Raw genomic sequence first — 57,671 nt, 5'->3', positions numbered from 1 at the left:
ATTACGACCGCAATGTGCGAAATCGATCCTGGAACCGAAAGCTACCCAGCGATGCGGCCGAACGCAATACCCTATCGTGCGACTATGATTTAATCACCAGCTCAGGCCTGCACGGGCGTAGACGTAGCGGCCGTTGAACCCGAACGGCGAGTAATAGGGGTAGCCGATCACCCCGGTCGGGTTGTTCGCGATGCTCGTCGCATCGGGGTAGACGTCGAACAGGTTGCTGACGCCAAGCCCGATCTGTGCGCCCTTCTTCGCCTGATAGCGGAGTTCGAGATCGGTGATCAGTTGCTTGCCGCTATGCACGTCGCCGGCCGCCGTCGTGCCGGGTTGAGTCACGTCGCCATAATAGGTGACGCGGGCCAGTGCGCCGAGCTGGTCGAGCGACCAGTCGATCGACCCGGTCACCTTCTCGCCCGGCGTACCGTTCTCCAGCGATTCGATGCGGTTGCGGGCGAACAGCGTCGGTGCGGGGTTGAGCGTCGAGGTCGATGTCGGCACGCGGGTGACGTTCACGTCGTTGACGTTACCGGCGATCGTCAGGTCGAACGTCCCGGCAGCATCGGTCGGCAGGCGGTAATGCGCGACCGCGTCGATGCCCTTTGTCGTCGAAGCGATCCCGTTGATGAAGAAGCGTGCCGCACTCACGTTGAACGGCGCGAGCAGCGCCGCGACCTGCGGATTACCCGCGGCGGCAAGGTTTTCCGACAAGCCGATCTGGTTTCGGATGCGGATGCGGTAGGCATCGACCGTCAGCTCCAACCTGCCGGCGCGGATTACCGTGCCCACCGAAAGATTTGTTGACTTCTCGGGCTCCAGCGGAAGGCCTCCGAGTCTGGCCGCAATGGGGCTGACCGATGGATAGGTGCCGGTCTGGATTGGATTACCGTTTTGAATGACGGTCGCAACCGAGGTGAAATACTGTTGCTGTAGTGCCGGCGCGCGGAAGCCGGTCGACGCCGTTCCACGCAATGCAAACCAGCGCGCGAAGTCATAGCGTGCGGAGACCTTGCCGGTGCCGGTCGAGCCGAAATCGGAATAGTCTTCACCCCGACCAGCAAGGCCAAGTAGCAGCTTGTCGGTCACCTGCGCTTCGACATCGAGATAGACGCTGCCGTTGCGACGGCTCCGCTCGATCGCGTTGTCCGGGGAGAATCCACCAAAGCCCTGCGCGCCTGGGGGTGCGGTCGGCAGTGCGCCGGTCACTGTCCCAGCGGCGGGATAGCCATAGGATGCAAGTTCGCCCGACTGGATCTTGAACCCCTCGCGGCGCCCTTCGAGCCCGAACGCGACGTTGACGCCCTGCAACACATCGAACTTACGATCGACGTCGAGCCCGACGATGTACTGGTCGTAGATCAGCGCACCGTCGGAGAAGTCGCGCTGCGTGGTGCGGCCATAGGCATAGTTCGCGGAATCCAGCGTCCGGAACCCGATCTTGTTGCGGCCATAGCTCGCGTTCAGGTCGACGTTCCAGTCGGCGACCACGCCCTTGATGCCGATTGCCGAGTTAATGTCGCGCGACTTGGTATTGATCAGCGGCAGGAAACCATCGGACAACCCTGCCAGCTCCAGTCGCGCGACTGCTACCGGGTCCAACTGCAACGGCAATCGCGGAAAGGCCGCGCTGCGCGTGTCGCGGTCCTGATAGCCGAGCCAGCCGTACAGCTTCCACGTGCCGGTCAGCGTCGTGCCGGCGTTGGCGAAGATGCTGTATTGCTCGACCTTGGGATCGCCGAAGAGCCCGGTCACACGACCCGGCGTCCCGGGGATTTTGACCAGCGCGCGCGTGTCGAAGTCGGCGCGGTTGGTCGCCTGGCGATCCAGATACTCGCCCGAAACGGTCAGGAAGCCGTCCTCGCCAAAGCCGATGCCCTGCCAGCCGGACACGGTCAGCGCATGCTCGCCATTCGTGCTGCGGCTGCCGCGCGCGGTGTCGATATCGGTGTTGTAGAAGCCGTAATTGACGGTCATGCCACCGCCCGATCGTGCCTCGCGTAGCCGCAGGTTGACGACACCGGCGATCGCATCCGAGCCATATTGTGCGGACGCCCCGTCGCGCAGCACCTCGATACGGTCGAGCGCAACCGTCGGGATCGTGTTCAGATCGACCGCAGCCGAGCCGCGCCCGACCGACCCGCCGACGTTCAGCAGTGCCGCAGTGTGGCCACGCACGCCGTTGACCAGCACGAGCGTCTGGTCGGGCGAAAGGCCGCGCAACGTCGCCGGGCGGATCGCGTCGGTGCCGTCGACGGCGGACGGCCGCGGGAAGTCGATCGACGGCGCGATCGCCGACAGCGCTGCGCCGAGCTCGGTCGTCCCCTGCCGCTGGAGCGCTGCCGAGCTCAGCACGTCGACCGGCGACGCGCTGTCGAGCCGCGACCGACCAACCGCGCGGGTGCCCGTGACGATGATATCGTCCTGCGTATCGGGCGCCGCGGCGAGGTCCGCAACAGGATCGGTGGCAGGCGCGGTCGTTGGTTGCGCTGGCACATCCTGTGCACGGGCCGCCTGCGCGCTGGCGAAGGCGAGGGTCGAGGCGGCGAGCGTCAACGCGGTACGATAAGCAGTCATGATAGTGTCCCTGTTAGTGGATCGCTCTGCGACGATCTCCGTGCGAACCAAACGAGCGGTCGCAGTCATCGGTCCCGATAGGTCCCAAGCGACTGGCCGATAAGTGAAAAGAATGCGCGGCTGGATGCGCTGGCTGCAACGTCCCATTCGGGATGCCATTGCACCGCCAGCACGTCGCCGCCGCACGGACGCGCCGAGAACGCCTCGACCAGCCCGTCCGAAACCGCATGTGCCTCGACGCTGAGCCCCTCCCCCAGCCGATCGATACCCTGGCGGTGAACCGACGTGACCGAGATGCTGGGCTCGGCGATCGCGGCCGCGAGCATCCCGCCCGATCGAAGTCTCACGTCGTGGACATGGTCGAACAGCGTCTCGTACGCGGTCGCGTCGTCGGTCGATCGGTGATGGCCATCGTCCAGCGCATCGGTCAGCGTACCGCCGAACAGCACGTTCAGCTCCTGCAACCCGCGGCAGATACCGAACACCGGCCGCCCCGCCTCGATCATCCGCCCCGCGAGTTCGAGCGCCACAGCATCGCGGTCCAGATCGAGCGAATCGTCGGCCGCATCGGACTTGCCGTAGCGTGCCCCCGCGACGTTCGATCGCGACCCGGTCAACAACAGCCCGTCGAGCCGCGATGCCAGTGCGCGCGTGTCCATCGCATCCGCCACCGCTGGTACCAGCAGGACGGTGGCGCCGGCATAGCGCACCAGCGGCTCGACGAAGCGGGTGGCGACCGCCTGGATCGGACGATCGACCACTTCGTTGCAGCACAACACGCCGATCACGGGCTTGGGCGGCCCATCCTCCCGACGACAGCAGGCAAAGCGCATCATGCGGCTCGACCCCGCAGCGTCTCGTGCAACTGGTCGGCGGCATCGCCCGCCAGGATCACCGCAGTTGGCTGCGCGACCACGCTGCCGGCGGGAACGTCCTCGAGCAGCCAGACATTGCCGCCGATCGTCGCGCCCTGCCCGATCGTCACGCGGCCGAGGATCGTCGCGCCGGCGTAGATCACGACATCGTCCTCGACGATCGGATGCCGGGCGAGCCGTTCGCGCGCCGACACGTCGGTCACGCCGAGCGGACTGCGCGCGCCGAGCGTGACGTGCTGGTAGATCTGCACCCGATCGCCGACGATCGCGGTCTCGCCGATCACGACGCCGGTACCGTGATCAATGAAGAAGCTTCGGCCGATCGTCGCGCCGGGGTGGATGTCGATACCGGTGCGGTTGTTGGCGAGTTCGGAGATGATCCGCGCGACGATCGGCGCGCCGAGGCCGTAGAGCGCGTGCGCGATCCGGTGATACAGGATCGCGACGATGCCGGGGTAGCAGATCAGGATCTCGTCCGCGCTGCGGGCCGCCGGATCGCCGAGGAATGCCGCGCGGACATCGTCGTCGACCAGTTCGCGGATCGGCCCCAGTTCCGCGCAGAACAGGCCGATGATCATGCTCGCATGGCTGACGTCGAACGATAGCACCGCCTCTTCCTGCCAATAGGCGAATTCGCGTTCGACCTGCCGCTGCAGCCGTTCCAGCGCCTGTCGCAGCCGCGTCTCGACGAACGCGTCCTCGCGCTCGACCGGACCTGCGAACATGCCGAGCCGCCCAGGGAACAGCGCCGCGACGAGATCGTCGAGCGCGCGACCGGTCTCGTCCAGCGACGGGAAGCGCGCGACGCTATGTCGGCCGTCCTGCTCCTGCCGCCAGGCGCGACGCGCGCTGCGGAGCTCGTCGATCGTCGTAGCGAGGTCGATCGGGTCGAATACTGATGACACGGCGTTATCCTTCATGTCAGCGGAGCGTGGGATAGCCGGCCCGGACGGCCTCGGCTTTCAGCGTCAATATCGGCGCCAGCGCGTCCGGCTCGGCGGGAACGATCCCGGCGAGGAACAGCGTCTCGCGTACCGCCGCCAGATCGGGATCGGCGGCAACATGATCGAGCGCGCTTTGCAACGCCGCCACCGTCTCGGCGTCGGTCCCGGCCGCGGTCACGAACGGCAGGCTCGGCGATGCAGGGCTCGGCGCGACGATCTTCAGGTCCGCCACCAACGCCGGCTCGAACCGTGCGATGATCGCATAGGTCACGCGGTCGATCGCCGCGAGGTCCGCCTTGCCCGTCCCGACCGCGACGATGCTGGCTCGATGCGCGCCGGTTTCGACCACCTCGGCGAAGAATGCCCCCTGCCCCGCAAACGGCGCGATCGTCGCGCGGAACAGGTTCATGCCGGTGTTCGACTGGCAATCGTTGATGGCCGCACGGCTACCGCGAAACGCCGCGACTGAACCGCGGGGATCGTCCGCCCTCGCCACGATCACGCTGCCACTTTCTCGCCCGGCGTAGATCGGGAACGCGATCACGCGCAGATCCAGCGTCGGATCGGCGATTAACGGATAGCCACAGGCCTGACCGAACAGCAGCGCCGGATCACGCCAGATCGCATGGACGTCGCGCGTTCGATCGAGCCGATCGGGCACCTCCGCGACACCGCGTTCGCGCAGGACGGCGGCGATGGCGGACCACAGCCGATCGTTTGCACCATGCTGCGCGGGGTGATCGTACATCCCGAGCGAAGCGATCCGGCCCGTCAAGACACGGGCTCGCGGTGGAGGGGATGGACCATGTCGTCATGCGCGCTGACCGCGAACCGCCGGACGATCTCGCCATACCCCTGATAGATCGGTGCCCCCGCCTCCGCGAACCGGGCTCGATTATGGCGGTGGTACGCTGGCAGGTCGTACCAGGCGAGCGACGGCCGCTCGTGATGTGCGGCATGCAAATTGTTGTTGAGATACAGCAGCCCGAGCAGCCCGCCATGCTCGACGCTGGCGGCGCGGCCGGGGCTCGCAAGATCGGCGCGGTGCTCGGCGTAGGAGCGCACCATGGTCAGTGCCATGCCCGGATAGACGAAGCAGAGCACGTAACAGCCGACGCCAAGACCGACATGGTCGAGCCACGAGAGCACCAGCACGACCGCGACGAGGTGCGGCGCCCAGTCGCGCGCTACGCACGCCGGTTCGCGCGCCAGTCGGCGGGACTCTTGCAGGAAGAGCCGGCCGACCGAGATCGCAGGTCCGAAGGCCATCTGACCGAGAAGCGTGGATTGAAGCCGGCCGAGGACCGCGGCGAAACCACGCGCCTGCACGCGGTAGCGGGACTCGGGGTCATGTCGCGGGTCGGTGATGCCCTCCGCGTGGTGATGCGCGACATGGCTGCGGCGGTACAGGCGATAGGGCAGCCACAGCGACAGCGGTGCAAACCCGATCGCGTCGTTGATCCAGCGGATCCTCGTGGGATGCCCGTGAATGACCTCGTGCTGCAGTGATCCCTGCCAGGCGAGCAGCCACCCGCCGATCAGCACCAGCAACGGCGTCGGAATGGCCGCATGCCACGCCGTCGCGACCATCCATCCGCCGTACACGATCCCTGCCAGAAGGACGGTCGGCCATCCTACCGTCGAACTCGAAGCCTCTCGCTGCATTCCCATCTCCGTCCGATGGGATGAATATCCCCCCAGCGAATGGGAATTGACAGTCGATTGAACTTTGCGGCGGAAAAACTTTGATTGTCAGGCGCTAGCCCTGGCGATCGGCGACCGGTTTCCGATCCCGTTCGAACGGAGGATCGTTTTAGGCGATCTCCTCCAGCGGCAGTTCGGGCCGCGCAGCCTGTGCACGAAACCGCTTCACGGTCGCTTGGGTGAACGGCTTGGCAAACACCGTCGACACGGTCACGAAATCGGCGGTCGCCTGCTCAGGCGTGAGCGTCAGCAGCGTGAAGCCCTTGGCGTCCTGATCGCAGAACCGGACCTCACCCTTGTTGGCGTCGGCGATCAACGTGCCAATACCCGGCAACAGCGAACCGTAGGACGGACTGGTGATCGCGGTGCAGCCGAATTCGACCGCGACCAGCTTGCCCGTGTCGTCGTGCAGATCGTTCGCCCAGGCGGCATGACTGTCGCCCGACAGCACGATCGGCCGCGACTTCGCCCGCCGGAACGCCGCGTACAGGCGCTCGCGCGCGGGCGGATAGCCGTCCCAACTGTCGAGGCCGAACGGCATGCCAGCCCGGTACGAAGCGGTGCCCGCCGCCAGTCGCTCGCGCCACATCGCCGGCAGCTTCGCCATCGTCTCGCCGAATTTCACCGGTCCGAGTTGCCGCTCCATGTCGGGGCCCGCGACCTTCGCCATCACGATCTGGTTGCCCAGCACCTGCCAGGGCTTCCCCGCGGTCACCGATGCCGCCATCGTCTTCTCGACCCAGGCAAGCTGTGCCGGCCCGAGCAGTTCGCGATCGGGCCGCGCGCGCTCCGCCAGCATCGGTGCGTATTCGGCGGGTGTGATCGCCTCGCCCTTCGACACGACCTGATGACTGCGCGCGAGCAACCGCGTCTCGACCATCACCAGCGTCGCGAGATCACCGAAATCGAAGCTGCGGTTGATCGCCGCCCAGGGCTGGCCAGGCTTGGGGTCGCGGATCGGCATCCATTCGAAATACGCCTGCATCGCCGCTGCCTTGCGCGCGTCCCAGTCGCCCTCGGTCTTGGGATCGTGGTTCTCGGCACCGTGCATCCAGTCGTCGTTGGCGACCTCGTGATCGTCCCACACGCAGATGAATGTGGCACGGGCGTGAGCCGCCTGCATGTCGACGTCGCGCTTCACCTGCGCGTGGCGCATGCGGTAGTCGGCGAGGCTGACGATCTCGTGGCGCGGCTCGACCAGCCGGCCGATCTTCTTGGCGATGTCCGCGCCGTACCCGTCGGCGCCGTATTCGTAGATATAGTCGCCGAGGTGCAGGACGGCGTCGAGCCGGTCGAGCTTGGCGATCGCGTCATACGCGTTGAACAGCCCGCCCGCGTAGAGCTGGCACGAAACGACCGCCATGACGGCGTCGGCAACCTTGCCGTTCGGCAGCGTCCGGAGCCGGCCGACCGGTGAGCGCGTGCCGTCCGCGGCGTCGAACCAGTAGCGATATTCGTGCCCCGGCTGGAGCCCGGTCGCCTCGACCTTCGCGGTGAAGTCGCGCGCCGCACGGGCCTTGATCGTGCCCGAGCGGATCGGCTTGCCGCCGTCGGTCTCCGCAACGTGCCAGGTCAGCGCGATATCGCCGGCCTGCGTCGCATCCACCGGTGTCGCCCGCGTCCAGAGGATGGCGCCGTCGACCGAAGGATCACCACTCGCCACCCCGTGATCGAAGCGCGCTTTCGCCGTGCCTGCTCCCTGTGCTGCTACGGCGGGGAGCGCGAGCGTCGCACCCGAGCCCGCAAGTTTCAGGGCATTCTTAAGCGCATCGCGGCGGTTGATCGTCATCGGCTCGGGCTTTCGTAACGGCTGTTGCCCGCCTGCTAGCCGGAATCGAAGACACCCCGGCGGCAACGATGTGACAGCGCCGTTACGGAATAGTCATTTTGCTTTCATGAAGACGCCATCGAAACGTCACCTCGTCCCCGTAGTGCGGCGGCAACGACACGGGGGACTTAATGACACGTATCTTCACGCGGCTCGCAGTTGCGACGCTCGCCACGACCTGCTCGACCATGGCGCTCGCGCAAGCCGGCTCCCCAGCGACCGCCCAAGCCGAAACCGAAGCCGCAACGTCGGACGACGAGATCGTCGTCACCGCGCAGAAGCGCGAGCAGCGGATCGAAGACGTCCCCATTACCGTCACCGCGCTGACCGGCGCCCGTATGGCGTCGATCGGCGTCAACTCGTTGAGCGAAGTCGCCGCCTATATCCCCGGCCTACAGATCCAGGAGCAGAGCGCGAACAACCCGGGCTTCGTGATCCGCGGCATCACCTCGGACAACGGCTCGTCGCAGCAGGGCGCGCGCGTCACGCTCTACTACAACGGCATCGACATCAGCCGTTCGCGCGGCGCGTATCAAGACCTGTTCGACCTCTCGCGGATCGAAGTCGTGAAGGGTCCGCAGGCGACCCTGTTCGGCACCGCGGCTGCGGTCGGCGCGATCAGCCTTGTGTCGGCCAAGCCGGAGCCCGGCATATCGGGCGCGATCAACGGCACGTACGGCAATTTCGACCGCACCCAGGTGTCGGGCTTCCTGAACGCCGGTAACGACGTGCTCGCCGGTCGCATCGCCTTCGCGTATAAATATCGCAAGGGGTACGTCCGCAACATCGCGGGCGACGCGAACGTGCCGAACCAGAACCAGGGCGGTGTCGATCAGGACGACCTGAACGGCCAGGACCAGCGCGGCATCCGCGGTTCGCTCCGCTATCGCCCGAGCGACAGCATCACCGCCGATCTCGTCCTGACCTATGACGGACAGCGAAACCCCGGCACCGCGTTCAAGAGCCGCGCGCACGCCCCGACCGGCGGCCAGACCGGCGACTATGGCTACGCGGAACTCTCCGGCTCTCCGTACAGCGCCGCGGTTCTCGGCGCGCGCAAGCTCGGTCTCGACCGCAACGTCTATGACGCGAACCTGACGATCACCGCGGACCTGTCGCCGGGGATCACCTTCACCACCGTCAACGGGTATCGCAAGTTCGACGCGCTCGAAGTGTTCGACGCCGATGGTGGCCCCGCCGCGTATCTCGAGTTCGCCGAGGACGCGAAGGGCGACCAGTGGAGCCATGAAAGCCGCTTCGCCTTCGAAGGGCCGAAGTACCGCGCCTCGGTCGGCTGGAACGCGTTCTTCGAGAACGGCTTCCAGCGCGTTCCGTTCGCGACCGAAGAGGGCACGTACCTCGCCTGTTCGGTCACGCCCGCCTACGCCCCGATCCGCGCGGCGCTGAACGGCGCCGGCATCCCGACCGGCACCGGATGCGTCGCACCGAACGGCACGGTTCCCGCGACGCGCGCAACCGCAGCGCTTACGGGTGGTCGTGCAACGGCAATACCTTATGCCGCGGAGTTCACGAACTACGGCAACAACGATACCTACTCGTTGTTCGCCGACGCAACGTACATTCCGGTGCCTGCGCTCGAACTGACCGCGGGCGCGCGGATCCTGATCGAGGACCGCCAGTCGGGCTATTCGTCGGTTCAGCCGAACTCGGTGATCCTGGCGGCACTCGGCATCCAGTCGAGCCTGCTCGGCACGGCCAACACCAACGGCAACAAGTTCGTCGCGGAGAAGAGCTTCACCGCGATCCTGCCGCGTTTCAACGCGCTGCTGAAGCTCAACGACGCGGTCAATCTCTACGCGACGATCAGCAAGGGGCGCCGTTCGCCGGTGGTCCAGCTCGCCGCGCAGCGCACCGCGTTCGGCGTCGGTCCCAACCTGCAGGTCGTCCCGCAGGAGAACGTCTGGAACTATGAAGGCGGCATCAAGGGGCGCGTGGGCCCGTTCAGCGGCGCGGCATCGGTCTTCTACCAGACCTATGACGGCTTCCAGGTGTCGGTGACGAACAACGGCGTGACCACGACGCAGAGCGCCGGGTCGGCCAAGAACCTGGGCGTCGAACTCGAAGGCAATCTGAAGCTCGCATCGTATCTCTCGGTATTCGGGACGTTTGCCTACATCGACGGTGGCATCGGCGACGAAGCGGCGAACGGCGTATTCGCCGGCAACCGCTTCCGCCTCCAGCCGGACACGACCGCGTCGGGCGGCGTGATCCTTCGTCTGCCGGTCGGCGGCGCGACGGTCTACGCCACGCCGAGCGTCACCTACCGCACCAAGGCGTTTTTCGAACTACCGAACAACCCGGCGATCAGCACGCCCGGCTACACGCTGGTCAACGCCCGCGCCGGGATCGAGTTCGCGCAAGGTCGCTACAGCGTCGGCGGCTTTGTCCGGAACGCGACCAACAAGCGCTATTTGATCGACGCGGGCAACACTGGCGGCGGCTTCGGCATCCCGACCTACATCGCCGGCGAGCCGCGCTTCTACGGCGTCGAGTTGGGCGCGAAATTCTGATTTCCACGCATCGTTACACACCACGCAACCATCCCCGGGGGGACCAAGCATGACGTTCGAGACCATCTATACCGACGGCGATATCGACACCAATCCGACCGCCAACCCGCATATCAACGACCTGATCGAAACGCGCTATTCACGTCGCCAGACCTTGATGGGCGGCATGTCCGCGACCGCCGCGGCGGTGTTCGGCGGCATGTTGCTGACCGGGTGCGACGATGACAATGACGGCAATGGCTCAAGCCCCGTCACGGTAACGGCGACCGCCGGCGGCAGCTCGACTGCGGGCCGCGTCGCGACGTTGACCGGCGCAGCGATCGGCCAGGTCGACAGCGTGACCTGGACGCAGACCGCCGGCCCCGCCGTCACGCTAGCCGGTGCCTCGACCGCCACCGCAACCTTCGTCGTACCGGGTGCTGCTGCCGGGACCGTCCTCAGCTTCCAGTTCACCGCAGTATCCGCCAGCGGCTCGGTCAGCGCGACCACCAGCGTGACCGTCGGCGCGGCCTCGTTGGGCTTCACCGCGGTTGCGAAGAGCCTGGCGGATGTCGTTGCAGTGCCTGCGGGTTACGCGGTGACGGTCTTGTACCGGCTCGGTGATCCGATCGGCAGCGGCGTCGGCGCCTATGCCAATGACGGGACCGACGCGACGTTCTCGAAGCGCGCGGGCGATCATCATGACGGCATGAGCTATTTCGGCATGTCCGCCACCGGAACGCCGGATGCGAACGGCAATACGCGCGGCCTACTCGTGCTCAACCACGAGAACATCACGCAGGCCTACCTCCATCCGAACGGCCCGACTACGACGGCCGGCGTCCGCCCCGAAGCCGAAGCGCTGAAAGAAATGGAGTGCCACGGCGTGTCGGTCATCGAAGTGAACCGCGCCGCCGCGTGGAGCTACACCACCGCCTCGTCGTTCAACCGTCGTATTACGCCGCTGACGCCGATGAGCTTCTCGGGTCCGGTGCGCGGTGCCGACAGCCTCAAGACGCGCTACTCGCCGGATGCCACCACCGGTCGCGGCACGATCAACAATTGTGCCAATGGTACAATGCCTTGGAACACGTACCTGACCAACGAAGAGAACTGGGTCGGCTATTTCAAGCGTGAAGTCGGCGACGCAGCGCGGCGCGCGGCAACTGGCCCGGTGGGCGTCAAGGCGAACACCTCGCTGACGCGTTACGGCAAGGGCGAGAGCAATACCGGCGGCAACTATGGCTGGTCGACGGTGACGCCAGCGGACACGACCAGCACGCTCTACTCGCGCTGGAACATCACCGCGCAGGCCAGCGCACCCGCCGATGGCACGGGCGATTTCCGCAACGAGATTTTCCAGTACGGCTGGGTGGTCGAGATCGATCCGTTCGATGCCGCCTCGACGCCGCGCAAGCGGACTGCGCTGGGCCGTATGAACCATGAGGGCTGCCAGATCGGGCGGACGATCGCTGGCGTGAAGCCGGCCTTCTACATGGGCGACGATGCGCAGAACGAGTATATCTACAAGTTCGTATCGGCGACGCCCTGGTCGGCTGCGGATGCGACGGCCGCCAACCATCTCGCAATCGGTGACAAGTATCTCGATGCCGGAACGCTTTACGTGGCGAAGCTCGCAGCGGATGGTAGTGGCCAGTGGCTTCCGCTGACCTATAATGTCGGCCCGCTGACCTCCGCGAACGCGGCCTATCCGTTCTCGAGCCAGGTCGATGTGCTGATCAACACGCGTCTCGCCGCCGATGCACTGGGTGCGACGCGGATGGATCGCCCCGAGTGGACCGCGGTAAACCCGGCGACCGGCGAGATGTATTGCACGCTCACCAATAACTCGTCGCGTACGGTCGCTACCGCCGATGCGCCCAACCCGCGCGCCTATGTCGATCCGAAGACCACCGGCGGGCAGACCACCGGCAATGCCAACGGGCACATCATCCGCCTGCGCGAGACCGGCGACACGTCCGATGCGCTGACCTTCGCCTGGGACATCTACGCCTTCGGTGCGGGTAGCGATCTCGACGCGACCAACATCAACCTGTCGGGCCTCGATGCGACCAACGACTTTTCGTCGCCGGACGGTTTGTGGTTCGGCCTGCCGAGCAATGCGTCGGGGACGATTGCGCCGGTGATGTGGATCGAGACCGACGACGGCGCGTACACCGACGTCACCAACTGCATGTTGCTCGCCTCGGTGCCGGGAGTCGTCAATGATGGCGGCACGCGGACTGTGACGAACACGATCGGTGCGGCAACCGGTTCGGTGACGACGCGGATCGGCAAGGCACCGGGGGCGGCGCTGCGTCGCTTCCTGGTCGGGCCGAAGGAGTGCGAGATCACCGGCATCCACTCGACGCCGGATGGGCGGTCGTTGTTCGTCAACATCCAGCATCCGGGTGAGAATGGCGGGCCGACGAACATCACCAGCAGCTGGCCGGCGAATCAGGCCGGCGCGGTGACGACGCCGTCACGGCCGCGGTCTGCGACGATCGTGATCACGAAGACCGATGGGGGTGTCGTGGGGCTTTAAGCTCGAGAATCCTTACGATCCTCCCCCGCAAGGGGGAGGTGGCACCGGAGGTGACGGAGGGGGAGGACACGGAACATCGGTTTCCGTGTCCTCCCCCTCCGTCTGGCAAGTGCCAGCCACCTCCCCCTGGCGGGTGAGAATTTTAGTGTCCCTCGATCACACCGAAAAACCCCGCCCCGGCGGAGGCCGGGGTCCAGTTGGGGGACGTTGCTGACCCGGAACGCGCTTCGTTATTGCCACCTCTCCAACTGGGCCCCGGCCTTCGCCGGGGTGGAGCAGTCTCGAGTGCGTGGTGCAATTTCAGGGGGCGACTTCCCTTATTCTCTAGACCGTCCCCGCCGGGATCCGCGCCAGCGCCTCCTGCTCGATCTTCTCCAGCTCGTCCCGCGTCTGGACGATCGCCTCGCGTTGCGCATCGAGCAGGTCGATCCGTTGGCGGCAGCGTTCGGCCAGCGCGCGCATCTGTTCCACATGCTGCGGGTCGGCGTCGTAAAGATCGAGGAACTCCTCGATATCGCGCAGCGTGAAGCCGAGACGTTTGCCACGCAAAATCAGCTGCATCCGGGCGACTTCGCGCCGTGTGTAGACCCGCGTCGTGCCGATCCGGCAGGGCTCGATCAGCCCCTTGTCCTCGTAGAACCGGAGCGTCCGCGCGCTCACGCCAAGCATGCGCGAGACTTCCTGTATGCCGGTAAGATCGTCCTGTCGGTCGTTCACGCGTCCACTCCCCTCGCCTCCGACGCCGCCGCCTTTGCGGTCTCTTCAGCGACAAGTTCCTTTTTGGATAGCTTGCCGATCAGCGTCTTGGGGAGACTGTCGCGGATTTCGACCTCGCGGGGAAGCTCGATCTTGCTGATCTTGTCGCGCAGAAAATCGCGCAGTTCGAGCGGGGTAGCGACCGTACCTTCGGCCAGCACGACGAACGCTTTCGGCGCCTGCCCGCGGTATTTGTCGGGTACGCCGATGACGACGGCTTCGAGCACGGAGGGGTGTTCGTACAAGGCCTCCTCGATCACGCGCGGATAGACGTTGTACCCGCCGGCGAGGATCAGGTCCTTGATCCGGTCGACGATGAACAGATAGCCGTCCGCGTCGAGATGCCCGACGTCGCCGGTGCGCAGCGCGCCGTCCGCGAACAGCTCGGCGGTGGCGGCGGGCTTGTGCCAGTAGCCTTGCGTGATCTGAGGACCGCGCGCACAGATCTCGCCATTCTCGCCGATGGGCAACAGGCGCGTCGGATCCTCGCGATCGCGGATCTCGATCGTCGTGCCGGGAAACGGCAAGCCCGCCGAGCCCGGCTTGTTGAGGCCATCGATCGGGTTGCAGGTGATGATCGGCGAGGCTTCCGACAGACCATACCCCTCGCACAGCTTGGCGCCGGTCGCCGCCTCGAACGCGATCCGCACCTCCGCTGGCAGCGGCGCGCCGCCCGAGATGCAGGCGTGGATCGAGGACAGGTCGATCTTTTGCGTTTCGGCGGCCGTCGTAATGGCCGCATAGATCGTCGGCACCGCGGGGAAATAGCTCGGCTTGGTGCGCTCGATCGTCTTGAGCAGTTGCTGCAATTCGAAGCGCGGCAGCAGGATCATTTCTGCGCCGGTGCGGATCGAATAGGTCAGCACGGTGGTCAGCGCGAAGACGTGGAACAGCGGGAGTGCGCCAAGCACGCGGTCCTGGTGCGGTTGCTCGCCACCGACGAAGACGACCATCGCATCGGCGTTCGCGACGAGATTGGCGTGGCTGAGCATCGCCGCCTTGGGCTCGCCGGTCGTGCCGCCGGTATATTGCAGCACTGCGACCTCGTCAGGGGAGACAGCTACCGGGGACGGCGCCCCCTTCGCCTTAAGCAGCGAGCCGAACGTCGAATGGCGCGCGTCAGTCGGTGCCCGACCGATCTCGGCGCGCTTGAAGATGCGGTAGGCGATCGACTTCAGCGTCGGCAACGCGCCGGCGATCGGACAGGTGATGACGTGCTTCACGCCCATCTGCCCCGCGACCTTGAGCACACGCGCGTGGATCTCGGCTATGTCGCAGGTGGCGATGATCGTCGCGCCCGAATCCTCGAGCAAATGCGCCAGCTCGCGCTCGACATAGAGCGGGTTGACGTTGACGACGACGCCGCCCGCCTTGAGAATCGCGAAAAACAGGATCGGATAATAGGGCGTGTTCGGCAGGCAGAGCGCAACACGCGTACCCTTCACGACGCCCATGTCCTGGAGCCCCCGCGCCGCCCGATCGACCGACTCGCCGAGCGCGGCATAGGTCAGTGTCCGGCCCATGAAGTCGAGCACGTTGCGCGACCCGAACCGCTGCACCGACAGGTCGAGCATGTCGCCCAGCAGCCGCGGCTCGCCCAGCAACGGTACGCCGATCGCCTTGCCCCCGGAAGTGTCCTGCATCTCGCTCTCCATTGCTCAGTGTGCGTAAGCCATATTGTCGGCCGCTTCACCTTGACGTAAAGGTGAGGTATCGCACCTTAAGGGTAACCCGCAAGCGTTAACCGGGTCGACCGCAATATGAGAGGATCATCGTGACCAACGTCGTCATCGCCGGGTACGCCCGTTCGCCGTTCCACCTCGCCGGCAAGGGCGAGCTCGCCCGCGTCCGTCCGGACGATCTCGCCGCGCAGACGATTCGCGGGTTGCTCGACAAGACCGGCGTCGATCCCGCCGAGATCGAGGACATCATCCTCGGTTGCGCTTTCCCCGAGGGCGAGCAGGGCCTCAACGTCGCCAAGCTGATCGCGCAGATCGCCGACCTGCCGATTTCGGTCGGCGGGATGACGGTCAACCGGTTCTGCGGCTCGTCGATGAGCGCGATCCACATCGCCTACGGCCAGATCGCGGTCGGCGCGGGCGAGGCGTTCATCTGCGCGGGGCTCGAATCGATGAGCCGCGTGCCGATGGGTGGCTACAACCCCCTGCCCAACCCCGAGCTCGCGAAGAAGAGCGCCGGCGCGTACATGGGCATGGGCGAGACCGCCGAGAACGTCGCGCGGCAATACCAGATCACGCGCGCCGAGCAGGACGCGTTCGCGGTCAAGAGCCAGGACAAGGCCGCCGCGGCGCGCGCCGATGGCCGCTTGTCCGACGAGATCGTGACGATCCAGACCAAGGCTGGCCCGGTCAGCCAGGACGGCACGATCCGCGCCGGCACGACCACCGAAGCGCTCGCCGGACTGAAGCCTGCGTTCAGCGCGGATGGCTCGGTGACCGCCGGCACGTCCTCGCCGCTGACGGATGGCGCGTCCGCGGTGCTGGTGACTTCCGAGGAATTCGCGAAGAAGCACGGCCTGACGATCCTCGCGCGGATCAAGTCGATCGGCGTGTCGGGTTGCAGGCCCGAAACGATGGGGCTTGGCCCGATCGGTGCGTCGAAGAAGGCGTTGGAGCGGGCCGGGATCACCGTCGCCGACCTCGACGTGGTCGAGATCAACGAGGCGTTCGCGAGTCAGGCGATCGCCTGCATCCGCGACCTGGGCCTCAAGGACGAGGCGATCAACCTCGATGGCGGTGCGATCGCGATCGGTCATCCGCTCGGCGCGACCGGCGCGCGGATCGTCGGCAAGGCGGCGTCGCTGCTGTCGCGCGAGGGTGGGCGCTATGCGCTGGCGACCCAGTGTATCGGCGGCGGTCAGGGCATCGCGACGGTGCTGGAGCGCGCATGATGGTCGATCAGGTCAAGAAGGTCTGCGTCATCGGCGCGGGCGTGATGGGTGCGGGCATTGCGGCGCAGGTCGCGAACGCCGGGATCCCGGTGCTGTTGCTCGACATCGTGCCGCGCGAGGGTGATGACCGCGACGCAGTGGCCAAGGGCGCGGTCGCGAAAATGCTCAAGACCGACCCTGCGCCCTTCATGTCGAAGCGCGCGGCCAAGCTGGTCGAGACGGGCAACATCGACGATCATCTGGGTCGCGTCGCCGAGTGCGACTGGATCGTCGAGGCGATCGTCGAGCGGCTCGACATCAAGCAGGCGCTGTACGCCAAGCTCGAGGCTTTAAAGCGCCCCGGCACTGCGGTCTCATCGAACACCTCGACGATCCCGCTCGGCAACCTCGTCGAGGGCCGGTCGAACCAGTTCAAGGCCGACTTCCTCATCACGCACCTCTTCAACCCGCCGCGCTACATGCGGCTGGTCGAGATCGTCCGCGGTGAGCACACCGACGTCGCGGTCGCCGAGAAGGTCGAAGATTTCGTCGATCGTTTCATGGGCAAGCGGATCGTCCGCGCGAAGGACACGCCGGGGTTCATCGCCAACCGCATCGGCACCTATTGGCTGGCGATTGCGATCAACGCGGCGATGGACCAGGGGCTGACCGTCGAGGAGGCCGACCAGATCGGTGGCCGTCCGATGGGCGTGCCGAAGACCGGGATCTTCGGGCTGGTCGACCTCGTCGGCGTCGATCTGATGCCGCTGCTGTCGAAGAGCCTGTCGTCCACGCTGCCCGCTGGCGATCCGTATTTCGATACGGTGCGTCCGCTGCCGCTGGTCGACAAGATGATCGCGGAAGGGTTCACCGGCCGCAAGGGCAAGGGTGGTTTCTACCGCTTCGACAAGGCGACGCGGACCAAGTTGTCGTTCGATCTCGCGACTGGCGAGTATCGTGCGGAAGCCAAGCCGGCGGAGTTGCCGGGCAAGACCGGCAAGGACCTCGCGGCGCTAATCGCGGAGCCGGGCAAGATCGGCACTTTTGCATGGTCGATCCTTGGCAACACGCTGTCCTATGCGGCGATGCTTGTCGGCGAGGCGGCGGACGATGTCGTCGCGATCGATGATGCGATGAAGCTGGGGTACAATTGGAAATACGGGCCGTTCGAGCTGATCGACCGGATGGGGCCGGGTGTGCTCGCCGCGCGCCTTGCCGAGGAAGGTCGCGACGTTCCTGCGATCCTGACGACCGCGGGCGATCGTCCGTTCTACCGCGTCGAGAACGGCCAGCGTCAGTATCTCACGGCTGGTGGTGACTATGCCGACGTGCCGCGCGCGGACGGCGTCGAACTGCTGGAGGACATCAAGCTCCGCTCGCGGCCGATCCTCACGAACCTGTCGGCGTCGCTCTGGGATGTCGGTGACGGCGTCGCGGCGCTCGAGTTCCACACTAAGATGAACGCGCTCGACGATCAGGTCGTCGCGCTCATCAACGAGGCGATCCCGGTGGTCCGCGAGCGCTTCAAGGCGCTGGTGGTGTATAACGAGGCATCGAACTTCTCGGCGGGTGCGAACCTGGGCGCGGCGATGTTCGCAGTCGGCGCGGGCCTTTGGGACATGGTCGAGGCCAGCGTCTCGGGCGGTCAGCAGGCGTACAAGGCGCTCAAATACGCGCCCTTCCCGGTCGTCAGCGCGCCGGCCGGGCTCGCGCTCGGCGGTGGGTGCGAGATCCTGCTCCACTCGGACGCGGTGCAGGCGCATGCCGAGACCTACGCAGGCCTCGTCGAATGCGGCGTCGGGCTCGTCCCCGGCTGGGGCGGCAATGGCGAGATGCTCGACCGCTGGACCAAGTCGCGCACGCTGCCGAACGGGCCGATGCCGGTGCTGACCAAGGTGTTCCAGGCGGTCTCTACAGCTCAGGTCGCCAAGTCGGCGGCGGAGGCGAAGGAGATGATGATCCTGCGCAAGGCCGACGGCATCACGATGAACCGCGACCGGTTGCTCGCGGATGCGAAAGCCAAGGCGCTGTCGCTGGTCGAGGGCTATGTCGCGCCGGAGAAGCCGACCTTCCGCCTGGCGGGCGCGAGTGGCCGGACGGGGCTGAACATGGCGGTGGCGGACTTCCACAAGAAGGGTCTGGCGACCGACTATGACCTCGTCGTCGCGGATCGTCTCGCCGAGGTGCTGACCGGTGGCGAGGCGGATCTGGTCGACACGGTGACCGAGGACCAGATGCTCGACCTGGAGCGCGCGGCGTTCATGGCGAGCGTCAAGGATCCTCGGACTCAGGCGCGAGTCGTGCATATGCTCCAGACGGGCAAGCCACTCCGCAACTAAGACTGTTCCCCCGCGAAAGCGGGGGCCCAGGGTCAAGCAGCGCTGCGTTCGTGATCCTGGGCCCCGCCTGCGCGGGGGCACACCGTGCGCATGAACACTTTTTCACCGCCCGGAATCAGTAAGAAGACTTGACTTGTCTTCGTACAATTCTAGTCGGGATCGATAACTGCCGTATACGGCAACAAGGTCGCGATAACGTCGACGGCCTGACGAAACATTCGACGACCGCACGCATGCGGCGTCACCAACGACACTAGGAGAGGATAGAAGATGTCCCTGTTGATCGCCACCGCCCTGCTCGCCGGCGCGTCCGCCACGCCCGAGACCGTCATCGGCCGCTGGAAGACCGAGACGCACAACGCCATCGTCGAGATCGCCCGCTGTGGCCCGTCGATCTGCGGCAAGATCCTCACCTCCGACGCGTTGCGCGCCAATCCTTCGATGAAGGATGCGAACAATTCGAACACCGCGCTGCGCAATCGCCCGATCCAGGGGATGCAGATGCTGAGCGGCTTCAAGTCGGACTCGGACGGCGTCTGGAGCAGCGGTCAGGTCTACAATGCCGAGGACGGCAAGACGTATAGCGGCAAGATCACGCCGCTCGGTGCGAACCAGCTGAAGCTGCGCGGCTGCGTCTTCTTCCCGCTCTGCAAGACCCAGACCTGGACGCGCGTGCGCTGAAGCGCCGCTTCCTCCTCCCTATTATCAGTATAGCTTTCAGGACCTTACCCATGACGCTTCGCACCAAAGCTCCGCTTCTCGCGGTATCCGCACTCGTCTCCGCGTTCGGATTCGCCAGCACCGCCTACGCCGACGCCTTCTATCTCCAGGCACAGTCCGCTCGCGGTGCCGGCCGCGCATTCTCGGGTGAAGGCGCCGATACCGGCCCTGACTCGCTGTGGTGGAACCCAGCCGCGATCGCCGGCATCCGCGACGGCAGCGCGACGCTGAGCGCAAGCGCGATCCTGCCCAAGGGTGACGTCGTCGACACCGGCACGCTCATCGGCCGCCCCACCTTCTCGCCGACGACCGGCCGGCCAACCGGGTTCAACTACACCCCCGTTGGCGGCAACGGCACCTCGAGCGATCCGATCAACAAGGGTGTCGTCCCGTCGGGCGCGATCGCCTATCCGCTAACCGACCGGATCGCGATCGGCGTGGCGGTGACGTCGCCGTTCAGCTTCACCACCAATTACGAAGCGAACAGCTGGGCACGCTACAGCGCGGACAAGACCCGGCTGCGGACGATCGACATCCAGCCCTCGATCGGCGTTGCAGTGACCGACTGGCTGCGCGTCGGTGGTGCGCTGAACGTCGAATATACCGACGCGACGCTCAACAACGCGCTCCCCAACCTGTCTGCGGCGCTGCCCGACGGCTTCCAGGAGCTGAAGGGTGACGGCTGGGACTTCGGCTGGACCGCAGGCGTTCAGCTGCACAACGACTTCGCCACCGTCGGCGTTAGCTACAAGTCGAGCATCCGCCACAATCTGAAGGGCAGCCTGAACATCACCGGGCTGGTCGGCCCGCTGGCAAGCTCGAACGTGTCGCTCGACGGCGCGAAGGCGAGCTTCAACACGCCGGGCCAGGTGATCGTTGCCGGTCGTATCCGCGCGACCAACGCGCTGACGCTCAACGCGCAGGTCGTCGCCTATTACTGGAGCAAGTTCGACACGATCGATCTCGGTGCACCGCTGAACACCGCGATCCCCGAGAACTATCAGGACAGCTGGAGCCTCGCAGGCGGCTTCGACTACGCAGTCACCCCCAAGGCGACGATCCGCGCGGGCGTCCAGCGCACCAAGACACCGACCCAGGACGGCCTTCGCGATGCCCGCGTACCCGACGCCGACCGCTGGACCTATGCGGCGGGTGGGTCGTACCAGCTGACCTCGCGCATCGCGCTCGACGCCGCCGCGCAGTATGTTGATTTCGAAAACAGCACGATCGACCGCAGGACGGCTGCCTATGTCGGCACCGCTGCACAGACGAACATCATCACCTCGGGCGCGCTGCGTAACGCGTCGGCCGTCGTGCTGTCGCTCGGTGGCCGGCTGAGCTTCTAACTAAATCCTCCCCCGCCAGGGGGAGGTGGCTGGCACTTGCCAGACGGAGGGGAGGCAGGAGATGACTTCTGCTCCGTGTCCTCCCCCTCCGTCGCTACGCGCCACCTCCCCCTGACGGGGGAGGATTCTATACTTCGACCAATCTCAAACCCTCGGCGTAGACGTGCTGCTTGGCCGCGTACGACGCGGCGGACATCTTCAGTCCGGCAATTGCTTCCGGAGACAGTTCGCGCACTGCCTTTGCCGGCGCCCCGACGATCAGGCTCCCGGCAGGAAACACCTTCCCCTCGGTCACCAGCGCGTTAGCACCGATCAGGCAATCGTCGCCGATCACCGCGTTGTTGAGGATCGTCGCCCCCATCCCGACCAGCACATTGTCGCCGATCGTGCAGCCGTGGAGGATCGCATGATGGCCCACCGTGCAACCCTCCCCGATTGTCAACGGTGCACCCGGATCGGAGTGCAGCATCGCGCCCTCCTGAATATTGGTCCGTGCACCGACGATGATCGGCGTGTTGTCCGCGCGGATCACCGCCCCGAACCAGACACTGGCCCCCTCCCCCAGCCGCGCGTCGCCGATCACGTCGGCGGACGGAGCGACCCAGACGTCGTCGGCCAGCGTCGGCCGTTTACCCTCGATCTCGTACAGCGGCATCAGGCAGCGTCCCTTTCCTTTGCCCGAGCGCGGAACGCGTGGAGCAGCGGTTCGGTATAGCCACTCGGCTGCGCTAGACCATCGAACACGAGCGCGCGGGCGGCCTGGAACGCGAGGCTCTCGTCCTCGTGTCCCGCCATCGGCCGGTACAACGGATCGCCCGCATTCTGCGCATCGACCTTCGCAGCCATCTGCCGCAGCGCCGCATCCGCCTCGTCAGGCGTGGCAATGCCGTGGAGCAGCCAGTTGGCCATGTGCTGCGAACTGATCCGCAGCGTCGCGCGGTCCTCCATCAGGCCGATGTCGTGGATGTCGGGCACCTTCGAGCAGCCGACACCCTGGTCGACCCAGCGCACGACATAGCCGAGGATTCCCTGAGCGTTGTTCTCCAGCTCCTCGAGCACCTCGTCGGGCTGCCAATTGTGCCCGGTCGCGACGGGGATCGTCAGCAGCGCGTCGAGCGAGGCGATCGGTTCGGCCTTCCGCTCCGTCTGCCGCGCGAACACGTCGACGCGGTGGTAATGCGTCGCGTGCAACGTCGCGGCGGTCGGTGACGGCACCCACGCGGTGTTCGCGCCGGTCATAGGATGCGCTATCTTCTGCTCGAGCATGTCCGCCATCCGGTCGGGCGCGGCCCACATCCCCTTGCCGATCTGCGCCTTTCCGCTGAGCCCGCAGGCGAGACCGATCTGGACGTTGCGATCCTCATACGCCTTGATCCACGACGAAGCCTTCATGTCACCCTTGCGGATCATCGGGCCGGCGCGCATCGAGGTGTGCATCTCATCGCCGGTGCGATCGAGGAAGCCGGTGTTGATGAATACGACCCGGTCCTTCACCGCGGCGATGCAGGCGGCGAGATTGGCCGAGGTGCGGCGTTCCTCGTCCATCACGCCGACCTTGATCGTGTGGCGCGCGAGGCCGAGCAGGTCCTCGATTCCGTCGAACAGGCGGTTGGTGAAGGCGGCTTCGTCGGGGCCGTGCATCTTCGGCTTGACGATGTAGATCGAGCCCGCGCGGCTGTTGCGGATCGGGCCGGTGCCCTTCAGGTCGTGTAAGCCGATCAGCGACGTGACGATGCCGTCGAGGATGCCTTCGGGCGCCTCGCTGCCGTTAGCGAGCAGGATCGCGGGCGTCGTCATTAAGTGGCCGACGTTGCGCACGAACATCAGGCTGCGACCGGGAAGCGTGAACGCGCTGCCGTCGGGGGCGGTATACTGCCGGTCCGGTTCGAGCGAGCGCGTGACCGTGCGGCCGCCCTTGTCGAAGCTGGCGGTCAGGTCGCCCTTCATCAGCCCGAGCCAATTGGCGTAGGCGGCGACCTTGTCCTCGGCGTCGACCGCGGCGATCGAATCTTCTAGATCGGCGATCGCGGTCAGTGCGGACTCAAGCAGGACGTCGGCAAGGTATGCAGGGTCGTCGCGGCCGATCGAATGCTGAGCGTCGATCACCAGTTCGATGTGCAGGCCGTTGTGACGCAACAGGATATTCTCGCCCGCTTGCCCGATGTGCTGGCTCGGATCCGCGAGCTCGGGCGTACCCCCGGCCCAGTCGCTCCAGGACCCGTTCGCCAGCGGCACGGCCTTGTCGAGCAACGCCTTTGCCCAGGCGATCACCTGCGCGCCACGTGCCGCATCATAGCCCTTGCCGGAGGCCGCGCCGGGGATCGCATCGGTCCCGTAGAGCGCGTCGTACAAGCTGCCCCAGCGCGCGTTCGCCGCGTTCAGCAGGAAGCGGGCGTTGAGGATCGGCACCACCAATTGCGCGCCGGCGAGCGAGGCGACCTCCGCATCGACGTTGGTCGGTGTAACCGAGAACGACGCAGGCTCGTCGACCAGATAGCCGATCTCGCGCAGGAACGCCTGATACCCGGGCTGGTCGATCGGCTTGCCGGCCCGGGCTTCGTGCCACGCGTCGATCTTCGCCTGAAGGTCGTCGCGGACCGCCAGCAGCGCGGCATTCTCCGGCGCGAACTTGGCGTAAATGTCCGAAACGCCCTGCCAGAACGACGTCGCATCGAGACCCGTCCCCGGCAACGCGTGCGTTTCGATGAAGTCCACCAGCGATGCGGCGATCTTCAGACCCGCCTTTTCGATCATCTCGGCCATGCTGCTCTCCTATGCTCTATCGCGACGATAGACGCCCGCCACCTTCGCCACTAGACAGTATAAACCGAAATCTGTTGATCGCCTGGAGAACGAATGGATCCCGATATCGTCCTCTTCGCCGAAGTCGTCCGCACCGCCAGCCTCAGCGCGGCGGGGCGTTCGATGGGTATCTCGCCGGCGATGGTCTCGAAACGCATCGCGCGGCTGGAGGCCCGGCTGGGCGTGCGGTTGCTCAACCGGACGACGCGGCGGCTCGAACTGACCGCTCGGGGGGCGGCCTATCACCGCGACATGGTGGAGATCCTCGCCGCGATCCGCGACGCCGAGGCGCGCGTGTCGGACCGTACGGATACGCCGGCCGGACCATTACGGGTCAGCGCACCTACGTCGTTCGGTCGCCTCCATATCGCGCCGCATCTGAAGCCGTTCCTCGACGCGCATCCTGCGATCGAGCTCGACCTCGATCTGTCGGACGGCTTCTCGGATGTTATCGGCGACCGGCTTGATCTCGCGATTCGGATCGCCCCGGCCGTGCCGCCAAGCCTGACGGGCCATCGCCTTGCCGACAGCCGTCGGGTCCTGTGCGCTGCACCGAGCTACAGTGCGCCGCGCGACGCGGCCGATCTTATGGAACACCGCCTGCTCGCAGCGAAGGGCCAGATGCCGTGGCGGCTTACCGGCCCGAGTGGCGACGTCACGATCGATCGCCGGAGCTACGTCGCGACCAATTCCAGCGAAGTCGTGCGCGAACTCACGCTGGCCGGCGTCGGCATCGCGCTGCGCTCGCTATGGGATGTCAGCGCGGACTTGGCGGGTGGTCGACTCGTCCGCATCCTGCCGGAACTGGCCGGGTCTGCGGACGTCGGGATTTACGCGGTGCATGCGCGCGGGCCGGTGTCGTCCGGTACTACCGCACTGCTCGATTACCTGCGTGGTCTCTGGTCGCCAACGCCGCCGTGGGAGTCGTGAACGAGGTCGATCGTCACCGCATCGATCCGCCGCAGCATCGCGACGAACTGCTCGACCTCCGCCCCTGAGAACCCCGCAAAGATGCGCCGCTCCAGATCGAGCGCCTTCGGCGCGACCGAGGCATAGAGCGTGTGGCCGTCGTCGGTCAGCCTCAGCAGATGCGAGCGGCGATCCTCCGGGTTCGCATGCCGCTGCATCAGCCCACGTTCGACCAAGGCGATCGCCGCACGGCTCACCGTGACCTTGTCCATCCGCGTCTGCTGGCCGACCTGCTGCTGCGTGATGCCGTCCGCCTCGGCGACCACCGCCACCAGCCGCCACTCCGGGATCGTCAGCCCGAACAGTGCCTCATACGTATCCGCCACCGCCTCGCTGACAAGGTTCGAGGTGATCGACAGGCGATACGGGATGAAATCGTCCAGAACGAGTGCGCGGTCAGCCATAGCGAAATCGTAACGATTGACACCAGTTGTTCAACCCGCCAGATTGGTAACAACGGATACCAACTGTCAGGATGTGATCATGGACCATATGGATGTAAACCCGATGGGTCTCGACGGGTTCGAGTTCGCCGAATTCACGTCGCCCGATCCCGACCGGATGGCCGCGCAGTTCGAGCAGTTCGGCTTCGTCGCCGCCTCGACCCACCCCACCAAGGCCGTCACCCGCTACAAGCAGGGCCGCATCAACTTGCTGCTGAACCGCGAAGACGGCGGCCATGCGGCAGCATTCCGCGCGGATCATGGCCCGTCCGCAAGCGGCATGGCGTTCCGCGTTCATGACGCCAAGGAAGCGTTCGACGCGGCGCTCGCACGCGGCGCCAAGGCGGCCGATGCCAGCACGGGCGCGCTCGGCGAGGGCAGCTATGTGCTCGAAGGAATCGGTGGTTCGCTGCTGTATCTGGTCGACAAGCATGGCGCGGCCGGCAGCCTGTATGACGACTGGAATGCGGTTCCGGGCGCGGCCGAAGCGGAAGCCGAGAACAACGTCGGCCTCGATTTGCTCGACCACCTCACGCACAATGTGAAGCGTGGCCAGATGCGGACCTGGGCGGAGTTCTACGGCCAGATCTTCGGCTTCGAGGAGCAGAAGTATTTCGACATCAAGGGCAAGGCGACCGGGCTGTTCAGCCAGGCGATGATCGCCCCCGACCGCGCGATCCGTATCCCGCTCAACGAGAGCCAGGACGACAAGAGCCAGATCGAGGAATTCATCAAGGATTACAACGGCGAAGGCATCCAGCATCTGGCGTTGACCACCGACGATATCTTCGAGACGGTCGAGAAGCTCCGCGCGCGCGGCGTCAAGCTGCAGGACACGATCGAGACCTATTACGAACTGGTCGACAAGCGCGTGCCGAACCACGGCCACGACCTCGAACGCCTACGCCGCAACCGCATCCTGATCGACGGCAATGTCGGCGAGGAGGGGTTGTTGCTCCAGATCTTCACGGAGAACATGTTCGGGCCGATCTTCTTCGAGATCATCCAGCGCAAGGGAAATGAAGGCTTTGGTAACGGCAATTTCCAGGCTTTGTACGAGAGCATCGAACTCGACCAGATCCGTCGCGGGGTCATAACGGTCGACGCGTAAGTTCTAAGCCCTCTCCCTCGGGGAGAGGGACAGGCGCTCAGCGCCGAGGGTGAGGGCACGCGCGACGCCGACACGTGCCCTCACCCTTCCGCCGCGCAAGTGCGCGTCTCCCTCCCTCTCCCCTGAGGGAGAGGAACAGAAAGAGTTTGAACGGCCGGCGGTTCGAGCGTTGATCGGAACAGGTGACGGAGAGGAAGCCATGACAATCCACCAGCCGACCAATGCCGTAGGCGAGACCGCCAGCCAGACCGAGTACCAGCCCGGCTTCGGCAACCACGTATCGACCGAGGCGATCCCCGGTGCGCTGCCGATCGGCCGCAATTCGCCGCAGCGCCCCGCCTTCGGTCTCTATACCGAGCAGCTCTCCGGCACCGCCTTTACCGCGCCGCGCCACGAGAACCGCCGCAGTTGGCTCTACCGGATGCGCCCGACCGCAGAGCACCCGCCGTTCGAGCGCTATACCGGCGCCAAGCGGTTCGCGCCCGGTGCCACCGACGTGCCGCTCGCGCCCAATCGCCTGCGCTGGGACCCGATCGCCGCCCCCGCCCCGAATACCGACCTGATCGACGGCATGACGACGATGCTCGCCAACCGCGATCCCGCCGATCTCGAAGGCGTGGCGCTGCATGTCTATGCCGCCAACACCGACATGACGGCGCGTGTGTTCATGGATGCGGACGGCGAACTACTGTTCGTACCGCAGGCCGGGCGGCTTAGGCTGCTAACCGAACTCGGCCGGATCGACATCGCGCCCGGCCAGATCGCGATGATCCCGCGCGGCGTCCGCTTTCGCGCAGAACTTCCCGATGGCGAAGCGCGCGGCTATGTCGCGGAGAACCATGGCGCGTTGTTCCGCCTCCCCGATCTTGGCCCCATCGGCGCCAACGGCCTCGCCAACCCGCGCGATTTCGAGACGCCGGTTGCGTGGTTCGAGGACCGCGACGAACCGGTCGAGGTCGTCCAGAAGTTCATGGGCTCGCTGTGGACCACCACGCTCGATCACTCGCCGCTCGACGTCGTCGCATGGCACGGCAACCTCGCGCCGTGGCGTTACGACCTATCGCGGTTCAACACGATCAACACGGTCAGCTTCGACCATCCCGATCCATCGATCTTCACGCTCCTGACCTCGCCGAGCGACGTGCCCGGTCGCGCGAATGCCGATTTCGTGATCTTCCCGCCGCGCTGGATGGTCGCCGAGGGCACGTTCCGGCCGCCCTGGTTCCACCGCAACGTCATGTCCGAGGCGATGGGGCTCATAACCGGCGCGTATGACGCGAAGGCTGAGGGGTTCGCGCCGGGCGGTATCTCGCTCCACAACCTGATGTCGGGTCACGGGCCGGATCTGGCGAGCTGGCAGGGTGCGAGCGCGGCCGACCTGAAGCCGCACAAGATCGACGGGACGATGGCGTTCATGCTCGAGAGCTGCTGGCCGTACAAGCCGACCGCCTATGCGCTGGAGCATTCGCAGCTCGATTACGACGCGGTCTGGTCGGATTTTCCGAAGGCGGTGCTGCCGAAGTGAGCCTGACGCTGCACGGCTATTGGCGCTCGACCACCGCCTACCGCGTCCGCATCGCGCTGGCGCTGAAGGGCGTGGCGTATGCGCAGGTCACGCACGACCTCCGCAAAGGTGCGCAACGCGAGACGGGGTATCGCGCGCTCAACCCGCAGGGACTCGTGCCGGCGCTGGAGATCGACGACGCGGTCCTGACACAAAGCCCCGCGATCCTCGAATGGATCGACGAGACGTATCCCGATCCACCGCTGCTTCCTGCCGACGCGAACGGCCGGGCGATCGTCCGTGCGATGGCCGCAACGATCGCGTGCGACATTCACCCGGTGAACAATCTTCGCATCCTGAACGCCTTGCGCACCGAGTTCGCAGCGGACGAGGCTGCGGTGAACCGCTGGATCGCACGCTGGATCGGCGACGGTTTCGCTGCGCTCGAGACGCAAATCGCGCGCTATGGTGACGGCTTCGCGTTCGGCGCGACACCGACGATCGCCGATTGCCACCTCGTCCCGCAGGTCTACTCCGCGGAACGGTTTGCGATCGATCTCTCGCCTTACCCGAAGCTCAAGGCGGCGGCAGAGAACGCCCGCGCCCTCCCCGCCTTCGCCGCCGCCCACCCTGACCGCCAGCCGGACGCCGACCTCGCATGAGCGACGGCGAACAGCTGACCGCGACGCCGGGCGGGATCAAGCTCGCGCCGCTCGACGCAATTGCGGACGGCAAGGCGCGGAATTTCGTGCTCCAGATGCGCGCAGGCCGCTTCCACGGCTTCGTCGTGCGTAAGGGCGACGCAGTGTTCGGGTATGTCGATCGCTGCCCGCACATGGGACTGCCGCTCGCGCAGGTGCTCGACGACTATCTCACGCCGCGCGGGGACCTGATCGCGTGCAGCTGGCACTCCGCGCTGTTCGAGATCGACAGCGGCGCATGCGTCGGCGGACCGTGCGGGGGCACGCGGCTGACGCCCTGGCCCGTCGCGGTGGTCGACGGGATGATCGTCACCGCAGGCTGACGCGGCGGGCGACTTGCGCTAAGGGGGCGCACTTTCTCCCCTGCACGATGAACCGATGATCGAAACCCTGCACATCCGCGTCGTGGCGCTATACCGCTTCACGCCATTCGCCGACATCGCCGCGATCCAGCCGCCGCTTGCGCTCGCCTGCTGCTCGAACGGGGTGAAGGGGACGCTGCTGCTCGCCGCCGAGGGGATCAACGGGACGATTGCCGGGTCCGAGGCAGGCATCGATGCGGTGCTCGCGCATATCCGCATGCTGCCGGGTTGTGCGGACCTCGACGTGAAGGAATCACGTGCCGCGGTGATGCCGTTCCACCGGATGAAGGTTCGGCTGAAGCGCGAGATCGTGACGATGGGCGAGCCTGCGATCGATCCGCTGGAGGGCGTCGGTCATTATGTCGAGCCGGAAGACTGGAACGCGCTGATCGCCGACCCAGGCACGATCGTGATCGATACGCGCAACGACTATGAGGTCGCGGTCGGGACGTTTGCCGGCGCGGTCGATCCGCAGACGCGGACGTTTCGCGATTTTCCGGCGTGGTTCCGCGAGCATCGCGACGAACTGATCGGGAACGGCCCGCCGCCGAAGATCGCGATGTTCTGCACCGGCGGGATACGGTGCGAGAAGTCGACCGCCTTCCTGAAGGCCGAGGGGCTGGATGAGGTGTATCACCTCAAGGGCGGCATCCTGAAGTATCTTGAGACTGTGCCTGAGGCGGAGAGCCTGTGGGTGGGGGAGTGTTTCGTGTTCGATCAGCGGGTTGCGGTTGGACATGGACTTGCGTTGGGAAGTCATGTGCTGTGCCATGCGTGCCGGATGCCGGTGAGCGTGGAGGACCGTGCTTCGCCGCTATATGTCGAGGGGGTGAGTTGCCCGGCGTGCTATGACGCACGGGATGAGGCGCAGCGGGCGGGGTATGCGGAGCGCGAGCGGCAGATGCGGTTGGCCGAGGCTCGGGGCGAAGCGCATGTCGGGGCGGTGTTGCCTAAGACGCATGCCGGAGCCGCGCTAGAGGTCGATGGCTAACGAAGTCCAGTAAGCTTGTTCACCCGCGAAGGCGGGTGCCCAGACTGGGCACCCGCCTTCGCGGGTGAACAATTTGGGATAGCTAGCTGATCGTTGCGAAGCGCTCGGCCAACGCCGCATTACCCTGCGACACTGCCAGCGAATGCACGCTGTTCCCCGCCGAATCCACGATAGTCGCGTCCGCACCGTGCTCCAGCAACAGGTTGATGATCGCCGTCTTGTTCACCAGCGCGGCCATCATCAGCGCGGTCTGTCCGACGCCATTCCGACGGTTTACGTCGGCACCCGCGTCGAGCAGGATCTGCGCGATCTCGGCATAGCCCTTGAAGCACACGCCCATCAGCGCGGTATTGCCGCGTGCGTCCGCTGCGCCATCGACCTGCGCGCCTGCCGCGAGAAGCGCCGCGGTCGCCTCCGCCTGGCCGTTGTAGCTGGCGATCACCAGCGGCGTGTAGCCTTTCGCATCGGTCACCTCGATATCGACGCCCGCCTGCAGCAGCGCCGGGATCATCTCGTCCCGCCCCGTCCGTGCGGCGTCGAACATCAGTTCGATTAACCGCTCCATCGGCGGCAACGGGGGCAGGTCTCGCGCGTCAGTCATCATTGGCCTCGATGATATGCGGCACGAACCGCGCCAGATTGCGCGTCACGACCGTGTCGTCTTCCCGAACGCCGATCCCCGCGGCTTCGTTGCCGACCATCCACGCGCCGATCACCGGATGGCGACCGTCGAATACCGGTGGCGGTGCATAGGCCTGGCGGATTGCGCCCTCCGCGCCGTAGCCCTGATCGAGCACCGCGTGGCCGTCCTCACCGATCACCTCGACGTTCGCACCCTCGCGCGAGAACAAAGGTTTGCGGACATATTTCGGCCCGAGGATCTTGGCGGCGGGATCATCGTCGAAGAACGCGGGGAGCAGGTTCGGATGCTCGGGATGCCGTTCCCACAGCAGCGGCAGGATGCCCTTGTTCGACAGGATCGACTTCCACGCCGGCTCGATCCAGCGCACGTCGGCCCGCGACAGGTTGGGCGCATAGGGCTCGCGGAGCATGAACTCCCACGGATACAGCTTGAACGCGGCCTGCACCTCGAAACCGTCGGTATCCACGAAGCGCCCATCGGCGGCGAGGCCGATGTCCTTCATCTCGACGAACTTAGGTTCAATTCCGACCTGCGACGCCAGATCCTCGAAGAACCGCACCGTCTGGCGATCCTCGACCGCGGATGCATCCGCCGCGAAATGGACGAAGCCGCCGCTCGGGAACAGCGCGCGGAACCGCTCGCGCAACTTGTCGAACAAGCTGTTGAACTGGTCCGTCCCCGCCGGCAACGCACCGCTCGCGAGCAGATCCTCCAGCCACATCCACTGGAATGTCGCGCATTCGAACACCGAGGTAGGCGTGTCCGCGTTATACTCATAGAGCTTGGCCGGCCCGGTGCCGTCATAGGCGAAGTCGAACCGTCCGTAGAGCGACGGCTGGCGCGTCCGCCACGTCTCGGCGACGTAGTTCCACTGCTCGCGCGGGATCGCCAAGCGTTCCATCAACTGCTGGTCGCGGACCACCTCGTCGATCAGGTCGAGGCACATCGCTTGCAGCTGTTCCGCGGCGGGCTCGAGGTCCTCCTCGATCTCCGCCAGCGTGAAGGCGTACGCCGCGCCCTCGTCCCAGTATGGTTCACCATCCGTGTCGTGATAGACGAACCCGATCGCGTCGGCCCGCTCGCGCCAGTCGCCGCGCGGGTCGACCGCGATCCGGCGCATCAGGAGTCCGACGTCTTGGAGTCGTCGCGCTGCTCGATCTGCAACGTCTGGCCGACTTGCGGAGTCTTCGGGGCCGTCAAGCGCGCGAGCACGTCGTCCGCGGACGACTGGCCCGGTCCGATGCCCGCGAGCCGGAGCTTCTCATCGAGGTCGGCGCCGGTACGACGGTCTTCCAGTTCGCCCGCTGCCTTGATCCGCTCGCCACGGATAGCCTGCCGCTCGCGAATGCGCGCGAGGCTGTCGGCGGCCGAGCCGAGCTTGTTGCCAGCACCCATGCTGCCCGACGCGACCGAAGCCTGTGCTTTCTGCACCGACTCGTTGACCTTGACGACCTCGACCTCGCGACGGAGCTGCTCGATCTTGCGGTCGGTCTGCGCGACGGCGGTGTGGATCTGCTCCTCGGCGGCGCGCATGTCCTCGACCTGCGGCGATTTCAGCGCGATGTCCTGCTCGAGGTCCGCGATCCGCTGCGCGACCTGGCGCGCGAGATCCATGTTGCCCTTCTCGACCGCGATCCGCGCCGAAGCCTCGTACTTGGTGGCCTGCGCGCGGAAGCTCTCGACCTCGGTTTCGAGGATGCGGCGACGCGCTACCAAGCCCGCGAGATCGTCGCGTGCCTTGCCTTGCGCCTTGTCGGCATCGCGAATTTCCTGGTCGAGGATACGCAGCGCGTTCGCGTCGACGACCGCCGCGCCCGCTTCGTGCGCACCGGCGCGACCGAGGGTGAAAAGCTTGCTCCAGATGGCCATGCCAGTCTCTCCGTTTGTATCTAAATCAGGCGGCGATGTCAGACAGCCGAGATCTGCGCGTGGCGCAGGTCGGTGGCCGCATCGATCGCATTCTCGGCAAGCGTGCGCAGTTCGATGATCACGGTATCGAGCCGGCTCGACGTCGCGAGTTCGCCGAACAGCTCGTAATAGTCGCGACCATCGACCGTGCCGATCCCAAAGTTCGACAGCGGCACCAGCTTCTGCGACTTCAGCAGGAAGGTATTGAAAGCCAACTGATCCTCCTGCTCTTCGCAGGGCCATAGCAACGTCGAGCACGCGATCTGCGCCTCGCTGACGTTGACGAACAGTTCGAGGTCGCCGTGGCGGTGCATCGTCACCAGCAGCACCGGGTCCGCGCCCTCCAGGATCCGTGCGGAAAATTCGCCGGCTTTCGCGGGCTCGGACGTGTCGAGCGCGGCTTTGAGACTGCGGACGGTCCAGATGTCGGTCAATGCAAGAACTCCCGTGCTTGTCGCTCGGGGAGACACATAGGCGCAGGCGAGAGGCACGCCAATGGCGCTTTGCGACGGCTCGCGCTTTGGCCTAAGAGGCAGGCCAATCACAGAGATGCGAGGATTGCATGTTCGATCGCCTGTTCGGCCGCAAGCCAGCGCTTGACGGCAACGCCCTGCCCGTCGTCCGCAACGTCACGCTTGGGCGGACGGTAACCGTCGATCCGCTGGCGTGGCGCCGGTTCGGATCAGAACTCCTGTTTCCGTTCGACCGCGATACGCTGGTGATCGTCGCGCAGGGGCTGATCGATCTTAACGAAGGCGGGTTCGTCCACCGGTTCTACACCGACGACGACATCATGTTCCAGGCGGTGTCGAACGATCGCGATGGGCAGGACGTCACCGACGTCACCCTGTTCGCGCCGTGGGACAGCAGCTACCCGTCGTCCGCCGCCGAGCGCCCGGCATGGAAAAGCCGCCTCAAGGCACGCACCTTCACCTTCGAAGGACTGCCCGAATACAGCCGCGCCTGGTTCGGCCCCGAAGCGAGCGAGCAGGAGCCCGTGACGTTCTGGGAGGAACTGCACGACGACCGCGACGGGATCGTCGACCGCCGCATCTTCCAGACCTGCATGCTGTTCAGCCGCGACCTGCCGGGCGACGACGGGCGCGAATTGTTGCTCGCGATCGACATGGAGACCGAGTCCGGCGACGTCTCGTTCGAGATCATGCTCGGCGTGGCACTGGAACTCGGCGAGTTCAGGGCCTAGCGTCGCGCGCACACGGCTCCGGGGGAAATGCCATGATCGACCAATACAGCTTCGGCGCCAGCGCGCTCGCCTTCCTGATCGCGTTCGTCGCGGCGGGTGCGTTCACGATAGTGTTCAAGATCGTCTACCAGGTCGCGACGCCGTATCACGAGAAGTCGCTGATCCGCGAAGGCAACACCGCCGCGGCGATCACGCTGGGTGCAGCGCTGCTCGGCTATGTCCTGCCGCTCGCATCCGCGCTGACGCATACCGTCTCGCTGGTCGAGTTCGCGGTGTGGGCGCTGCTCGCGGGCGTGATCCAGATCGTGACGTTCCTGGTAGTCCAGCATTTCGTGATGCGCGACTTCAACGACCGGATCGTCCGCGGCGAAATCGCGGCGGCGACCTATATGGGCAGCATCTCGCTGTGCGTCGGCATCCTCAACGCCGCCTGCATGACGAACTGAAGGGCATAGCGATGAAGCGTTCCAGATCGATCGTTCTCACCAGCCTGATCGCAGGATCGGGCATCTCGCTGACCGCGTGCGACGGCGACGTCGGTGGCAAGCCCGTCGAGGCGCAGAGCTATGCGTCGGTACAGGAGTGCCGCGCGGCGGGTGCGTTGTCCGCGGTACAGTGCGACACCGCGTTCGAGCAAGCGAAGGCCGATGCCGCGAAGACCGCACCGCGGTTTCAGGACCGGCAGACTTGCGAAGAGCAATACGGCGCCGCGCAGTGCGAACCGCGCAACAACGGCAGCGGCGGGAGCTTCTTCACGCCCCTGCTGACGGGCTTCCTGGTCGGGCAGGCACTCAACGGCGGGTTCGGCAACCGCGGCGCACCGATGTACCGCGACCGTGACGGTAACTACTACGGTGGCGCCGGCGGCCGGATCAACCGCGACTACGTTACCGGGCGCACGCGGGTGGGCTCGGACGCCTTCACACCCACCACCGCGAGGGCGCCTGCCCGCGTCCAGTCACGCAGTTCGGTGATCTCGCGTGGCGGTTTCGGTGGCGGCTTTGGTGGTCGCAGCTTCGGGGGGTAACGCGGCCGCTACCCCCTTCCGTCGTGTTTAGCGGCGGGCCGGCATCAGCGGGCCACCAATCTCAGTCGCGGCGACGAACGCTGGGCGGGCGCGCAGTCGATCGAGATACGCCGCGACGTCGGGATGCTCCTTGAGCAATCCGGCGCTCTCGGCGATCGCGAGGATGTAGCACATCTGGATATCGGCCAGCATCAGCTGCTCGCCCATCAGATACGGGCCATCGCCGACGCCCGCGCCGATATAGTCGAGCGTCTTGGTCACTTCGGGTCCGGTGAACTTGGCAAGGCCTTCAGGCAGACCGCCCATCCGCTTGCCGAGCGACGTCATCATGATCGGCAACGACGCCGAGCTTTCGACATATTGCAGCCATTCGTCGTGCACGGCGGCCGCATCGCTGTCGACCGGCGGCGAGAAGCGACGGTCGCCGTAACGCTCGTCGATGTACGACAGGATCGGCGCGCTCTCGGCGAGCGTCAGCGCATCATCGACCAGTACCGGTGCCTTGCCGAGCGGATGGATCGCCTTGAGCTCTGCCGGCGCGCGGAAATTCTCGTCACGCTCGTATTTGACGAGGTCGTATTCGATGCCGAGCTCTTCGAGCAGCCAGATCACGCGGATCGAGCGCGAATAGTTCAGGTGGTGGAGGGTTAACATAGGCGTCCTTCGGATATGATTGTGCTGCACCGCGGAACGGCTGGGCAGCATCGAAGGTTTCCTCGATCGCGGCTCCGGAATTCTCCGGCAACGGAGAGATTTATGACGAAACTGACCTGCGATGTCGCGATCATCGGCGCAGGCACGGCAGGGCTAGCCGCCGAACGGAGCGCGCGACGCAACGGCGCCAGCACCCTGCTGATCGACGAAGGCTTTGGCGGCACGACCTGCGCGAGCGTGGGATGCATGCCGTCCAAGCTGTTGATCGCGGCGGGCAATGCGATGCACACGGTCGCGCAGGCTTCGACCTTCGGCGTCGAGGCCTCGGGCAAGGTCGACGGCGTGGCGGTGATGACGCGTGTCCGCACACTGCGCGACGCGTTCGTCGCCGGCGTCGAGGAGTCGATCGACAAGCTCCCCGACGAGGTGAAGATCGAGGCGCGCGCTAAATTCGCCGGTGCAACGATCCTGTCGCTCAGCGACGGCCGCGAGGTCCATGCCAAGTCGGTGGTGGTCGCAACCGGGTCCAGCCCTGCGATCCCCGAGATGTTCGACGCCGTGCGCGACCGGGTGCTGACCAACGAGAGCATTTTCGAGCTTGAAGATTTGCCGCGGTCGATCGGCGTCGTCGGTGCCGGTGCGCTGGGGTTGGAACTCGCGCAGGCGATGGCGCGGCTGGGGGTCGATACGATGGTGTTCGACACCGGCGAGACGATCGGCGGGCTGAAGGACCACCATGTCGCCGAGGCCTATCGCGAGATCCTGTCGCGCGAGATGCCGATCCTGCTCGGCGTAAAGCTGACGGTCGAGCCGGATGGCGATGGCGTTCGACTCGCCTGGACCGGTTCGGCATCGGGCGAGCACCGCTTCGATTACTTGCTCGTCGCGACCGGCCGCCCGCCGCGGGTCAAGGATATCGGGTTGGAGACGACCGGCCTCGCGCTCGACGACCACGGCATGCCGGATTACGACCCCGACACGATGCAATGCGGAACCGCACCGATCTTCATCGCCGGGGATGCGGATCATGATCGCGCGGTGTTGCACGAGGCGTCGTCGGAAGGGATGATCGCCGGGCGCAACGCCGCCAGCTATCCGGAGGTAACGCCCGGCAAGCGCAGCGTGCCGTTTGCGATAACCTTCACGCACCCCAATGTCGCGGTGATCGGCACGGTCGCTGGGGACGACGACGCGGACAGCGTGATCGGGACCGCCTCGTACGACGACCAGGGTCGTGCGAAGGTGGAGGCGTGCAATGCCGGCCTCGTACGGTTCTACGCGGACCGTCGCGACGGGCGATTGACGGGGGCATCGATGGCGGGGCCTGCCGTCGAGCACAGCGCACACCTGATCGCCTGGGCCATCCAGAGCGGCTGGACGGCTACCGAAGTGCTCGACCTGCCTTTCTATCATCCGACCTTCGAGGAGGGCATCAAGTCCGCCTTGCGGTCGATCTGCAGCGAAGTGCATTCGCCTACCCCGCCCGACCGTGACGATGGGTTCACGCCGGGGACTTAAGCACGGCCGCGGGGAGATCACCTCCCCGGCCAAGGCCGTGTCCCGGTTGGAAAGGGCGCAGTAACGTCGCATCGCCCGTCGTTGGCAAGACCTCCCAACTGGATCCCGGCCGCCGCCAGGGAAGATGGATACTGGGAGGTCTCAAGAACTATCGCGAGCGCTTCGGCCCCCTACTCGTCCAAATCCAGATACGCGACGACGTCGTTCTCCGTCGCCAGATACAGCCCTGCCTGCACGTCTTCCTCCTGCTGCGCGGCAATCGCCAGCGCCTCACCGAGAGGCCCATAGAACATGGTCGTCGCCGCACCGCCCTCCCCGCTGTCGTCGAGGTGATAGAGCCGAACCGACACGTCGGAGGAAATCGTCCGCATCTCAATCCCCTACCAAAATATATGACCCAAATTTCACGGAACCAAACGCCGCGATCCGCAACTTTGGTCGCCTTCACCCGTTAAGCCAACAGATACAGGGGTTTATATGCATCAGGATGAAGGTTTTCCGGTGTCGCGCCGCGGCGTGATTGCCGGTGGTGTCGCATCGGCCACGTTGGTGGCGGCACCCGGCGTGCAGGCGCAGACGCAGGGGACCGCGCAGCCGGCCCCGCCGACGATGCCGGTCACGCTCAGAGTGAACGGTCGCACGACCAAGCTGAACGTCGATACGCGCACCACGCTACTCGATGCCCTGCGCGAGAATTTGAAGCTGACCGGCACCAAGAAGGGCTGCGATCACGGCCAGTGCGGCGCGTGCACGGTGATCGTCGACGGTCGCCGGATCAACAGCTGCCTCACGCTCGCGGTCATGCACGAGGGCGAGGAGATCACCACGATCGAAGGCCTGGGCACGCCCGAGAAGCTGCACGCAATGCAGGCGGCATTCGTCAAGCATGACGGTTATCAGTGCGGCTATTGCACGCCCGGCCAGATCTGCTCGGCAGTCGCGACGCTCGGCGAGATCAAGGCGGGTGTCCCGAGCCATGTCGCCGACGACATCACCGCAAAGCCGACGGTCACCACCGACGAACTGCGCGAGCGGATGAGCGGCAACATCTGTCGCTGCGGTGCCTATGCGAACATCATCGACGCGATCCACGACGTCGCCGGTACGGAGCGCACCGCATGAAGGCCTTCACCTACGAACGCGCGACCTCGGCCAAGGATGCCGCCAGCGCCGCGGTCCGCACGCCCGGCGCGAAGTTCATCGCCGGTGGCACCAATCTGCTCGACCTGATGAAGCTCCAGATCGAGACGCCGCAGCATTTGATCGACGTCAACGGCCTAGGTCTCGACAAGATCACGCCGACCTCGGACGGCGGTCTGCGTGTCGGCGCCCTCGTTCGCAACACCGATCTCGCCGCCGACGCGCGCGTGCGCAAGGACTACGGCGTGCTCAGCCGTGCGTTGGTGTCCGGCGCCTCCGGCCAGCTCCGCAACAAGGCGACGACGGCCGGCAATCTGCTGCAGCGGACCCGGTGCCCGTATTTTTACGACACCACCAAGCCCTGCAACAAGCGCCAGCCCGGTAGCGGCTGCGCGGCGATCGGCGGGTTCAACCGCAACCTCGCCGTCATGGGCACGAGCGACGCCTGTATCGCGACGCACCCAAGCGACATGGCCGTCGCGATGCGGGTGTTGGACGCGACGGTCGAGACGGTGAACGCCGCTGGCCAGACGCGTGCGATCCCGATCGCCGACTTCCACCGTCTCCCCGGCACCACGCCGAACATCGAGACATCGCTCGCGCCCGGCGAACTCATCACCGCGGTGACGCTGCCCAAGCCGATCGGCGGCACGCACATCTACCAGAAGGTGCGAGACCGCGCGTCCTACGCGTTCGCGCTGATCTCGGTTGCTGCCGTCATCCAGCCTGGCGGTCGTGGCCGGCTCGCCTTTGGTGGCCTCGCCCACAAGCCGTGGCGCGTCGAAGCGGCCGAGGCGCAGATGCCCAACGGCGCCAAGGCGACCGCCGCGGCGGTCCTCGCCGGCGCCCGCACCACATCCCAGAACGCGTTCAAGCTGCCGTTGGTCGAACGCACCATCGGCGCCGTGTTCGAAGACGCAAAGGCCTGATCGCCATGAAGTTCGATACCCCCGCAACCGCCAATCCGACCGACCGGATGAAGGTGCTCGGCCAGCCGCACGACCGTGTCGACGGCAAGCTGAAGACCACCGGCATGGCCCACTACGCCTATGAACGCAGCGATGCCGCGCCGAATGCCGCTTATGGCTACATCCTCGGCGCGGCGATCGCGAAGGGGCGGATCGCGAGCATCGACGTCGCCGACGCGAAGGCCGCACCCGGCGTGCTCGCGGTCGTCACGTATGAGAACGCCGGCAAGCTCGGCAAGGCGAAGAACCATACCGCGCGGATGCTCGCCGGTCCCGACGTCCAGCACTACGACCAGGCGGTGGCCGTCGTCGTCGCCGAGACGTTCGAACAGGCGCGCGCCGCCACCAAGCTGCTCCGCGTCACCTATGCGAGGGGCGCCGGCAAGTTCGATCTCGCCGCCGCGCAGGGCTCGGCGACCAAGCCGAAGAGCGGCACCCCGGATACCGCGGTCGGCGACTTCGCGGGCGCATTCGCCAAGGCGCCGGTCAAGCTCGACGAGCGCTACACGACGCCCGACCAGAGCCACATGATGATGGAGCCGCACTCAACCACGGCGGCGTGGAAGAACGGCAAGCTTACGCTGTGGACGTCGAACCAGATGCTCAACTGGGCGGTCGGCGACATGAGCCAGACGTTGCTCATGCCGAAGGAGAACATCCATGTCATGTCGCCCTATGTCGGCGGCGGGTTCGGGTCGAAGCTCTGGATCCGCAGCGATGCGGTAATGGCGGCGCTCGGCTCGCGCGCGATCGGCGGACGTCCGGTCAAGTTGGCGCTTGCCCGCCCGCAGGTGATGAACAACACCACGCATCGCCCTGCGACGATCCAGCGTCTCCGTATCGGCGCGCAGAAGGACGGCAGGATCACCGCGATCGCGCATGAGAGCTGGTCGGGCGATCTCCCCGGTGGTGGCCCGGAGACCGCACCGAACGCCACGCGTTTGCTTTACGCCGGCGCCAACCGGATGACCGCGACGCGGCTCGCGGTGCTCGATCTCCCCGAGGGCAACGCGATGCGCGCTCCGGGCGAGGCCGTCGGCCTGCTCGCGCTCGAAGCGGCGATGGACGAATTGGCCGAGAAGCTGAAGATGGATCCGGTCCAGCTGCGGATCATCAACGATACGCAGGTCGATCCGGAGAAACCGACGCGGCAATTCTCGCACCGCGACCTGGTCGGCTGCCTGAAGACCGGCGCCGAGCGCTTCGGCTGGAGCAAGCGTAACCCGGTTCCGGGCCAGACGCGCGACGGCCGCTGGCTGGTCGGCATGGGCATGGCGTCGGCGTTCCGCGACAACGTCACGATGAAGTCGGGCGCTCGTGTCGGCATCGACAAGAAGGGCGTCGTCACCGTCGCCACCGACATGACCGACATCGGCACCGGCAGCTATACGATCATCGCGCAGACCGCCGCCGAGTTGATGGGTGTCCCCATGGACAAGGTCGTCGTCCTGCTCGGCGACAGCAGCTTCCCCGAATCGTCCGGTTCGGGCGGCCAGTGGGGCGGCAACAGCTCGACCGCGGGCGTCTATGCGGCGTGCATGGCATTGCGCGAGCGAGTCGCGCAGAAGCTCGGCTTCAACTCGACCGACGTCGTGTTCGAGGACAACAAGGTGAAGTCGGGCAACCGCAGCGTCTCACTGTCGGACGCGGCAGGCGATGCCGGCCTCTCCGCCGAGGATACGATCGAGTTCGGCGACCTGACCAAGACATACGCACAAGCCACGTTCGGCGCGCATTTCGTCGAAGTCGGCGTCGACTCGGCGACCGGCGAGATTCGCGTCCGCCGGATGAGCGGCGCGTTCGCGGCGGGTCGAATCCTTAACCCGAAGTCGGCTCGCAGCCAGATCATCGGCGCGATGACGATGGGCGTCGGCTCGGCGCTCATGGAAGACGCGATAGTGGACACGCGGTTCGGCTATTTCGTCAACCACGACCTTGCCGAGTACCACGTCCCCGCGCATGCCGATATTCCGGTTCAGGACGTGTTCTTCATGGACGAGATCGATGCGAAGTCGTCACCTATGAAGGCCAAGGGTGTCGGCGAACTCGGCATGTGCGGCGTCGGCGCGGCGATCGCCAATGCCGTCTACAACGCGTGCGGCGTGCGAATCCGCGATTATCCGCTGACGCTCGACAAGGTCATCGGCAAGATGGCCTGACCCCAGCCCTCCAATTCGGACCCTCCAATCCGAGCCCTCCAATCCGGCCGGAACGCGGTCGGATTGGAGGACGAAGCCGGGTCTGGCGCGGTCGAATGGGTTGCGCTAGAAAACCCACATGACCGTACCCGCTATTCTAAAAAACCTGCGCCTGCCCGTCATCGGCTCGCCGCTGTTCATCATTTCCGGACCCGACCTGGTGATCGCGCAGTGCAAGGCGGGCATCGTCGGTTCGTTCCCCGCGCTCAACGCGCGGCCCCAGGCGATGCTCGACGAATGGCTCCACCGCATCACCGAGGAACTCGCTGCGCACAATCGCGCCAATCCGGATCGTCCGGCGGCGCCGTTCGCGGTCAACCAGATCGTCCATAAGTCGAACGACCGTCTCGAAAGCGACCTCGCCACCTGCGCGAAGTGGCAGGTGCCGATCGTCATCACCTCGCTCGGCGCGCGCGAGGACCTCAACACCGCTGTCCATGGCTGGGGCGGGATCACGCTGCACGACGTGATCGACGACCGGTTCGCGCGCAAGGCGATCGAGAAGGGCGCCGACGGCCTGATCGCGGTCGCCGCCGGCGCCGGCGGTCATGCCGGTCGCCTGTCGCCGTTCGCGATCATCCAGGAAATCCGCCAGTGGTTCGACGGCCCACTCGCGCTGTCGGGGTCGATCGCGACCGGCGATGCGGTGCTCGCGGCGCAGGCGATGGGCGCGGACTTCGGCTATATCGGCTCGCCGTTCATCGCCACCACCGAGGCGAACGCCGACCCCGCATACAAGAACGGCATCGTCGCGGGCAAAGCCTCCGACATCGTCTATTCCAACTTGTTCACCGGCGTACACGGCAACTATCTGCGCGCGTCGATCGAGGCGGCAGGCATGGACCCCGACAACCTGCCCGAAGGCGACCTGAAGACGATGAACTTCGGTGGAGGCGACAACAAGGACGGCGGATCGAAGCCCAAGGCGTGGAAGGACATCTGGGGCTCGGGCCAGGGTATCGGCGCCGTTACCGAGGTCGAGAGCGTCGCCGACCGCGTCGACCGGCTCGAACGCGAATATCGCGCGGCGCGGGCCCGTCTCGCACTTTGACGGACCCGGCGCCGACCGAGGTCGGTTTGCTCAGAACAGGCTCTTGAGCAAGCCGATATTGGTCTTGCCCAGTTCGACCACCTCGTCCCCTCGCCCGCTGATGATCGCCTTGGCCATGTAGAGCGTGAAGCCCTTCATCTGCTCCATGGTGATCTTCGGCGGCATCGACAATTCGGTCCGCGCAGTGACCGCGTCGAGCAAGGCCGGTCCGGGGTGCGCCAGCACGTCGCGGATACCCGCCTCGAGATCGCCCGGATCGGTCACCCGCACCCCGTGCAGACTGATCGCCCGCGCCATCGCCGCGAAATCCGGGTTGTCGAGCGCGACCCCGGTCTCGATCAGGCCGGCCGCCTTCATCTCCATCTCGACGAAGCCGAGCGTACCGTTGTTGAACACGATGATCTTCACCGGCAGGCTAAGCTGGCGCACCGTCAGCAACTCGCCCATCAGCATCGCCAGACCGCCGTCACCCGACAACGTCACGACCTGACGCGTCGGATATGCCGCCTGTACGCCGATCGCCTGGGGAAGCGCGTTCGCCATCGATCCGTGGTTGAACGACCCGATCAACCGCCGCCGTCCGTTCATCTTCAGATAGCGCGCGGCCCAGACCGTCGGCGTCCCCACGTCGCAGGCAAATACGGCATCGTCCGCCGCCTGTTCGCTGAGGACGCGCGCGACATGTTGCGGATGGATCGTGCCGCTGCCGGGCGTCCCGTCCGCGAGATCGTCGAGCCCTTCGCGCGACTTCGTGTAGTTCTCTATCGCGGATTTCAGGAAGCTGCCGTCGCGTCCACGGCCCAATCGCGGGATCAGCGCGGCGAGCGTGGCACCAACGTCGCCGACCAAACCGATATCGATCGCCGTCCGCCGCCCGAGATTTTCCGGGATCAGGTCGATCTGCGCGACCTTGGCCTTTTCCGGATAGAATTGCCGATATGGGAAATCCGTCCCGAGCATCAGCAGCACGTCGCACGCCATCATAGCGTCGTACCCGCTCGAAAAGCCGATCAGCCCGGTCATTCCCACGTCATAGGGGTTGTCGTACTCGACGAACTCCTTGCCGCCCAGCGCATGGACGATCGGCGCCTGCAGCACGCCAGCGAGCTCGACAAGTTCGGCGTGCGCGTTACGGCATCCCCGCCCCGCCAGGATCGTCACTTTCCTGGCACCGTTCAGCAAGGCGGCCAGTTCGGCGATGTCCGCCTCGGCCGGTGTCGTCACCGAGGCCCGCGGCAACAGCGCGGCGGTCGATCGCGCCAGCGTCCCCGTCGTCGATCGCAACGCGACGTCGCCCGGCATTGCCACTACCGAAACGCCGCGACGACCGACCGCCGCGCGGATTGCGGTCTCCAGCGTCCGCGGCATCTGGTCCGCGTCGGAAATCGTTTCGCAATAGACGCTACATTCGCGGAACAGCGCTTCCGGCCGCGTTTCCTGGAAATAGTTCGAGCCGACCTCCCCGCTCGGCACCTGCGCGGCGATCGCCAGCACCGGCACGCGCGTCCGGTGGCAGTCGTACAGGCCGTTGATCAGGTGCATGTTGCCGGGACCGCACGACCCCGCGCAGACCGCGAGCTTGCCCGTCAACTGCGCCTCCGCGCCCGCCGCGAACGCTGCCGCCTCCTCGTTGCGGACATGGATCCATTCGATCTTGCCCTGTCGGCGCAAACTGTCGGTGAGGCCGTTCAGGCTGTCGCCGACGACGCCGTATATCCGCTCGACTCCCGCTAGGTGCAGCGTCTCGGCAAACAGGTCGGCGATGATGGTCTTGGACATGGGCAACTCCAGGCAGTGACGCCCGCCTCAATCGGCCGGCGAGGCGGTAGTGCACAAACGCGTTCTAGTATGATCGGGATGCAAATTATGCAGGCTGCTCGTCGGTAACCGGGCTCGCGCGGCTCCCTTTCGCGAAACTAGGACACGCGACGCAGCAAGCAAACCGAGAGCGCCGCAATGCGCCGCGGACCGTGACGGTCGGCAGTATCCGAAATAACCGGTTGTCGCTTGCAGCGAAGCATCCGGCACGCGCCGATTTTTCCTCGGCGGCGAGACGTTTCGCCCACGTGACACGCTCTTGGACAGCGCGTAGACCCCTCGCCATGGCCGCGCTCCGTCGTCTTCTCTTGGATCATCGCGCGCTGGCGGCGTGGGTGTTTGCCTGCGCGCTGGTGATGAAGGTCCTGGTGCCGGCCGGTTTCATGCCGGTCGTCTCGGCGGGACGGGTGACGATCGAGATCTGTGCCGGCACCGCACCCGCGCCGATGTCGATGGCAACGACGATGTCGATGCCCGGCATGGCGCATCATGCGGACAAATCCGGTCCCCAGGGTCGGGAGATGCCGTGCGCCTTTTCCGGCCTGACCGCACCGTCGCTGGCGGCTGCCGATCCCCTGCTGCTCGCGATTGCCATCGCATTCATCGTCGCCCTGGTCTTTCGAGTCAGGGCCGCGATTCCGGTTCCCGCGCACGCGTATCTACGGCCACATTTGCGAGGCCCCCCGCCCTTACCTGCCACGTGATCCGTCGGTTTCCGGACCGGGCCCGATCACGACGCTTCAGCTGATCCGCCACCTCGGCGGACCAGCATCTACGCGCGCGGCATGTCCGCAGGGATGACGGTATCCGATCCTGCACCGGGGTGTGCGGACGGATCCAGCAGGGATTCGCATGTTCAAAACCATATGTCTCGCATCGGCATCGATCGTCGCGTTCGCCGGGGCGGCTCACGCGTCCGACACGAACGACGCGACCGACCAGAAGTCCGAGATCATCGTCACCGGCCAGCGGGACCAGCTCAAGCTCGATCGCAAGTCCGATACCGGCAGCCGCCTAGGCCTGTCGGTCCGCGAGACGCCCGCCACCGTCGAGACGCTCACCCAGGCGGACATGCAGGTGCAGGGTCTCCGCACCGCCCGCGAGGCGTTCAACAGCGTCGTCGGCGCGATCGCCGGCAACGTCCCCGGCAACCCCGCAGTCGTGACGTTGCGCGGCTTTTCGGGCGGCGCCGTCTCGATCCTGCAGGACGGCGTCCGTATCTCCACCTCGACCGTGGTCCAGCGCGATACCAATGTGTGGCATTTCGACCGGATCGAAGTGATCAAGGGGCCAGCCTCGGTGCTGTACGGCGAAGGCGCGCTGGCCGGCGTCATCAACAAGGTCACGCGCAAGCCGACGTTCGACGGCGACCACCTCGACGGATTGCTGAGCGTCGGCAGCTTCGACACGGTGACCGCGGCCAGCGGCGTGAACCTGAAACTGTCGGACAGCGTCGCGATCCGCGCAGACGCGAGCTACATGCATTCCGACAGCCTGTACGACGTCGACGACAATGAAACGCGGTCCACGGGGCTGACGGGCAGCATCCTGGTCAAGCCGTCGGCCGATTTGAGCCTGCTCTTTGCCGTCGACCATTACGAGGATCGATACGACAGCAGCTATCAAGGGCTGCCGTGCGTCTCCGCCGCGGTCGCGCGCGATCCAAGCGACGCATTGCGTAGCCAGAACGGCATGGTGCTCGACAAGGCGCTGCGCCGTCGCAACTACAATCCGTACGGCGCCTATTCCGGCGCACGCGACACGACGCTGCGCTCGCGGATCGACTACGCGATCGGTGGCGGCTGGTCGGTCGGTAACGACTTCACCTGGTATCACGCCAAGCGCGACTTCGTGCTGAGTGGCGATCAGACCTTCACCGCCCCGACCGCCGCCTTCCCCAAGGGCAGCTTCGCGCGGTCGGTCCAGCGTATTTACCACGACCACCGCCTCTGGAACGAGCGGCTCGTGGTCGCCAACGACAGCGTGATCGCAGGACTGCGCAACCGGTTCAGCCTCGGCGGCGAGTATAACGACACGAACTTCGTCAATCCGCGTCAGCAGAGCCCGGTCGGTGGCAACGCCGCCATACGGATCGCGAACGTCGATCCGTTCGCGCCGATCGTCGGCGCGTTCCCAAACATCGACGCTGCGTATTCGACTACCAACGTCGTCTACGATTCGAAGCTTAAGACGGCGTCGGTGTTCGCCGAAGACGCGCTAAATCTGACACCGGAATGGCTGCTGGTCGGCGGCGCGCGCTACGATCACATCGACCTGACCCGCGTCATCACCAATCTCAACGCGAACGGCGCAGTGACGCAAGGGGCGCCGACCTATGATCCGTTCTCGTGGCGGATCGGCACTACCTACGACCTGACGCCCGGCATTACCGTGTACGGCCAGTACACGACCGCGGTCACGCCGGTATCCTCGATCCTGCTCCAGTCGATCGTCAACACGACCTACAAACTCACCAAGGGCCGCTCGTACGAGGTTGGCTTCAAGGCCTCCGCGTTCGCCAAGCGGTTGACGATGACCGGCGCTGCATACCGGATCGAGCAGACCAACATCCTCACGCGCGATCCGAACAATCCGCAGCAAGCCATTCAAGGCGGCGAACAGTCGTCGCAGGGCGTCGAACTCAACATCGGCGCAGCGCTCACAGACGCGCTCTCGGTATCGGCAGGCGCCGCCTATACCGACGCGCAGTACGACCAGTTGAGCGAGCTGATCGCCGGAGCGCGCATCGATCGTGCCGGAAACCGACCGATCAACACGCCCTCGACCACCGTTAGCGGGTCGGCGCTCTACACGATCAAGGCTATCCCCGTGACGATCGGCGGGTTCGTGCGGCACGTCTCCGGCTTCTACACCGACACCGCCAACACCTATTTCGTGCGTGGCCATACGACTGTCGACGCGTCGATCAGCTATCAGGTGGCGCCGCAAGCGTCCGTCTCGATCCGTGGGCGCAACCTGACCGACGCGTTCTACGGCGAGTATTCGGGATACCCGACGACCAACGTCTATATCGGCGCGCCGCGCAGCGTCGAAATCGCGCTTTCCACGCATTTCTGAGCAAAGGTTTCCAGATGGCCTTCACCGGTTCGGTCGATCCGAAAGCGTACCGCGCGCTCTGGCGCTGGCACTTCTATGCCGGCCTGATCGTCGCGCCCTTCCTGCTGATCCTGGCCGTCACCGGCTCGATCTACCTGTTCAACGACGAGATCGACGATGCGCTGTATCCCGCGCAGCGCTTCGTCGCGGTCCATGCAACGCAGGTGCCGCCGTCGCGGATGATCGATGCAGCGCTGAAGGCGTATCCCGGGGCGGCGACGCGCATCGACCTTCCGGGCGCGCCGAACCGCTCGGCGGTCGTGTTCGTCACCCCCGATCGCGGCGAGCCGCTTCGCGTGGCCGTCGATCCGGGAACGGCTCGCGTGCTCGGGTCGACGATATACGCCCGAACGCTGGTCGGCTTTGCAGATGCGATGCACGGATCGCTGACGCTCGGCACGATCGGCGATCGGATCGTCGAGCTCGCCGCATGCTGGGCGCTCGTCTTGATCGTCACCGGGCTGTACCTGTGGTGGCCGCGCGGACGCGGTGGGCTGGGCGGCATCCTCTACCCGCGGCTTGGTGCCGGTGGACGCCTGTTCTGGCGCGACCTGCACGCTGTGATCGGAGTCTGGTCGGTCGCGTTCATCGCGTTCCTGTTGCTGACCGGGCTGCCATGGGCCGGGATTCAGGGCGACCTGCTCAACCGCGGCACCGCGGCGCTGGGCATCGGCTACCCGGCATCGAACCGCACGCACAACGCGCCTGCGAGCGTGCCGATGAAGACCGCGCTGGGCGAAGCGCCATGGACGATGGAGCAAGCGCCGATGCCGACATCCACGGCATCCTCCGAACATGCCGGTCACGCCGGCCACGAGATGACCATGGCCGTCCGCGATGATGCGGCGGTGGCCGGGATCGACCGGATCGCAACCTCCGTGACGCTCGATCATCACGTCGCGGGTGCGTATCGCCTGTTCCTGCCGAGCGGACCGACCGGCGTCTACACCGCCTACACCTACCCGGATCAGCCGCAGGGGCAGCGTACACTGTATTTCGATCGCTGGACCGGCGGCCTGATCCGCGAGGTCGGCTACCCCGATTATGGCTGGGCAGCGAAGGCGATCGAGCTCGGCGTCCAGCTGCACATGGGAAATTACTTCGGGTTGGCGAACCAGGTCGTGATGCTGACGACGTGCATCGCGATCGTGCTGCTCGTGATCAGCGGTGTCGTGATGTGGTGGCAGCGCCGCCCGACGGGCCGCCTCGCCGCGCCAGCGCGCGTCTCCCCGACGAGGATCAAGGGCGCGGTCGCCATTCTCATCGTCGCGGGAATAGTATTCCCGATCCTGGGGGTGTCGGTGATCGCGATCTTCCTGATCGACCGCTTGGTATTGCTCGCGGCGGTGAGGCGATATCGGAACGATCGAGGATAGCTGCGGCGCGCTATTGCACAACGGCCGCGAAACAGTCGGCGGCGTGCGAACCGTGTCCCCGCCTGCGGGAAATGCTGCTCACGAACCGTGGCTATGGGAGCCTATCCACTTCTAGCAACAGCATGCCGCTGCCCGCTGTCCTGGAAGGAAGTATCTCCCTGATCTTTACGTCGACGTAATCTGAGGACTGAAGCGACGAGTGCTAATTACGCCAGCCGCTGCTACTCGATTACAATAGTTGTAAATTAACGAACAATTAATCATACATTTAGCTTGTAATCGACACTATTAACATACATAGATCAAGTATGGTGGAATAGGCCAAGCGCTGCGAACGTCGCAGCGGACCATTTTAGTTCCGTAATGCCCGTTCGCATACAGATGCTTGAGACCCGATCATAATTGGGCTCCAGTCTCTTCGAAGGCTTCGTCCTTGCTTCGGACGCTCTCCCCACAATCATTCGACATGGCTCCCGCTGCTGCGGATGGGAGATCTGTGCCTTCCATCCGCGGTGACTTTCGAGGTGTTCATGTACAAGTCGACCCTTTGGGCGGCCGCGCTTGCGGCTGTGAGCCCGGCTGCCTTGCTGATTTCGACGCAATCGGCGCAGGCGCAGGTTCCCGTGGGGGCCGGTGGACAGCTCCAGCAGATCCCGCCCGTACTGCTGAACGAGACGCCCGCGCCAGACTTCGGGTTCGAGCGCAAGACGCCGGTCGTCGTTGCCGCCACGGGTGGTCCGAAGACGCTCGTGCGCTCGCTGCGCGTGACCGGTGCGACGCTGTTTCCCGAGGCCGACCTGATCGCCGCATCGAAGTTCGCGCCGAACAGCGAGCTTGACCTGTCCGACCTGAAGACGCTCGCCGCGCGGATCACCGCCTATTACACGAGCCGCGGCTATTTCGTCGCGAACGCCTACCTCCCCGAGCAGGACGTACGGAGCGGCGCAGTGACGATCGCCGTCATTGAGGGACGCTTCGGCGCGGTCGGCGTCAAGAACGAGTCACGACTTTCCGACAGCGTCGCGAACGGCATCCTTGCCGGGCTCGACGTTGGCGATCCGGTCGCGGTCGCGCCGCTCGAGCGCCGCTTGCTGATGCTGTCGGACCTGCCCGGCGTGCGCGTATCCTCGACGCTGAGCCCCGGCACTGCGGTCGGCACGTCGGACTTGCTGGTCGCGATTACCCCAAGCCAGAGCATCACCGGCAGTGTCGAGGCCGACAACGCCGGCAACCGCTACACCGGCGCCTACCGCGTCGGCGGTGTGGTCAACTGGAACAACCCGACCGGCTCAGGCGACGTGCTGAGCCTGCGCGCGCTGACCTCGTTTTCCGGGCTCGCTTACGGCCGCGCGTCGTACCAGGCACCGATCGGGCAGGTCACGCTCGGCGTCGCGTTCGCGCATCTCGAATACTCGCTGGGCAAGGAATTCGACAGCCTCGAAGGCAGCGGCAACGCCGACGTCGCCAGCGTCTATGCCAGCTATCCGCTGATCCGCTCGCGCGACAACAATCTGTACGTGACGCTCGGTGGCGACGTGAAATGGTTCGAGGACCGGATCGGCATCGTCGACGTCACCACCTATCGCCGTGCGCAGGTGATCACCGCAGGGCTCAGCGGCGACGAGCACGACACGCTGCTCGGGGGCGGCTGGAGCGCGTATTCGCTGAGCTATTCGGTCGGCAATCTCGACATTCGCGGCGCGTATGAGCGTTCGATCGACGTGCTGACCGCACGCACCGACGGCAGCTACGGGAAGGTCCAGTTCAGCTTCGCGCGGTTGCAGACCATCGCCGGGCCGCTGTCGCTGTTCGCCTCCGCGCGCGGGCAGATCGCGTTCAGCAACCTCGATATCTCCGAGCGGATGGAGCTGGGCGGCGCCTACGCCGTCCGCGCCTACCCAGAGGGCGAGGCTTACGGCGACCAGGGCTATGTCGCCACCGCCGAGGCGCGGCTGGCGTTGCCGCAGGTCGTGCCGGGTGCGCTCCAGCTGTTCGGGTTCGTCGACGTTGGCGAGGTCGATTACGTCAAGCACCCGTATTTCGACGGATCGAACCACGCGAAACGCAGCGCGTACGGCGCCGGGCTGAGCTGGGCGGGACCGTACGGTATCGCCGCCAAGGCGACCTATGCACGCAAGCTCGGCGATGCCGATGCGACGTCCGCCCCCGACAAGTCGGGTCGCGCCTGGTTCCAGCTCTCGAAGACATTCTGAGCGCACCAGCACCCAAAATTCAGCGGCCATCGGCCGCCACCGAGGATACCGCACATGACCCCCATCCCTTCGTCGATCAGAAACACCCGTCGCCCCGCTCCCACCGTTACGCGCACAAAGCGCGGCGGCTTGTTCGGCACGACCGGCCTTGCGCGGTTCGCGTGGCTGATCGGGTTCAGCCTCGCGGGTACCGTGGTGGCACGCCCGGTCGAAGCGCAGACGCTCCCGACCGGTGGCGAAGTCGTCGCGGGCCAGGCGAGCATCGCGACCGGCACCAAGTCGCTGACCGTGACGCAGACCAGCGAACGCGCGGCGATCAACTGGCAGTCCTTCTCGATCGGCAAGGGCAAGAGCGTCGTCTTCGAGCAGCCTACCAGCAGCTCGGTCGCGCTGAACCGCGTGCTCGGCTCGGACCCTTCGGTGATCCTCGGCAACCTGTCGGCGAACGGGAAGGTGTTCCTGGTCAACGCCAACGGCATCCTGTTCGGCCAGACCGCGAACGTGAACGTCGGCGGCCTGGTGGCCTCGACACTGAACATCTCCAATGCCGATTTCCTTGCAGGCAAGAGCAGTTTCGCAGGGACGAGCGGCGCTAGCGTGCAGAATGACGGGTCGATCACCGCGAAGAACGGTTATGTCGCGCTGCTCGGCGCGAACGTCGGTAACGGCGGTACGATCAAGGCGAACTTCGGCACGGTCGTGCTGGCGGGCGGCGAGGCGATCACGCTCGACGTGGCGGGCGACGGGCTGCTCAACGTCGCGGTCGACAAGGGTGCGGTCGGCGCGCTGGTCCGCAATGGCGGGCTCATCCGCGCCGACGGCGGCAAGGTCGTGATGACCGCGCAAGGAGCCGGTGACCTGCTCCACACCGCGGTCAACAACACCGGCATCGTCGAGGCGCGCACGTTGCAGAACCGCGGCGGCACGATCCTGCTGCTGGGCGACATGAAGACCGGCACGGTCAGCCTTGCGGGCACGCTGGATGCCAGCGCGCCGGTCGGCGGCAATGGCGGCTTCATCGAGACGTCGGCGGCCACCGTCAACGTCGCCGACAGCGCCAAGGTCTCCACCTTCGCGCGATCGGGGACGACCGGCATGTGGCTGATCGATCCGCAGGATTACGTGATCGGCGCGGGCGGCAACATCTCGGGCGCGACGCTGTCGGCGCAGCTCGTGACGACCAGCATCACGATCAGCACGATCCCCGCGGCGGGCGACACGACCACCGGCAACGGCGACATCTTCGTCAACGATGCGGTTGCCTGGACCGCCTCGGGTGTGCCGACGACCCTGACGATGAACGCATTCCGCGGCGTCAACATCAACGCGCCGATCACCGCGACCAACGGCAACATCGTCGCCTGCTGCGGCCGCGACGTGAACGTCAACGCGGCGCTGACCACGACCAACGGCAGCATCCTGCTCAACGCCGGGCGCAACGTGCAGGTGTTCCACGCGATCACGACGACCGACGGCAACATCGCCTTGTGCGCAGGGCATGACGTGATGATCGACGCGGCGGTAACGCTGACCCGCGGCACGACGATTCCGGCGCAAAGCCTGGGCTTGCCGGTCGGTTTGACGCTGATCGCAGGGTCGGACGGCACCGGGCCGGGCGTCAACGGCGGCACGATCGTGTTCTCCGCACTGTCGCCGCCGACCACGGTCACCGCGGCGCCGGTGTCGATCAACTACAACCCGGTCTCGTACACCACGCCGACCGACTTCTCGACCGAGTTCGTCCTGACCGAGGGCGCGGCAATCACCCAGCGGATGCTGCTGTTCCCGACCGCGCAGAAGGTCGCCGACGGCACCAATGCGGCGGTGCTGAGCGGGTTCAACACCAACGGCACCTCGGGCACGCCGACCGGCGTATCACTGGTTGCCGGCCCGAATGCGACCGCGACGTTCGACAGCACCGGTGAAGGCACGGGCATCGGCGTCAGCTTCAGCGGCTACACCCTCACGGGCGCAAACGCCGACCAGTACGCGCTGGCGAGCTCGTGCTGCGTCGCCGGGTTCCGAACTACGGGGACGATCACGGCGGCACCAGCGCCTGCTCCAGCACCAGCACCTGCACCTGCACCTGCACCTGCACCTGCACCTGCTCCGGCACCAGCTCCGGCACCAGCGCCTGCACCTGCTCCGGCACCAGCTCCGGCACTAGCGCCCGCTCCGGCACCAGCGCCTGCTCCAGCACCGGCGCCTGCTCCGGCACCGGCGCCTGCTCCGGCGCCTGCTCCGGCACCAGCGCCTGCTCCAGCGCCTGCTCCAGCACCGGCGCCTGCTCCGGCACCAGCGCCCGCTCCGGCACCAGCGCCTGCTCCAGCACCGGCACCAGCCCCGGCACCAGCGCCCGCCCCGGCTCCGGCACCCGCTCCAACGCCAACACCTACCCCCGTGCCGGACCTGCCCAACGCAACACGGCCGTTCCTGGAGGTGCCGCCCGTATCGGTCCGCGTGCCGACACCACCGACGATCGAGGTCGTCGAGGGTGGCGTGACCTATCCGGCGCCCGAGCGTCCGGGGACCGTCATCGTCGAAACGCCCGATACGCCGCGCGTCCAGCGCGTCCAGCCGCTGTTCGTGCAACCCACGCCGCCTGCCCCGACCGCCCCCGCCGCCCCGGTCTATCCACGCAAGCAGGCGCGCCATTGAGATGATCGAATCTCGACGACGACGCGTGGCGCGACGAGTACACCGACAGGCAAGCCTCGGCCTGCTCGCCTGCGCACTAGCGGTCACGGCGCCGGTGGCGGCACGCCCCGTCGTCGAGACCGCGAATGCCGCTCAGTTTAAGGGTGAGGCGGCTTCGGTCGACGCACGCGAGACGGCGAACTGGGTGACCGCGTCACGCGACAATCACGCGCTACCGTTCGTCATCATCGACAAGGTGAATGCGAAGGTGTTCGCATTCGACGGCGCCGGCGTCCTGCGCGGCGCGGCGCCCGCGTTGCTCGGGATGGCACGCGACGACGCCAGCGTGCCGGGGATCGGCCAGCGCAAGCTCGCGACGATCACTCCCGCCGAGCGTACCACCCCGGCGGGGCGCTTCCAGGCCTCGCTAGGGCGCGATTTTGAGCAGGATATCCTGTGGATAGACTATGAGGCCGCACTATCGCTGCACCGGGTGATCGTCGGCCGCCGCGTCGACAATCGCGCCGGTCGACTCGCGTCCCCGACACCGAGCGATAACCGGATCTCCTACGGTTGCGTCAACGTACCGCCCGGGTTCTACGACGGCGTGGTGAAGCCGCTGTTCACCGGCACCGTCGGTATCGTCTACATCCTCCCCGAGACTAAGCCGTTGCGGACCGTGTTCGCGATCCCGGGCTGACGTCTGGTCCCCTCTTCAGACGCTGCGGATCACTGGCACCAGGGCCGCTCGCGATACCATTTCGTCAGCACGTATTTCACGCCCTGCTCGACCGGCATGCCCTGGTGCAGCGACCCCGGGTTCGGCGCGCCATACTCGTCCATGTTGTTCCAGATCACCAGATTGCCCGCTCTCGGCGTGATCGCCACCCCGGCGGTCGGATAGTTCGTCCGCCCGCCCGCTTCGGGTTCGTTGAGAAAGGTCATCGCCGACCAGGTCCGCTGGCCACCCATCGTCACCTGGTCCAGCCAATAGGGTTGTGCGGTATCGAAGAAGTCGTGATGCGGCTTGAACTCCTGCCCGACCGCGTAACGCTGCCCCTGCAACGCCTCGCCGTACCGCGGCTCGAGCCCGGTCAGCAAATCGAGCTTCGTCTCGACCGCGGTGACGGGCGCGGGTCCGGGATACAGGTAACACGTCTCGCTCGTCCGATGCGGCGATACCGGCGCATCGCCGACGACCGGCGACGGCACGCGATTGGCGTCGATGAGCGCGATCAGCGCCTCGCATTCGTCGCACGTGAGGAAATCGCGGACGATGTAGAGTTCCACCCCGCTCGCCGGCATCCGCACCGTACCGGGATAACACAGGAGCTGATCGCGGACCTTCGCGGCGGAGTCCGCCCGGCCGAGCGCCTCGACCTGGCCATCGCGCCGATCGTTCGATCGCGCGTCCGACACGGTGCGTGGAACATCAAGATTAGCCATAAAGTCCGTACCGCTCTTCAGAACCACAACAGTAGAATATGATTCAGATTTATAAAGCAGATTAAGTTTCGTACAATATGCATCCTTATGAGATAACCGACGTTTATTTAGTACGATCAACATAGGTTAGGCCGATTGCGCGACTACATCGCGGACCTCTGCCCTCATGGATGCGCACAAGTCGCACCTACCGAAGAGTTCGGGAACATCCCCCGCTCCGCTGCCGGCGTGAGCTCTGGGTGACGCACTAGAACCGACATCGGCGGAGACCTACCATGAACCCGAGATTTCTCGTGGACGCTGGACTGCGGTTCAGCCTGCGCACGCCCCTACCCGATACGCCGTGTACGACCCTCGCGGTCCAGCGCGGCGCAACATGCGCGATGGCGACGGCGGTTACGGCCGAGGCGCAGGACCAGCACGTCACGCAACGTATCAAGTCTCGCTAGGCGACCGCGGGTCCCGCGCAGAACGCGCCCGACCCGCCCTAGCGCCCCCCAATTCTCCTCTTGCTCGTCCTCGCGCCTCGCGGGGCCAGGATAGTCATGTTCAACAATCTTCTCGCAGGAGCAGCAGCGTCGTTGCTCGCAGTCATTCCGCATCCAACGGCAGCCCAGAAGGTGATCGTGCCCGGCGCGCTCTTGCTCGCCGGCTACCGCGCGACCTGCGGCCCCGTCGATACCATGATCCAGCCGATCGACGACATCGCCGCCGCCTACAAGGGCCGCATCATCCTCCATCCCCGCGTCCTGAACCTGCCCCGCGCGCAACAGCTCTTCTGGTACACGCACGAATGCGCACACCAGATTTTCGGCCCGGGCGAAGCCGCCGCCGACTGCTGGGCGGTCCAGCAAGGCAAGATCCAGGGTTGGCTCACCCGCGACGAACTGACGAAGCTGGGCGGAACGATGCGAGCGTATCCCGGTGATGCCACGCATACCGGCGGTCAAGCGCGGATCGTGGCAATCAATGCCTGCTTCGCACGATAGTTCTGATGTCCCAACGAAGGTAAGCCGAAGACTTTAGCATGAGGAATGTACGGACTAACGGAATAAGTTCTTCGGGCTGATCCAGATCGTTGACAAGATCTGACCGAACGCATCTGTATCGTTACCGTAACGACACGGCCCGCTCTGGTGTCGCATCGCCTCCGTCTGGATCGCACACGTCATGCCTGGTTCCCTATCCGCGGCGATCGACGACAGGCCATCGCCGCACGGCTTCGACGTTGCCGTCTGTGACCGCGAGCCGATCCACCGGCCCGGATCGATCCAGCCGCACGGCCTCGTCCTCGTCGCCGACGCCTGCACGTTCAGGATTACGGCGGGTGCCGGTGACATCGAAACGGCGTTGACGCCGCATTGGCTCGGCGCCGACCTCGACACGCTCCTCGCACAGTCCGTCTCGGCGCAACTCGCCGCCAAACCGAACGCGAGCACGATCGTACTCGCGCGGGTCGTCGGCATCGAGATGCCGTTCGACGCGATCGCGCACCGCGTGGCGAACGCGGTCGTCGTCGAACTCGAGCCCGCGCCGACGGCAATGCCCTCCCCCATCGACGTGCTGGTCGAAATGGAGGAAGCCGCCGCGACGTTCGAACAGGCATTCGGCCTGCGCGAACTGTGCGAGCGCGCAGCCAGGACGTTTCGCCAGTTGACCGGGTTCGACCGGGTAATGCTGTACCGCTTCCTCGACGACGACGCCGGCGTCGTCCTGGCCGAGGACCGCGATCCGGCACTCGGCAGTTTTCTCAACCAGCATTTCCCCGCGTCCGACATTCCGAAGCAGGCACGCGCGCTGTACGTCAGGAACCGCGTCCGCATCATTCCCGACATCGCCTATGAACCCGCACCGATGCGTCCGGCGGGCACAGCGCCGCTCGACATGAGCGATCTCGCGCTGCGCAGCGTATCGCCGATCCACCTCGAATATCTCGCCAACATGGGCGTCGCGGCGTCGGCATCGGTGTCGATCGTCCGCGACGGCACGCTGTGGGGGCTCGTCGCGTGCCACCATCCGACGCCGAAGTTCCTGCCGCTGCACGTTCGCATGGCCTGCCGTGCGCTTGCCGGCAGTCTTGCCCGCCAGATCCGCGCCAAGGAGGATGCCGAGCTCTACCGCGAGCGTATCCGGCTGCGCACTGCCGAGGACGCGGTGGTCCTTCGGCTCGGCAGCGACATCTCGCTCGCGTGCTTCTTCGCGACCGCGGGCGACGACATGTGCCGGATGCTCGGCGCCGACAGCTTTGCGGCCGTGCGCGGCAACGAATTGTTCGTCGCCGGCCGCTCCCCGCGCCACGACGACATCCGCGCGGTCGCCGATCACGTCATCGATCTCGGCCGGGCGCTTCCTTTCTCGACCGATCGTCTATCCGAACAACTCCCTGCGGCGATCGACTTCCAGGATTTTGCGAGCGGTGTTCTCGCGGTGACGATGTCGACCGACGAGCCGACGATCCTGATCTGGTTTCGCGCCGAACAGATCGAGGTGATGAACTGGGCCGGCAATCCGCACAAGGATCTGGCAATCGATCCTCACATCCCGTTGACACCGCGCGCCTCGTTCGAAAGCTGGAGCGAGGCGGTCCGTGGCCGATCGGTACCGTGGACCTTGTTCGAGATCGAGGCGGCCGGGCGGCTGAAGCGCACGATGTTCGATGCGCGCCAGAACCGCCGCCTGTTCGAGGTGAACCGCGAACTGACCGCGACGATCGCGGACAATGAGAGCCTGTTGCTGCAGAAGGACTATCTCATCAAGGAGGTCCATCACCGCGTCCAGAACAGTCTGCAGCTCGTCTCCGCGTTCCTCGGCCTTCAGGCACGCGCGGTCGGAGACG

The 57,671-nt window shown here is 65.9% G+C and carries 47 protein-coding genes (1 of these 47 only partly in view); 28 read left to right on the top strand and 19 right to left on the bottom strand.

The features are described 5' to 3' along the window. Window positions 1-93 precede the first annotated feature (93 nt). The 6 genes from AC1MH0_RS02160 to AC1MH0_RS02135 all read right to left on the bottom strand — a co-directional run bounded on the left by AC1MH0_RS02160 (window position 94) and on the right by AC1MH0_RS02135 (window position 7,889). Window positions 94-2,577, bottom strand: coding sequence for a TonB-dependent receptor plug domain-containing protein (locus AC1MH0_RS02160; protein WP_480964508.1), 2,484 nt, complete (start codon window positions 2,575-2,577; stop codon window positions 94-96). A gap of 65 nt (window positions 2,578-2,642) precedes the next feature. Continuing rightward, window positions 2,643-3,413: a gamma-glutamyl-gamma-aminobutyrate hydrolase family protein gene (locus tag AC1MH0_RS02155; RefSeq protein ID WP_480964507.1), complete on the bottom strand. Its 771-nt coding sequence runs from the start codon at window positions 3,411-3,413 to the stop codon at window positions 2,643-2,645. Beyond that, window positions 3,410-4,372, bottom strand: a complete 963-nt coding sequence (gene epsC, locus AC1MH0_RS02150; RefSeq protein WP_480964506.1) for a serine O-acetyltransferase EpsC — start codon at window positions 4,370-4,372, stop codon at window positions 3,410-3,412. Before epsC ends, AC1MH0_RS02155 begins: the two co-directional genes overlap by 4 nt. Window position 4,373: 1 nt before the next feature. Further along, the gene (locus tag AC1MH0_RS02145) at window positions 4,374-5,171 is read right to left on the bottom strand and encodes a phosphate/phosphite/phosphonate ABC transporter substrate-binding protein (RefSeq protein ID WP_480964505.1); all 798 of its coding nucleotides are present in this window, start codon (window positions 5,169-5,171) and stop codon (window positions 4,374-4,376) included. After that, complete coding sequence (locus AC1MH0_RS02140; protein WP_480964504.1) at window positions 5,168-6,061, bottom strand: fatty acid desaturase; 894 nt, start codon at window positions 6,059-6,061, stop codon at window positions 5,168-5,170. Before AC1MH0_RS02140 ends, AC1MH0_RS02145 begins: the two co-directional genes overlap by 4 nt. Window positions 6,062-6,209: 148 nt before the next feature. Next, a complete protein-coding gene (locus AC1MH0_RS02135) occupies window positions 6,210-7,889 on the bottom strand; it encodes an alkaline phosphatase D family protein (RefSeq protein WP_480964503.1) in 1,680 nt (559 codons plus the stop codon). Window positions 7,890-8,059: 170 nt separating this feature from the next. Here AC1MH0_RS02135 and AC1MH0_RS02130 point away from each other — a divergent pair, with 170 nt between their 5' ends. Both AC1MH0_RS02130 and AC1MH0_RS02125 read left to right on the top strand, forming a co-directional pair. Beyond that, entirely contained in the window at window positions 8,060-10,459 is a 2,400-nt protein-coding gene (locus tag AC1MH0_RS02130) for a TonB-dependent receptor (protein WP_480964502.1), read from the top strand. A gap of 49 nt (window positions 10,460-10,508) precedes the next feature. Further along, on the top strand, window positions 10,509-12,983 hold the full coding sequence (locus AC1MH0_RS02125) for a PhoX family protein (RefSeq protein WP_480964501.1): 2,475 nt from the start codon (window positions 10,509-10,511) through the stop codon (window positions 12,981-12,983). Between the two features lie 324 nt (window positions 12,984-13,307). On the opposite strand, the gene AC1MH0_RS02120 is transcribed toward AC1MH0_RS02125, so the two are convergent. Beyond that, window positions 13,308-13,700, bottom strand: coding sequence for a MerR family transcriptional regulator (locus tag AC1MH0_RS02120; protein WP_120300301.1), 393 nt, complete (start codon window positions 13,698-13,700; stop codon window positions 13,308-13,310). After that, on the bottom strand, window positions 13,697-15,382 hold the full coding sequence (locus tag AC1MH0_RS02115) for a long-chain-fatty-acid--CoA ligase (protein ID WP_480964500.1): 1,686 nt from the start codon (window positions 15,380-15,382) through the stop codon (window positions 13,697-13,699). The genes AC1MH0_RS02120 and AC1MH0_RS02115 overlap by 4 nt, the downstream gene beginning before the upstream one ends. A 131-nt stretch (window positions 15,383-15,513) precedes the next feature. Between AC1MH0_RS02115 and AC1MH0_RS02110 the strand changes: the two genes are divergently transcribed. From AC1MH0_RS02110 to AC1MH0_RS02095, 4 genes are all read left to right on the top strand, one after another. Further along, complete coding sequence (locus AC1MH0_RS02110) at window positions 15,514-16,650, top strand: thiolase family protein (RefSeq protein WP_480964499.1); 1,137 nt, start codon at window positions 15,514-15,516, stop codon at window positions 16,648-16,650. Continuing rightward, entirely contained in the window at window positions 16,650-18,968 is a 2,319-nt protein-coding gene (locus AC1MH0_RS02105; RefSeq protein WP_480965807.1) for a 3-hydroxyacyl-CoA dehydrogenase/enoyl-CoA hydratase family protein, read from the top strand. Before AC1MH0_RS02110 ends, AC1MH0_RS02105 begins: the two co-directional genes overlap by 1 nt. A 270-nt stretch (window positions 18,969-19,238) precedes the next feature. Next, window positions 19,239-19,649, top strand: a complete 411-nt coding sequence (locus tag AC1MH0_RS02100) for a DUF2147 domain-containing protein (protein ID WP_107953232.1) — start codon at window positions 19,239-19,241, stop codon at window positions 19,647-19,649. A gap of 50 nt (window positions 19,650-19,699) precedes the next feature. After that, a complete protein-coding gene (locus AC1MH0_RS02095) occupies window positions 19,700-21,034 on the top strand; it encodes an OmpP1/FadL family transporter (protein WP_480964498.1) in 1,335 nt (444 codons plus the stop codon). 127 nt (window positions 21,035-21,161) lie between these two features. Here the strand turns inward: AC1MH0_RS02095 and AC1MH0_RS02090 are convergent, their stop codons facing one another. Beyond that, window positions 21,162-21,689, bottom strand: a complete 528-nt coding sequence (locus tag AC1MH0_RS02090; protein ID WP_480964497.1) for a gamma carbonic anhydrase family protein — start codon at window positions 21,687-21,689, stop codon at window positions 21,162-21,164. Next, a complete protein-coding gene (locus AC1MH0_RS02085; protein ID WP_480965806.1) occupies window positions 21,689-23,788 on the bottom strand; it encodes a malate synthase G in 2,100 nt (699 codons plus the stop codon). Before AC1MH0_RS02085 ends, AC1MH0_RS02090 begins: the two co-directional genes overlap by 1 nt. Window positions 23,789-23,890: 102 nt before the next feature. Between AC1MH0_RS02085 and AC1MH0_RS02080 the strand changes: the two genes are divergently transcribed. Next, on the top strand, window positions 23,891-24,766 hold the full coding sequence (locus AC1MH0_RS02080; RefSeq protein ID WP_480964496.1) for a LysR family transcriptional regulator: 876 nt from the start codon (window positions 23,891-23,893) through the stop codon (window positions 24,764-24,766). Here the strand turns inward: AC1MH0_RS02080 and AC1MH0_RS02075 are convergent. Beyond that, window positions 24,721-25,209 carry a MarR family winged helix-turn-helix transcriptional regulator gene (locus AC1MH0_RS02075; RefSeq protein WP_480964495.1) on the bottom strand — a complete coding sequence of 163 codons (489 nt, stop codon included), beginning with the start codon at window positions 25,207-25,209 and terminating at the stop codon, window positions 24,721-24,723. The two genes, AC1MH0_RS02080 and AC1MH0_RS02075, sit on opposite strands and share 46 nt — an antisense overlap. Before the next feature lie 79 nt (window positions 25,210-25,288). On the opposite strand from AC1MH0_RS02075, the gene hppD reads away from it, so the two are divergent. The 5 genes from hppD (at window position 25,289) to trhO (ending at window position 29,917) form a co-directional block, all read left to right on the top strand. Next, the gene (gene hppD / locus AC1MH0_RS02070; protein WP_480953813.1) at window positions 25,289-26,359 is read left to right on the top strand and encodes a 4-hydroxyphenylpyruvate dioxygenase; all 1,071 of its coding nucleotides are present in this window, start codon (window positions 25,289-25,291) and stop codon (window positions 26,357-26,359) included. A gap of 199 nt (window positions 26,360-26,558) precedes the next feature. Then, on the top strand, window positions 26,559-27,884 hold the full coding sequence (gene hmgA, locus AC1MH0_RS02065; RefSeq protein WP_480964494.1) for a homogentisate 1,2-dioxygenase: 1,326 nt from the start codon (window positions 26,559-26,561) through the stop codon (window positions 27,882-27,884). Next, window positions 27,881-28,525: a maleylacetoacetate isomerase gene (gene maiA / locus AC1MH0_RS02060; RefSeq protein WP_480964493.1), complete on the top strand. Its 645-nt coding sequence runs from the start codon at window positions 27,881-27,883 to the stop codon at window positions 28,523-28,525. Before hmgA ends, maiA begins: the two co-directional genes overlap by 4 nt. After that, window positions 28,522-28,887, top strand: a complete 366-nt coding sequence (locus AC1MH0_RS02055) for a Rieske (2Fe-2S) protein (protein WP_480964492.1) — start codon at window positions 28,522-28,524, stop codon at window positions 28,885-28,887. The genes maiA and AC1MH0_RS02055 overlap by 4 nt, the downstream gene beginning before the upstream one ends. Before the next feature lie 55 nt (window positions 28,888-28,942). Continuing rightward, entirely contained in the window at window positions 28,943-29,917 is a 975-nt protein-coding gene (gene trhO / locus AC1MH0_RS02050) for an oxygen-dependent tRNA uridine(34) hydroxylase TrhO (protein WP_480964491.1), read from the top strand. 82 nt (window positions 29,918-29,999) lie between these two features. Here the strand turns inward: trhO and AC1MH0_RS02045 are convergent, their stop codons facing one another. The 4 genes from AC1MH0_RS02045 to AC1MH0_RS02030 are packed head-to-tail and all read right to left on the bottom strand — an operon-like array spanning window position 30,000 to window position 32,902. Next, window positions 30,000-30,518 carry an ankyrin repeat domain-containing protein gene (locus AC1MH0_RS02045; protein WP_480964490.1) on the bottom strand — a complete coding sequence of 173 codons (519 nt, stop codon included), beginning with the start codon at window positions 30,516-30,518 and terminating at the stop codon, window positions 30,000-30,002. Next, on the bottom strand, window positions 30,511-31,680 hold the full coding sequence (locus AC1MH0_RS02040) for a glutathionylspermidine synthase family protein (protein ID WP_480964489.1): 1,170 nt from the start codon (window positions 31,678-31,680) through the stop codon (window positions 30,511-30,513). Before AC1MH0_RS02040 ends, AC1MH0_RS02045 begins: the two co-directional genes overlap by 8 nt. Further along, the gene (locus AC1MH0_RS02035; protein ID WP_056049207.1) at window positions 31,680-32,429 is read right to left on the bottom strand and encodes a PspA/IM30 family protein; all 750 of its coding nucleotides are present in this window, start codon (window positions 32,427-32,429) and stop codon (window positions 31,680-31,682) included. The genes AC1MH0_RS02040 and AC1MH0_RS02035 overlap by 1 nt, the downstream gene beginning before the upstream one ends. Window positions 32,430-32,467: 38 nt before the next feature. Then, window positions 32,468-32,902 carry a YjfI family protein gene (locus tag AC1MH0_RS02030; RefSeq protein ID WP_480964488.1) on the bottom strand — a complete coding sequence of 145 codons (435 nt, stop codon included), beginning with the start codon at window positions 32,900-32,902 and terminating at the stop codon, window positions 32,468-32,470. Window positions 32,903-33,030: 128 nt separating this feature from the next. On the opposite strand from AC1MH0_RS02030, the gene AC1MH0_RS02025 reads away from it, so the two are divergent. Genes AC1MH0_RS02025 through AC1MH0_RS02015 form a run of 3 tightly spaced genes read left to right on the top strand, consistent with a single transcriptional unit; the run spans window position 33,031 to window position 34,699 of the window. Further along, the gene (locus tag AC1MH0_RS02025) at window positions 33,031-33,672 is read left to right on the top strand and encodes a DUF2491 family protein (RefSeq protein WP_480964487.1); all 642 of its coding nucleotides are present in this window, start codon (window positions 33,031-33,033) and stop codon (window positions 33,670-33,672) included. A 32-nt stretch (window positions 33,673-33,704) separates the two neighbouring features. Next, window positions 33,705-34,118, top strand: a complete 414-nt coding sequence (locus tag AC1MH0_RS02020; RefSeq protein ID WP_056049217.1) for a DUF350 domain-containing protein — start codon at window positions 33,705-33,707, stop codon at window positions 34,116-34,118. Between the two features lie 11 nt (window positions 34,119-34,129). Next, on the top strand, window positions 34,130-34,699 hold the full coding sequence (locus AC1MH0_RS02015) for a DUF1190 domain-containing protein (protein WP_056049223.1): 570 nt from the start codon (window positions 34,130-34,132) through the stop codon (window positions 34,697-34,699). Between the two features lie 27 nt (window positions 34,700-34,726). Here the strand turns inward: AC1MH0_RS02015 and AC1MH0_RS02010 are convergent, their stop codons facing one another. Next, entirely contained in the window at window positions 34,727-35,353 is a 627-nt protein-coding gene (locus AC1MH0_RS02010; protein WP_480964486.1) for a glutathione S-transferase family protein, read from the bottom strand. 102 nt (window positions 35,354-35,455) lie between these two features. Between AC1MH0_RS02010 and AC1MH0_RS02005 the strand changes: the two genes are divergently transcribed. Continuing rightward, window positions 35,456-36,871: a dihydrolipoyl dehydrogenase gene (locus AC1MH0_RS02005; RefSeq protein ID WP_480964485.1), complete on the top strand. Its 1,416-nt coding sequence runs from the start codon at window positions 35,456-35,458 to the stop codon at window positions 36,869-36,871. A 170-nt stretch (window positions 36,872-37,041) separates the two neighbouring features. Here AC1MH0_RS02005 and AC1MH0_RS02000 read toward each other — a convergent pair whose 3' ends face one another. Further along, entirely contained in the window at window positions 37,042-37,242 is a 201-nt protein-coding gene (locus AC1MH0_RS02000; RefSeq protein ID WP_480964484.1) for a hypothetical protein, read from the bottom strand. Window positions 37,243-37,348: 106 nt separating this feature from the next. On the opposite strand from AC1MH0_RS02000, the gene paoA reads away from it, so the two are divergent. The 4 genes from paoA to AC1MH0_RS01980 all read left to right on the top strand — a co-directional run bounded on the left by paoA (window position 37,349) and on the right by AC1MH0_RS01980 (window position 42,228). After that, on the top strand, window positions 37,349-37,993 hold the full coding sequence (gene paoA / locus AC1MH0_RS01995; RefSeq protein ID WP_480964483.1) for an aldehyde dehydrogenase iron-sulfur subunit PaoA: 645 nt from the start codon (window positions 37,349-37,351) through the stop codon (window positions 37,991-37,993). Further along, entirely contained in the window at window positions 37,990-38,940 is a 951-nt protein-coding gene (locus tag AC1MH0_RS01990; RefSeq protein ID WP_480964482.1) for an FAD binding domain-containing protein, read from the top strand. Before paoA ends, AC1MH0_RS01990 begins: the two co-directional genes overlap by 4 nt. 5 nt (window positions 38,941-38,945) lie before the next feature. Then, the gene (gene paoC / locus AC1MH0_RS01985) at window positions 38,946-41,138 is read left to right on the top strand and encodes an aldehyde oxidoreductase molybdenum-binding subunit PaoC (RefSeq protein WP_480964481.1); all 2,193 of its coding nucleotides are present in this window, start codon (window positions 38,946-38,948) and stop codon (window positions 41,136-41,138) included. 118 nt (window positions 41,139-41,256) lie between these two features. After that, window positions 41,257-42,228 carry an NAD(P)H-dependent flavin oxidoreductase gene (locus AC1MH0_RS01980; RefSeq protein WP_480964480.1) on the top strand — a complete coding sequence of 324 codons (972 nt, stop codon included), beginning with the start codon at window positions 41,257-41,259 and terminating at the stop codon, window positions 42,226-42,228. A 30-nt stretch (window positions 42,229-42,258) separates the two neighbouring features. On the opposite strand, the gene poxB is transcribed toward AC1MH0_RS01980, so the two are convergent. Further along, window positions 42,259-44,007, bottom strand: a complete 1,749-nt coding sequence (poxB, locus tag AC1MH0_RS01975) for a ubiquinone-dependent pyruvate dehydrogenase (RefSeq protein ID WP_480964479.1) — start codon at window positions 44,005-44,007, stop codon at window positions 42,259-42,261. A gap of 323 nt (window positions 44,008-44,330) precedes the next feature. Between poxB and AC1MH0_RS01970 the strand changes: the two genes are divergently transcribed. From AC1MH0_RS01970 to AC1MH0_RS01945, 6 genes are all read left to right on the top strand, one after another. Then, on the top strand, window positions 44,331-44,750 hold the full coding sequence (locus tag AC1MH0_RS01970) for a DUF2946 family protein (protein WP_480964478.1): 420 nt from the start codon (window positions 44,331-44,333) through the stop codon (window positions 44,748-44,750). Between the two features lie 148 nt (window positions 44,751-44,898). Then, window positions 44,899-47,124, top strand: a complete 2,226-nt coding sequence (locus tag AC1MH0_RS01965) for a TonB-dependent receptor (RefSeq protein WP_480964477.1) — start codon at window positions 44,899-44,901, stop codon at window positions 47,122-47,124. A gap of 14 nt (window positions 47,125-47,138) precedes the next feature. Next, on the top strand, window positions 47,139-48,539 hold the full coding sequence (locus AC1MH0_RS01960; RefSeq protein ID WP_480964476.1) for a PepSY-associated TM helix domain-containing protein: 1,401 nt from the start codon (window positions 47,139-47,141) through the stop codon (window positions 48,537-48,539). A 530-nt stretch (window positions 48,540-49,069) separates the two neighbouring features. Continuing rightward, window positions 49,070-50,752, top strand: coding sequence for a ShlB/FhaC/HecB family hemolysin secretion/activation protein (locus AC1MH0_RS01955; RefSeq protein WP_480964475.1), 1,683 nt, complete (start codon window positions 49,070-49,072; stop codon window positions 50,750-50,752). 54 nt (window positions 50,753-50,806) lie between these two features. Further along, window positions 50,807-53,410 carry a two-partner secretion domain-containing protein gene (locus tag AC1MH0_RS01950; RefSeq protein ID WP_480964474.1) on the top strand — a complete coding sequence of 868 codons (2,604 nt, stop codon included), beginning with the start codon at window positions 50,807-50,809 and terminating at the stop codon, window positions 53,408-53,410. Window positions 53,411-53,435: 25 nt separating this feature from the next. Then, window positions 53,436-54,089, top strand: coding sequence for a L,D-transpeptidase (locus AC1MH0_RS01945; protein WP_480964473.1), 654 nt, complete (start codon window positions 53,436-53,438; stop codon window positions 54,087-54,089). 29 nt (window positions 54,090-54,118) lie between these two features. Here AC1MH0_RS01945 and AC1MH0_RS01940 read toward each other — a convergent pair whose 3' ends face one another. After that, window positions 54,119-54,835: a prolyl hydroxylase family protein gene (locus tag AC1MH0_RS01940; protein ID WP_480964472.1), complete on the bottom strand. Its 717-nt coding sequence runs from the start codon at window positions 54,833-54,835 to the stop codon at window positions 54,119-54,121. Between the two features lie 545 nt (window positions 54,836-55,380). Here AC1MH0_RS01940 and AC1MH0_RS01935 point away from each other — a divergent pair. Together AC1MH0_RS01935 and AC1MH0_RS01930 are read left to right on the top strand one after the other, a co-directional pair. Then, on the top strand, window positions 55,381-55,824 hold the full coding sequence (locus tag AC1MH0_RS01935) for a hypothetical protein (protein WP_480964471.1): 444 nt from the start codon (window positions 55,381-55,383) through the stop codon (window positions 55,822-55,824). 181 nt (window positions 55,825-56,005) lie between these two features. Next, a protein-coding gene (locus AC1MH0_RS01930; protein WP_480964470.1) for a histidine kinase dimerization/phosphoacceptor domain -containing protein crosses the window boundary here: on the top strand, window positions 56,006-57,671 show its 5' portion. 503 nt of this gene lie beyond the right edge of the window; 1,666 of the gene's 2,169 nt are visible here — the first part of the coding sequence; the start codon lies at window positions 56,006-56,008; its stop codon lies off the right edge, out of view.

This window comes from Sphingomonas sp. AP28 (assembly GCF_056680455.1).
Note: the sequence above shows the minus strand (reverse complement) of the source record. Positions and strands in the feature narration are given on the sequence as shown.

Coding starts and splice junctions, on each gene's coding strand:
- AC1MH0_RS02160 (WP_480964508.1), bottom strand. CDS start 2,577: ATGACTGCTTATCGTACCGCGTTGACGCTCGCCGCCTCGACCCTCGCC.
- AC1MH0_RS02155 (WP_480964507.1), bottom strand. CDS start 3,413: ATGATGCGCTTTGCCTGCTGTCGTCGGGAGGATGGGCCGCCCAAGCCC.
- epsC (WP_480964506.1), bottom strand. CDS start 4,372: ATGAAGGATAACGCCGTGTCATCAGTATTCGACCCGATCGACCTCGCT.
- AC1MH0_RS02140 (WP_480964504.1), bottom strand. CDS start 6,061: ATGCAGCGAGAGGCTTCGAGTTCGACGGTAGGATGGCCGACCGTCCTT.
- AC1MH0_RS02135 (WP_480964503.1), bottom strand. CDS start 7,889: ATGACGATCAACCGCCGCGATGCGCTTAAGAATGCCCTGAAACTTGCG.
- AC1MH0_RS02130 (WP_480964502.1), top strand. CDS start 8,060: ATGACACGTATCTTCACGCGGCTCGCAGTTGCGACGCTCGCCACGACC.
- AC1MH0_RS02125 (WP_480964501.1), top strand. CDS start 10,509: ATGACGTTCGAGACCATCTATACCGACGGCGATATCGACACCAATCCG.
- AC1MH0_RS02115 (WP_480964500.1), bottom strand. CDS start 15,382: ATGCAGGACACTTCCGGGGGCAAGGCGATCGGCGTACCGTTGCTGGGC.
- AC1MH0_RS02105 (WP_480965807.1), top strand. CDS start 16,650: ATGGTCGATCAGGTCAAGAAGGTCTGCGTCATCGGCGCGGGCGTGATG.
- AC1MH0_RS02100 (WP_107953232.1), top strand. CDS start 19,239: ATGTCCCTGTTGATCGCCACCGCCCTGCTCGCCGGCGCGTCCGCCACG.
- AC1MH0_RS02095 (WP_480964498.1), top strand. CDS start 19,700: ATGACGCTTCGCACCAAAGCTCCGCTTCTCGCGGTATCCGCACTCGTC.
- AC1MH0_RS02090 (WP_480964497.1), bottom strand. CDS start 21,689: ATGCCGCTGTACGAGATCGAGGGTAAACGGCCGACGCTGGCCGACGAC.
- AC1MH0_RS02085 (WP_480965806.1), bottom strand. CDS start 23,788: ATGATCGAAAAGGCGGGTCTGAAGATCGCCGCATCGCTGGTGGACTTC.
- AC1MH0_RS02080 (WP_480964496.1), top strand. CDS start 23,891: ATGGATCCCGATATCGTCCTCTTCGCCGAAGTCGTCCGCACCGCCAGC.
- AC1MH0_RS02075 (WP_480964495.1), bottom strand. CDS start 25,209: ATGGCTGACCGCGCACTCGTTCTGGACGATTTCATCCCGTATCGCCTG.
- hppD (WP_480953813.1), top strand. CDS start 25,289: ATGGACCATATGGATGTAAACCCGATGGGTCTCGACGGGTTCGAGTTC.
- hmgA (WP_480964494.1), top strand. CDS start 26,559: ATGACAATCCACCAGCCGACCAATGCCGTAGGCGAGACCGCCAGCCAG.
- AC1MH0_RS02055 (WP_480964492.1), top strand. CDS start 28,522: ATGAGCGACGGCGAACAGCTGACCGCGACGCCGGGCGGGATCAAGCTC.
- trhO (WP_480964491.1), top strand. CDS start 28,943: ATGATCGAAACCCTGCACATCCGCGTCGTGGCGCTATACCGCTTCACG.
- AC1MH0_RS02045 (WP_480964490.1), bottom strand. CDS start 30,518: ATGACTGACGCGCGAGACCTGCCCCCGTTGCCGCCGATGGAGCGGTTA.
- AC1MH0_RS02040 (WP_480964489.1), bottom strand. CDS start 31,680: ATGCGCCGGATCGCGGTCGACCCGCGCGGCGACTGGCGCGAGCGGGCC.
- AC1MH0_RS02035 (WP_056049207.1), bottom strand. CDS start 32,429: ATGGCCATCTGGAGCAAGCTTTTCACCCTCGGTCGCGCCGGTGCGCAC.
- AC1MH0_RS02025 (WP_480964487.1), top strand. CDS start 33,031: ATGTTCGATCGCCTGTTCGGCCGCAAGCCAGCGCTTGACGGCAACGCC.
- AC1MH0_RS02020 (WP_056049217.1), top strand. CDS start 33,705: ATGATCGACCAATACAGCTTCGGCGCCAGCGCGCTCGCCTTCCTGATC.
- AC1MH0_RS02015 (WP_056049223.1), top strand. CDS start 34,130: ATGAAGCGTTCCAGATCGATCGTTCTCACCAGCCTGATCGCAGGATCG.
- AC1MH0_RS02010 (WP_480964486.1), bottom strand. CDS start 35,353: ATGTTAACCCTCCACCACCTGAACTATTCGCGCTCGATCCGCGTGATC.
- AC1MH0_RS02005 (WP_480964485.1), top strand. CDS start 35,456: ATGACGAAACTGACCTGCGATGTCGCGATCATCGGCGCAGGCACGGCA.
- AC1MH0_RS02000 (WP_480964484.1), bottom strand. CDS start 37,242: ATGCGGACGATTTCCTCCGACGTGTCGGTTCGGCTCTATCACCTCGAC.
- paoA (WP_480964483.1), top strand. CDS start 37,349: ATGCATCAGGATGAAGGTTTTCCGGTGTCGCGCCGCGGCGTGATTGCC.
- AC1MH0_RS01990 (WP_480964482.1), top strand. CDS start 37,990: ATGAAGGCCTTCACCTACGAACGCGCGACCTCGGCCAAGGATGCCGCC.
- paoC (WP_480964481.1), top strand. CDS start 38,946: ATGAAGTTCGATACCCCCGCAACCGCCAATCCGACCGACCGGATGAAG.
- AC1MH0_RS01980 (WP_480964480.1), top strand. CDS start 41,257: ATGACCGTACCCGCTATTCTAAAAAACCTGCGCCTGCCCGTCATCGGC.
- poxB (WP_480964479.1), bottom strand. CDS start 44,007: ATGTCCAAGACCATCATCGCCGACCTGTTTGCCGAGACGCTGCACCTA.
- AC1MH0_RS01970 (WP_480964478.1), top strand. CDS start 44,331: ATGGCCGCGCTCCGTCGTCTTCTCTTGGATCATCGCGCGCTGGCGGCG.
- AC1MH0_RS01965 (WP_480964477.1), top strand. CDS start 44,899: ATGTTCAAAACCATATGTCTCGCATCGGCATCGATCGTCGCGTTCGCC.
- AC1MH0_RS01960 (WP_480964476.1), top strand. CDS start 47,139: ATGGCCTTCACCGGTTCGGTCGATCCGAAAGCGTACCGCGCGCTCTGG.
- AC1MH0_RS01955 (WP_480964475.1), top strand. CDS start 49,070: ATGTACAAGTCGACCCTTTGGGCGGCCGCGCTTGCGGCTGTGAGCCCG.
- AC1MH0_RS01950 (WP_480964474.1), top strand. CDS start 50,807: ATGACCCCCATCCCTTCGTCGATCAGAAACACCCGTCGCCCCGCTCCC.
- AC1MH0_RS01940 (WP_480964472.1), bottom strand. CDS start 54,835: ATGGCTAATCTTGATGTTCCACGCACCGTGTCGGACGCGCGATCGAAC.
- AC1MH0_RS01935 (WP_480964471.1), top strand. CDS start 55,381: ATGTTCAACAATCTTCTCGCAGGAGCAGCAGCGTCGTTGCTCGCAGTC.